The sequence below is a fragment of the Halorubrum salsamenti genome (assembly GCF_007671685.1).
Lineage (GTDB): Archaea > Halobacteriota > Halobacteria > Halobacteriales > Haloferacaceae > Halorubrum > Halorubrum salsamenti.
On record NZ_VCNL01000006.1, the window covers coordinates 57,089 to 111,525 of the forward strand.

At 69.3% G+C, this 54,437-nt stretch carries 54 protein-coding genes, 2 tRNA genes and 2 pseudogenes (1 of these 58 cut by a window edge); 30 read left to right on the plus strand and 28 right to left on the minus strand.

Features of this window, described 5'->3' with window-relative positions; translation table 11 throughout:
• Positions 1 to 91: 91 nt before the first annotated feature.
• Positions 92 to 565, plus strand: coding sequence for a deoxyuridine 5'-triphosphate nucleotidohydrolase (locus FGL94_RS15135; protein WP_144927147.1), 474 nt, complete (start codon positions 92 to 94; stop codon positions 563 to 565).
• Positions 566 to 889: 324 nt separating this feature from the next.
• Here FGL94_RS15135 and FGL94_RS15140 read toward each other — a convergent pair whose 3' ends face one another.
• The 3 genes from FGL94_RS15140 to FGL94_RS15150 all read right to left on the minus strand — a co-directional run bounded on the left by FGL94_RS15140 (position 890) and on the right by FGL94_RS15150 (position 3,777).
• The gene (locus FGL94_RS15140; protein ID WP_144927150.1) at positions 890 to 2,266 is read right to left on the minus strand and encodes an LLM class flavin-dependent oxidoreductase; all 1,377 of its coding nucleotides are present in this window, start codon (positions 2,264 to 2,266) and stop codon (positions 890 to 892) included.
• Positions 2,267 to 2,368: 102 nt separating this feature from the next.
• Positions 2,369 to 2,773 carry a CBS domain-containing protein gene (locus FGL94_RS15145; protein ID WP_144927153.1) on the minus strand — a complete coding sequence of 135 codons (405 nt, stop codon included), beginning with the start codon at positions 2,771 to 2,773 and terminating at the stop codon, positions 2,369 to 2,371.
• Positions 2,774 to 2,820: 47 nt separating this feature from the next.
• Entirely contained in the window at positions 2,821 to 3,777 is a 957-nt protein-coding gene (locus FGL94_RS15150) for a DUF5787 family protein (protein WP_144927156.1), read from the minus strand.
• Between the two features lie 115 nt (positions 3,778 to 3,892).
• Between FGL94_RS15150 and FGL94_RS15155 the strand changes: the two genes are divergently transcribed.
• The 3 genes from FGL94_RS15155 (at position 3,893) to FGL94_RS15165 (ending at position 5,765) form a co-directional block, all read left to right on the plus strand.
• On the plus strand, positions 3,893 to 4,276 hold the full coding sequence (locus FGL94_RS15155) for a hypothetical protein (RefSeq protein ID WP_144927159.1): 384 nt from the start codon (positions 3,893 to 3,895) through the stop codon (positions 4,274 to 4,276).
• Positions 4,273 to 4,863, plus strand: coding sequence for an NUDIX hydrolase (locus tag FGL94_RS15160; RefSeq protein ID WP_144927162.1), 591 nt, complete (start codon positions 4,273 to 4,275; stop codon positions 4,861 to 4,863). The genes FGL94_RS15155 and FGL94_RS15160 overlap by 4 nt, the downstream gene beginning before the upstream one ends.
• A 68-nt stretch (positions 4,864 to 4,931) precedes the next feature.
• Positions 4,932 to 5,765 (plus strand): NAD+ synthase, encoded by an 834-nt coding sequence (locus tag FGL94_RS15165; RefSeq protein WP_144927165.1) that lies wholly within the window; start codon positions 4,932 to 4,934, stop codon positions 5,763 to 5,765.
• A 54-nt stretch (positions 5,766 to 5,819) separates the two neighbouring features.
• Here the strand turns inward: FGL94_RS15165 and FGL94_RS19055 are convergent, their stop codons facing one another.
• Both FGL94_RS19055 and FGL94_RS15170 read right to left on the minus strand, forming a co-directional pair.
• Positions 5,820 to 5,969 carry a DUF7563 family protein gene (locus FGL94_RS19055; protein ID WP_008005507.1) on the minus strand — a complete coding sequence of 50 codons (150 nt, stop codon included), beginning with the start codon at positions 5,967 to 5,969 and terminating at the stop codon, positions 5,820 to 5,822.
• Between the two features lie 195 nt (positions 5,970 to 6,164).
• Positions 6,165 to 7,271 carry an anthranilate phosphoribosyltransferase gene (locus FGL94_RS15170; protein ID WP_144927168.1) on the minus strand — a complete coding sequence of 369 codons (1,107 nt, stop codon included), beginning with the start codon at positions 7,269 to 7,271 and terminating at the stop codon, positions 6,165 to 6,167.
• Positions 7,272 to 7,580: 309 nt separating this feature from the next.
• On the opposite strand from FGL94_RS15170, the gene FGL94_RS18425 reads away from it, so the two are divergent.
• Both FGL94_RS18425 and ahbB read left to right on the plus strand, forming a co-directional pair.
• Positions 7,581 to 7,739, plus strand: coding sequence for a DUF7317 family protein (locus FGL94_RS18425; protein WP_186313431.1), 159 nt, complete (start codon positions 7,581 to 7,583; stop codon positions 7,737 to 7,739).
• A gap of 140 nt (positions 7,740 to 7,879) precedes the next feature.
• Positions 7,880 to 8,938, plus strand: a complete 1,059-nt coding sequence (gene ahbB, locus FGL94_RS15175) for a siroheme decarboxylase subunit beta (protein WP_144927171.1) — start codon at positions 7,880 to 7,882, stop codon at positions 8,936 to 8,938.
• Positions 8,939 to 8,974: 36 nt separating this feature from the next.
• Here the strand turns inward: ahbB and FGL94_RS15180 are convergent, their stop codons facing one another.
• From FGL94_RS15180 to FGL94_RS15190, 3 genes are all read right to left on the minus strand, one after another.
• The gene (locus FGL94_RS15180; protein WP_144927174.1) at positions 8,975 to 9,736 is read right to left on the minus strand and encodes a bacteriorhodopsin; all 762 of its coding nucleotides are present in this window, start codon (positions 9,734 to 9,736) and stop codon (positions 8,975 to 8,977) included.
• 1 nt (position 9,737) lies between these two features.
• A complete protein-coding gene (locus FGL94_RS15185) occupies positions 9,738 to 11,468 on the minus strand; it encodes a methyl-accepting chemotaxis protein (RefSeq protein WP_144927177.1) in 1,731 nt (576 codons plus the stop codon).
• Between the two features lie 170 nt (positions 11,469 to 11,638).
• The gene (locus FGL94_RS15190; protein ID WP_144927181.1) at positions 11,639 to 12,193 is read right to left on the minus strand and encodes a DoxX family protein; all 555 of its coding nucleotides are present in this window, start codon (positions 12,191 to 12,193) and stop codon (positions 11,639 to 11,641) included.
• 107 nt (positions 12,194 to 12,300) lie between these two features.
• Here FGL94_RS15190 and FGL94_RS15195 point away from each other — a divergent pair.
• Together FGL94_RS15195 and FGL94_RS15200 are read left to right on the plus strand one after the other, a co-directional pair.
• Positions 12,301 to 12,675 (plus strand): annotated as a pseudogene (locus tag FGL94_RS15195) (aldo/keto reductase); the annotation flags it as partial.
• A gap of 170 nt (positions 12,676 to 12,845) precedes the next feature.
• Positions 12,846 to 13,283 (plus strand): DUF5790 family protein, encoded by a 438-nt coding sequence (locus FGL94_RS15200; protein ID WP_144927184.1) that lies wholly within the window; start codon positions 12,846 to 12,848, stop codon positions 13,281 to 13,283.
• 15 nt (positions 13,284 to 13,298) lie between these two features.
• Here the strand turns inward: FGL94_RS15200 and FGL94_RS15205 are convergent, their stop codons facing one another.
• Positions 13,299 to 14,054 carry a creatininase family protein gene (locus FGL94_RS15205; RefSeq protein WP_144927186.1) on the minus strand — a complete coding sequence of 252 codons (756 nt, stop codon included), beginning with the start codon at positions 14,052 to 14,054 and terminating at the stop codon, positions 13,299 to 13,301.
• Positions 14,055 to 14,170: 116 nt separating this feature from the next.
• Here FGL94_RS15205 and FGL94_RS15210 point away from each other — a divergent pair, with 116 nt between their 5' ends.
• A complete protein-coding gene (locus FGL94_RS15210; RefSeq protein ID WP_144927189.1) occupies positions 14,171 to 14,530 on the plus strand; it encodes a DUF5789 family protein in 360 nt (119 codons plus the stop codon).
• A 30-nt stretch (positions 14,531 to 14,560) separates the two neighbouring features.
• On the opposite strand, the gene FGL94_RS15215 is transcribed toward FGL94_RS15210, so the two are convergent.
• Both FGL94_RS15215 and FGL94_RS15220 read right to left on the minus strand, forming a co-directional pair.
• Complete coding sequence (locus FGL94_RS15215; protein WP_144927192.1) at positions 14,561 to 16,507, minus strand: ABC transporter ATP-binding protein; 1,947 nt, start codon at positions 16,505 to 16,507, stop codon at positions 14,561 to 14,563.
• Between the two features lie 165 nt (positions 16,508 to 16,672).
• Positions 16,673 to 16,975, minus strand: a complete 303-nt coding sequence (locus tag FGL94_RS15220; protein ID WP_144927195.1) for a DUF7538 family protein — start codon at positions 16,973 to 16,975, stop codon at positions 16,673 to 16,675.
• A 102-nt stretch (positions 16,976 to 17,077) separates the two neighbouring features.
• Between FGL94_RS15220 and rnz the strand changes: the two genes are divergently transcribed.
• A complete protein-coding gene (gene rnz / locus FGL94_RS15225; RefSeq protein WP_144927198.1) occupies positions 17,078 to 18,010 on the plus strand; it encodes a ribonuclease Z in 933 nt (310 codons plus the stop codon).
• An 80-nt stretch (positions 18,011 to 18,090) separates the two neighbouring features.
• Positions 18,091 to 18,522 (plus strand): HIT family protein, encoded by a 432-nt coding sequence (locus FGL94_RS15230; RefSeq protein WP_144927201.1) that lies wholly within the window; start codon positions 18,091 to 18,093, stop codon positions 18,520 to 18,522.
• A 59-nt stretch (positions 18,523 to 18,581) separates the two neighbouring features.
• On the opposite strand, the gene FGL94_RS15235 is transcribed toward FGL94_RS15230, so the two are convergent.
• Positions 18,582 to 19,799, minus strand: coding sequence for an MFS transporter (locus FGL94_RS15235; RefSeq protein WP_144927204.1), 1,218 nt, complete (start codon positions 19,797 to 19,799; stop codon positions 18,582 to 18,584).
• Between the two features lie 95 nt (positions 19,800 to 19,894).
• On the opposite strand from FGL94_RS15235, the gene FGL94_RS15240 reads away from it, so the two are divergent.
• The gene (locus FGL94_RS15240) at positions 19,895 to 20,713 is read left to right on the plus strand and encodes a P-loop NTPase family protein (RefSeq protein WP_144927207.1); all 819 of its coding nucleotides are present in this window, start codon (positions 19,895 to 19,897) and stop codon (positions 20,711 to 20,713) included.
• A 49-nt stretch (positions 20,714 to 20,762) separates the two neighbouring features.
• Here FGL94_RS15240 and FGL94_RS15245 read toward each other — a convergent pair whose 3' ends face one another.
• Positions 20,763 to 21,317 carry a DUF7858 family protein gene (locus FGL94_RS15245; RefSeq protein WP_144927210.1) on the minus strand — a complete coding sequence of 185 codons (555 nt, stop codon included), beginning with the start codon at positions 21,315 to 21,317 and terminating at the stop codon, positions 20,763 to 20,765.
• A gap of 163 nt (positions 21,318 to 21,480) precedes the next feature.
• Here FGL94_RS15245 and FGL94_RS15250 point away from each other — a divergent pair, with 163 nt between their 5' ends.
• Complete coding sequence (locus tag FGL94_RS15250) at positions 21,481 to 22,473, plus strand: transcription initiation factor IIB (protein ID WP_144927213.1); 993 nt, start codon at positions 21,481 to 21,483, stop codon at positions 22,471 to 22,473.
• A gap of 62 nt (positions 22,474 to 22,535) precedes the next feature.
• Here the strand turns inward: FGL94_RS15250 and FGL94_RS15255 are convergent.
• Together FGL94_RS15255 and FGL94_RS15260 are read right to left on the minus strand one after the other, a co-directional pair.
• Positions 22,536 to 22,799 (minus strand): annotated as a pseudogene (locus tag FGL94_RS15255) (arsenic resistance protein); the annotation flags it as partial.
• Positions 22,800 to 23,177: 378 nt separating this feature from the next.
• The gene (locus FGL94_RS15260) at positions 23,178 to 24,026 is read right to left on the minus strand and encodes an HFX_2341 family transcriptional regulator domain-containing protein (protein WP_144927216.1); all 849 of its coding nucleotides are present in this window, start codon (positions 24,024 to 24,026) and stop codon (positions 23,178 to 23,180) included.
• Positions 24,027 to 24,186: 160 nt separating this feature from the next.
• Between FGL94_RS15260 and FGL94_RS15265 the strand changes: the two genes are divergently transcribed.
• Positions 24,187 to 25,830 carry a GTPBP1 family GTP-binding protein gene (locus tag FGL94_RS15265; protein WP_144927219.1) on the plus strand — a complete coding sequence of 548 codons (1,644 nt, stop codon included), beginning with the start codon at positions 24,187 to 24,189 and terminating at the stop codon, positions 25,828 to 25,830.
• A gap of 13 nt (positions 25,831 to 25,843) precedes the next feature.
• Here the strand turns inward: FGL94_RS15265 and FGL94_RS15270 are convergent, their stop codons facing one another.
• The 8 genes from FGL94_RS15270 to FGL94_RS15305 all read right to left on the minus strand — a co-directional run bounded on the left by FGL94_RS15270 (position 25,844) and on the right by FGL94_RS15305 (position 34,894).
• The gene (locus FGL94_RS15270) at positions 25,844 to 26,410 is read right to left on the minus strand and encodes a DUF7529 family protein (RefSeq protein WP_144927222.1); all 567 of its coding nucleotides are present in this window, start codon (positions 26,408 to 26,410) and stop codon (positions 25,844 to 25,846) included.
• Between the two features lie 49 nt (positions 26,411 to 26,459).
• On the minus strand, positions 26,460 to 26,864 hold the full coding sequence (locus FGL94_RS15275) for a DUF7555 family protein (RefSeq protein ID WP_144927225.1): 405 nt from the start codon (positions 26,862 to 26,864) through the stop codon (positions 26,460 to 26,462).
• Between the two features lie 2 nt (positions 26,865 to 26,866).
• Positions 26,867 to 28,231: an ABC transporter ATP-binding protein gene (locus tag FGL94_RS15280; RefSeq protein ID WP_144927228.1), complete on the minus strand. Its 1,365-nt coding sequence runs from the start codon at positions 28,229 to 28,231 to the stop codon at positions 26,867 to 26,869.
• Positions 28,228 to 29,589 (minus strand): ABC transporter ATP-binding protein, encoded by a 1,362-nt coding sequence (locus FGL94_RS15285; protein ID WP_144927231.1) that lies wholly within the window; start codon positions 29,587 to 29,589, stop codon positions 28,228 to 28,230. The genes FGL94_RS15280 and FGL94_RS15285 overlap by 4 nt, the downstream gene beginning before the upstream one ends.
• Complete coding sequence (locus FGL94_RS15290; protein WP_144927234.1) at positions 29,589 to 31,331, minus strand: ABC transporter permease; 1,743 nt, start codon at positions 31,329 to 31,331, stop codon at positions 29,589 to 29,591. The genes FGL94_RS15285 and FGL94_RS15290 overlap by 1 nt, the downstream gene beginning before the upstream one ends.
• The gene (locus FGL94_RS15295) at positions 31,328 to 32,398 is read right to left on the minus strand and encodes an ABC transporter permease (RefSeq protein ID WP_144927238.1); all 1,071 of its coding nucleotides are present in this window, start codon (positions 32,396 to 32,398) and stop codon (positions 31,328 to 31,330) included. Before FGL94_RS15295 ends, FGL94_RS15290 begins: the two co-directional genes overlap by 4 nt.
• Positions 32,399 to 32,503: 105 nt before the next feature.
• Complete coding sequence (locus FGL94_RS15300; RefSeq protein ID WP_144927242.1) at positions 32,504 to 34,378, minus strand: ABC transporter substrate-binding protein; 1,875 nt, start codon at positions 34,376 to 34,378, stop codon at positions 32,504 to 32,506.
• A gap of 126 nt (positions 34,379 to 34,504) precedes the next feature.
• On the minus strand, positions 34,505 to 34,894 hold the full coding sequence (locus FGL94_RS15305; RefSeq protein ID WP_144927245.1) for a dihydroneopterin aldolase family protein: 390 nt from the start codon (positions 34,892 to 34,894) through the stop codon (positions 34,505 to 34,507).
• Between the two features lie 124 nt (positions 34,895 to 35,018).
• Between FGL94_RS15305 and FGL94_RS15310 the strand changes: the two genes are divergently transcribed.
• The 7 genes from FGL94_RS15310 to FGL94_RS15340 all read left to right on the plus strand — a co-directional run bounded on the left by FGL94_RS15310 (position 35,019) and on the right by FGL94_RS15340 (position 44,073).
• Positions 35,019 to 36,347 (plus strand): amidohydrolase, encoded by a 1,329-nt coding sequence (locus tag FGL94_RS15310; RefSeq protein WP_144927248.1) that lies wholly within the window; start codon positions 35,019 to 35,021, stop codon positions 36,345 to 36,347.
• A gap of 680 nt (positions 36,348 to 37,027) precedes the next feature.
• A complete protein-coding gene (locus FGL94_RS15315) occupies positions 37,028 to 38,458 on the plus strand; it encodes a DNA primase (RefSeq protein ID WP_144927251.1) in 1,431 nt (476 codons plus the stop codon).
• 102 nt (positions 38,459 to 38,560) lie between these two features.
• Positions 38,561 to 39,850, plus strand: a complete 1,290-nt coding sequence (locus tag FGL94_RS15320; RefSeq protein WP_144927255.1) for an adenosylhomocysteinase — start codon at positions 38,561 to 38,563, stop codon at positions 39,848 to 39,850.
• Positions 39,851 to 40,294: 444 nt separating this feature from the next.
• Positions 40,295 to 41,062: an endonuclease NucS gene (gene nucS / locus FGL94_RS15325; protein ID WP_144927258.1), complete on the plus strand. Its 768-nt coding sequence runs from the start codon at positions 40,295 to 40,297 to the stop codon at positions 41,060 to 41,062.
• A 158-nt stretch (positions 41,063 to 41,220) separates the two neighbouring features.
• On the plus strand, positions 41,221 to 41,751 hold the full coding sequence (locus tag FGL94_RS15330; protein WP_012659307.1) for a 50S ribosomal protein L16: 531 nt from the start codon (positions 41,221 to 41,223) through the stop codon (positions 41,749 to 41,751).
• A 142-nt stretch (positions 41,752 to 41,893) separates the two neighbouring features.
• Positions 41,894 to 43,948, plus strand: coding sequence for a DEAD/DEAH box helicase (locus FGL94_RS15335; protein ID WP_144927261.1), 2,055 nt, complete (start codon positions 41,894 to 41,896; stop codon positions 43,946 to 43,948).
• Between the two features lie 54 nt (positions 43,949 to 44,002).
• Positions 44,003 to 44,073 (plus strand) — tRNA-Pro (locus tag FGL94_RS15340).
• A 119-nt stretch (positions 44,074 to 44,192) separates the two neighbouring features.
• On the opposite strand, the gene FGL94_RS15345 is transcribed toward FGL94_RS15340, so the two are convergent.
• A complete protein-coding gene (locus tag FGL94_RS15345; protein WP_144927264.1) occupies positions 44,193 to 45,152 on the minus strand; it encodes a beta propeller repeat protein in 960 nt (319 codons plus the stop codon).
• Between the two features lie 304 nt (positions 45,153 to 45,456).
• On the opposite strand from FGL94_RS15345, the gene FGL94_RS15350 reads away from it, so the two are divergent.
• Both FGL94_RS15350 and FGL94_RS15355 read left to right on the plus strand, forming a co-directional pair.
• Positions 45,457 to 45,530 (plus strand) — tRNA-Phe (locus FGL94_RS15350).
• A gap of 99 nt (positions 45,531 to 45,629) precedes the next feature.
• Positions 45,630 to 46,118, plus strand: coding sequence for a DoxX family protein (locus tag FGL94_RS15355; RefSeq protein WP_144927267.1), 489 nt, complete (start codon positions 45,630 to 45,632; stop codon positions 46,116 to 46,118).
• Here the strand turns inward: FGL94_RS15355 and FGL94_RS15360 are convergent.
• Together FGL94_RS15360 and FGL94_RS15365 are read right to left on the minus strand one after the other, a co-directional pair.
• A complete protein-coding gene (locus FGL94_RS15360) occupies positions 46,076 to 46,378 on the minus strand; it encodes a zinc ribbon domain-containing protein (RefSeq protein WP_144927270.1) in 303 nt (100 codons plus the stop codon). The two genes, FGL94_RS15355 and FGL94_RS15360, sit on opposite strands and share 43 nt — an antisense overlap.
• Positions 46,379 to 46,450: 72 nt before the next feature.
• The gene (locus FGL94_RS15365) at positions 46,451 to 46,966 is read right to left on the minus strand and encodes a hypothetical protein (protein ID WP_144927273.1); all 516 of its coding nucleotides are present in this window, start codon (positions 46,964 to 46,966) and stop codon (positions 46,451 to 46,453) included.
• 271 nt (positions 46,967 to 47,237) lie between these two features.
• Here FGL94_RS15365 and FGL94_RS15370 point away from each other — a divergent pair, with 271 nt between their 5' ends.
• Positions 47,238 to 47,432: a cold-shock protein gene (locus FGL94_RS15370; protein WP_004048101.1), complete on the plus strand. Its 195-nt coding sequence runs from the start codon at positions 47,238 to 47,240 to the stop codon at positions 47,430 to 47,432.
• Positions 47,433 to 47,661: 229 nt separating this feature from the next.
• Here the strand turns inward: FGL94_RS15370 and FGL94_RS15375 are convergent, their stop codons facing one another.
• Positions 47,662 to 47,976, minus strand: a complete 315-nt coding sequence (locus tag FGL94_RS15375) for a 2Fe-2S iron-sulfur cluster-binding protein (RefSeq protein WP_144927277.1) — start codon at positions 47,974 to 47,976, stop codon at positions 47,662 to 47,664.
• 188 nt (positions 47,977 to 48,164) lie between these two features.
• Here FGL94_RS15375 and FGL94_RS15380 point away from each other — a divergent pair, with 188 nt between their 5' ends.
• From FGL94_RS15380 to FGL94_RS15395, 4 genes are all read left to right on the plus strand, one after another.
• On the plus strand, positions 48,165 to 49,334 hold the full coding sequence (locus FGL94_RS15380; protein ID WP_144927280.1) for a DUF7093 family protein: 1,170 nt from the start codon (positions 48,165 to 48,167) through the stop codon (positions 49,332 to 49,334).
• 127 nt (positions 49,335 to 49,461) lie between these two features.
• Positions 49,462 to 49,845, plus strand: coding sequence for a DUF5611 family protein (locus FGL94_RS15385; protein ID WP_144927343.1), 384 nt, complete (start codon positions 49,462 to 49,464; stop codon positions 49,843 to 49,845).
• A 164-nt stretch (positions 49,846 to 50,009) separates the two neighbouring features.
• Positions 50,010 to 50,465, plus strand: a complete 456-nt coding sequence (locus FGL94_RS15390; protein ID WP_144927283.1) for a universal stress protein — start codon at positions 50,010 to 50,012, stop codon at positions 50,463 to 50,465.
• 121 nt (positions 50,466 to 50,586) lie between these two features.
• Positions 50,587 to 51,567 carry an ROK family protein gene (locus tag FGL94_RS15395; protein WP_144927286.1) on the plus strand — a complete coding sequence of 327 codons (981 nt, stop codon included), beginning with the start codon at positions 50,587 to 50,589 and terminating at the stop codon, positions 51,565 to 51,567.
• A 62-nt stretch (positions 51,568 to 51,629) separates the two neighbouring features.
• Here the strand turns inward: FGL94_RS15395 and FGL94_RS15400 are convergent, their stop codons facing one another.
• A complete protein-coding gene (locus tag FGL94_RS15400; RefSeq protein WP_144927289.1) occupies positions 51,630 to 52,640 on the minus strand; it encodes a PrsW family intramembrane metalloprotease in 1,011 nt (336 codons plus the stop codon).
• 129 nt (positions 52,641 to 52,769) lie between these two features.
• Here FGL94_RS15400 and FGL94_RS15405 point away from each other — a divergent pair, with 129 nt between their 5' ends.
• Both FGL94_RS15405 and FGL94_RS15410 read left to right on the plus strand, forming a co-directional pair.
• Positions 52,770 to 53,222 (plus strand): DUF7532 family protein, encoded by a 453-nt coding sequence (locus tag FGL94_RS15405; protein WP_144927292.1) that lies wholly within the window; start codon positions 52,770 to 52,772, stop codon positions 53,220 to 53,222.
• Positions 53,219 to 54,437, plus strand: partial view of a DUF402 domain-containing protein gene (locus FGL94_RS15410; protein WP_144927295.1) — the 5' portion only. Its footprint extends 251 nt past the window's final position; the window shows 1,219 of its 1,470 coding nt (coding positions 1–1,219); its start codon is at positions 53,219 to 53,221; its stop codon lies off the right edge, out of view. The genes FGL94_RS15405 and FGL94_RS15410 overlap by 4 nt, the downstream gene beginning before the upstream one ends.

Sequence of the window (54,437 nt, forward strand, 5' to 3'; positions counted from 1 at the left end):
ATCAGGGGTCTGAGCGAATACCGCGATCGAGACGATCGGCCCCGCGATCGCGGGCGACACCGTTTAGTCTCGCCCGCGGGTCCGGTGGGACATGTTCGACTCGGGAGCGACGGTCGCGGCGGCGCTCGATGAGGGCGGCGCCGACCTCAGTGACGCACAGCGACAGCCGAACGGCGTCGACCTCACGGTCGGCGCCGTCTTCGAGCAGACGGATCCGGGCGCGATCCGCCGCGACGGCAAGCGGGTCGGCGAGCGCGCGGAGCTGGAGCCGGAGGACGGCGCGTACCGACTGGAAGCGGGCACGTACGTGGTCCGGTATGGCGAGCCGGTGCGGATCCCCGACGAGCGGATCGGGTTCGTGCTCCCGCGGTCGACGCTGCTGCGCAACTCCTGTACCCTCGACACCGCGGTCTGGGACGCGGGCTACGAGGGCGTCGGTGAAGGTCGCCTCGACGTGGGTCACGAGATCGCGATCGAACCGGGCGCGCGGATCGGTCAGTTGGTGCTCGCGGCCGCCGACCACGAGGGGACCTACGAGGGAGAGTACCAGGGCGAGCGGCTCTAAGTCCGAGCGGTGACCGTGGTCGCGGCGATCCCTGCCGAGGACGGTGAACCGAGGCTATAAGCCGCGATCCGAGAGGCGACGAGACGACCCACCTGATCGAGAGAGACCGGCAGCTCAGGGATAGTGAAAGGAACGAACGGCACGCCCGTGCCGTGAAAAGGTGGCACGGGCGTGCCGTTCAGTAGGTCCCCGCTGACGCTTCGGCCCTCCAAGCGAAGCGTCACCTGAAACAAGCGGGGGAATCCACTTAAGCGTGCCGGGGGCGGCAGGCTTGTCGTATTAGACACCGGCGAGATATTCACAAGACCGGGGGAACGGCGCCGGCTACTGCTTCGCCGGGTGGTCGTCGCGGAGCCGAGACTGGCCCGTCCCGAGGAGTCGCTCGCGGAGGGTGCCGTCGCCGCGCGGCGAGTCCCCCTCGTCGTTCGGGTCGGAGACGAGCCCGCGCTCGCGCAGCTCGGGGACGACGAGGTCGACGAAGTCGGTCAGCGAGTCGGGGCGGACCACCTCCTTCACGTTGAATCCGTGGACGCCGACCTCTTCGTGCCAGTACTCCAGCTCGTCGGCGATCTGCTCCGGGGTGCCGACGATCTTCGGGGAGGTGGTGCCGAGCCCGCAGAACTCGGCGACCTCGCGGACGGTCCACTCGCGGTCCGGCTGGGCCTTCGTGAACGCGTTCATCGTCCCCTGGATCGCGTCGGTCTCGATGTGTTCGACCTTCTGGTCGGGGTCGAGCTCCGACAGGTCCATGTCGAGGAACCCGGAGAGCAGCGCGAGCGTCGCCTCGACGTCGACGTGATCTTTATACGTCTCGTGTTTCGCTTCGGCGGCCGCCTCCGTCTCGCCGACGATCGGTACGACGCCGATGAAGAATTTGAGGCTCTCGGGGTCCCGACCGTGGTCGGCCGCCCGCGACTTCACGTCCGTCATGTACTCGCGGACGCCCTCCTCGGTGGGCTGGCTGGCGAACACCGCCTCGGCGTTCGCGGACGCGAACTCCCGCCCGCGGTCCGACGAGCCCGCCTGATAGATAACGGGCGTGCGCTGCGGGGAAGGCTCGCAGCCGTGGGGGCCGGGCACCGAGAAGTGCTCGCCCTCGTGGCCGATCGCCGAGACCTTCTCCGGGTCGGTGTACCGCCCGGACTCGCGGTCGACCTCGACGGCGTCGTCGTCCCACGACTCCTCCCAGAGCTCGTAACAGACGTCGAGGAACTCGTCCGCCCGATCGTAGCGGGTCTGCTTGTCCATCCGCTCGTCGAGCCCGAGGTTCTCGGCGGCCGACTGGAGGTACGAGGTGACGACGTTGAGCGCGACCCGTCCGTCGGTGAGGTGGTCGAGCGTGGAGAACTCCCGTGCAAGCTGATAGGGGTGGGTGTAGGTGGTCGAGCGCGTCACGGCGAAGCCGAGGTCGTCGGTGACCTCCGCCATCGCGGGGACGACCAGCTGCGGGTCGCTCGCGGGCGTCTGAACCGCCTTCTCGACGGCCGTCTCGCGGTCGTCGCCGTACACGTCGTAGATCCCGCGCACGTCGGCGAAGAACACCGCGTCGAAGCCGCCGCGCTCGGCGGTGCGCGCGACCTCGGTCCAGTACTCGCGGTCGGTGTACTCCGGCGACCGGTCACCGGGGTAGGTCCACGACCCGGGCGAGACGTGCTCGACCGAGGCCATGGTGAAGAGGTTGAGATGCAGGTGGTCGGACATGGATCGCGGTACGCGATCCGCGGGTAATACCCCACAGAAAGGGGCGGCACTTGTCGGCGTCGGGGACGCACCGCCGAGAAAAGCGGGAGAATCGGACCGGGGCTACGGCGACGGCGCCTCCGGCGAGGAGACGTACGCGGCGAAGTCGGAGGTGGTGATGATCCCGATCGGCTCATCTCCGTCGACGACGGGGACGTGGTGGAACCCGTGTTCGACCATCGTTGCGGCCACCGCCGAAACAGAATCCTGCGCGCCGGCCGTGATCGGGTCGGGACTCATGTACCGCTCGACGGTGGTCTCGGCTTTCGGCTGGCTCTTCGCCACGATGTCGACGAAGTCGGTCGTGGTGAGGATGCCGACGAGAGCGCCGTCGTCGACGACCAGCGCCGAACTGATGTCGTTGTCGAGCAGCACGGCCGCCGCGTCCTCGACCAGCGTGTCCGGCGTCACCGTGTGGAGTTCGCTTGTCATCAACCGCGCGACGAAGACGTCATCGATGTCGTCCATACGTGAGAGTCCGTCTCTCGAAGTATAAGGGTTCCCACGAGTGCCCCTCACAGGAACCGTGAGAGCCCGGATTGGCGGCGGGGGCCGTCGCCGTCGGGATCGGCCACCCACGCGGTCCGCTCGTCGCGGAGGCGCTCCCGGTCGGTCGCAGGGGGATCCGCGGACTCGCGCGCGTCACAGGTCGGCCCGCAGTCGCGTCCGGGGTCGACGACGCGGTCGAACCGGTCGCAGTACGGGCGCCCGTCGGCAGTCGTCGTCGCGTGCGCGCAGGAAGAGGGGTCCGGACGCCACCCCTTTCCGTAGGCGCGCTCGGCGATCCGGCGGCGTTTCCGCGCCTTCGCGGCGGAGTCGACGAGCGCCACGTCGGTCCGGAGCGCGCGTTCCTCGCGGATCTCGACGCCGGGCGCGTCGGGTGCGAGTGGCATCGGCTCCCGGACGACCTCGCGCTCGCCGGTCTCGGGATCGAACCGCCAGACGCCGACCGCCTCGGGGATCCGGTTGAGGTGCGCGCGGGTGACGTACGAGGCAGTGGCGAGAATCACCTCATCGAACAGGCCGAGCGCGGCGTCGTATCGCAGTTGGGCCGCCAGATCGCCGGGCGTGCCGAGGTCCGGCTTGTTCTCGATCGCGGTCAGCGAGCCGACCCAGTCGTCGGGGTATCGGGCGGTCGCGCGCACGACCGGCCGCCCGTCGCGGCGCTCGCGTTCGAGGTAGCCGATCTCGGCCGCGCGCTCCGCGATCGCCTCTGCGCGGTCCGGCGGGAGGTCGAACGCCTCCGAGACCGGGACCGCCGCTCCCGGTCCGACCGCCGCCTCGATCGCGGGGTCCGGGATCCGGTCGGGCGCGATCGCCGCGCGCCGATCGAACTCCGGGCCGGGCGTCAGCACGCAGACGTCGACGATCCGGCCGCCGGGGTTCTCGATCCCGGCCCCGAGCTGGCGGGCGACGACGCGGTTCGGCGATTCGAGCGCGGCACACAGCGCCAGCTCGAACCGGAACTCCATGGGCGAGGGAGGGGCGCGTGAGAGTAAAGCGCGTCGGCGGCGAGAGCGGAGGGGACGGTCACGATCGACCCACCGCGGTCGAAACCGGTATTCCCGGCCGGCGCCAACGGCGACCATGCGCCGGGTCACCCGGAACCTCCTCATTGCGATCGCCTTGGTGGTCGTCGCCCTGCTCGCGTTGGGGGCGCTCCCCAGCTACCTCGGGAGCGGCGACCCCTACTACCTCACCGCCGAACCGATCGAGACGAACGAGACCGCGGCCGACGTGAACAACGTCACCGACCGCCGGTACCCGTTCCTCACGGGCGCACTCACGAGCGACGACGGCCGCTCCGAAGGGTATCAGACCGGGCCGTACGGGGTGAAAGAGTGGTTCACCCACACCCCGTTCGACGAGGTGGACGCGCTCACCCAACAGGTGCCGGAGGCGGCGACCGACGACGGAGTCCGGGTCCGCCGCGACGGGCGGGTCTACCACGTGGAGGTGGTGCAGCCGTGAGCGACGACCTCGGCGACCTGCCGGCGTTCGACGACGGGCGGAATCACTCGCTGCCGGGCGAGCCGGAGTGGCCGGTCCGGGAGGTCGTCGTCGAGTACGACGAGGGGTGGTTCGTCGGCGGGTACGACCGCGTCGAGCAGCCGGACGGGTCGGAGAAGAAGTACTACTGGGCGGAGCTGTCGCCCGCGACGGTCGTGGTCGCGGTCGCCGACGACCGGGTCCTGTTCGTCGAGCAGTACCGCCCGACCGTACGGAACACCCAGCTGGAGCTCCCCGCGGGAATCGTCGAGGCCGGAGAGTCGTACACCGCGGCCGCCGCGCGCGAGCTCGCCGAGGAGACCGGCTTCGCGCCGTCCTCGACCGCGCTGCTGCAGGAGGTGTGGTGTTCGACCGGCGTGTTGCGCCACACGCGCGGCTACGTGTTCGCGGAGGGGTTAGAGCCCGTCGACGTCGACCACGACAGCAACGAGTTCCTCGTCCCGCGGACGGTTCCGATCGACGAGGCGCTGGACGTCGCCCGAGAGCCCCCGACGAACGACGCGACGCTGGAGGGGTTGCTGTTGGCCGAAGAAGAAGGGCTCCTGTAGAACCCGACGCGCGTCCAGTTCCCCGCGCCGACGGGGAGGTATTAGTCGCCCCGGTCCCAGACTCACCCATGAGCCGGACTTCGGACCAGTCGGTGCTGCTGTCGGACGACCCCCCGCTCGACCTCCGCCTCTCGGACGCGGAGCTTGAGAACGCCCGCGAGCGCATCGTCTCCTTCATCGCCGATCTCGTCGACGACGCGGGCGCCGAGGGCGCCGTCCTCGGGCTTTCCGGCGGGATCGACTCGACGCTGACCGCCTACCTCGCCGTCGAGGCGCTCGGCGAAGACGGCCTCCACGGGATCACGATGCCCGCCGAGGTGAACGACCCGGACGTGATGAGCGACGCCGAGCGCGTCGCCCACGAACTCGGGATCGAGTACGACGTGATCGAGATCCAGCCGATCGCGGAGTCCTTCTTCGACGCCGTCCCCGAGGCGGCCGACGACCGCATGGCGGCGGGCAACGTCTACGTCCGGACCCGAGCGGTGCTGAACTACTTCGTCGCCAACGCCGAGAACCGGGTCGTGCTGGGGACCGGGAACCGCGCGGAGGCGATGACGGGCTACTTCACGAAGTACGGCGATCAGGCGGTCGACTGCAACCCCATCGGAAACCTGTACAAACAGCAGGTGCGCCAGCTGGCCGCGCACGTCGGCGTCCCCCGCGATCTGGTGATGCAGGAACCGACCGCCGGCATGTGGGAGGGCCAGACCGACGCCGACGAGATGGGGCTCGACTACGACACCGTCGACGCGATCCTGGCGGTCCACGTCGACGGCGGGCTCTCGCGGGCGGCCACGGTGCGCGAACTCGACGTGCCGGCAGAGGCGGTCGACCGCGTTGTCGAACTCCACGAGCGCAGCGCGCACAAGCGCTCGATGCCGTCCGCGCCCGAGCGCTAGGCGTCGTCGGGGCGATAAAACCGAGAGAAGGGCCGACGGACCGGTCAGCGGGACTCAGGCGTTTTGCGCCCGTTCTTTTGCGACTTCGGCTATCCCGGCGTTCGCCGAGCAGTTCGGACACGCGTGTATCCGACCGCGGGCGTCCGAGAACACCCGGGCGAACCGTTCGGAGACGTGCGCCTCACAGTGTTCACACGTCGGCATAGTGTGAAGGGGTATCGTGGGTCATGTTCGGTACGCCTTCGCTTGGTGCTACACACTGAAGACGGCTTTCCGAATTCCGCCCCAAATTCGGCCCAGATCGGCGGACCGAGAGGGTGAAAACCGGGGGAATCACGCTCGCGAGAGACAACAGCGCGGTGCGACGAGAGAAAGGACGAACAGACGTGTCAAGCGCGATCAGAAGTGGCGAAGCGCTTCGAGAACCTCGTGTGCGGAGCCGTCGTCGATGACCTCACGGGCCGCGTCGAGGCCCTCCTCGATCGAGTCGGCGTCTTCGCGAGCGTAGATCCGGAGCGCGGCGTTGACCGCGACCGCGTCGGCGAACGGGCCGTCGCGCTCGCCGGTCAGCACCGCCTCGGTGATCTCGGCGGACTCGACCGCCACGTCGTCGACCGCGAGGTCCGCCTCTTCGAGGTCCATCCCGTACTCGGCGGTCTCGATCTCGAAGTCGTCGAAGGAGGCGCCCTCGCTGCCGGCGTCGCCGTCCGCGCCGTCGGCCCCGCCGGCCGCGTCCCACTCGGCGACCTTGGTGTAGCCGGGCCGCACGTCGTCGTACCCCTCCATCCCCTGGAACATGAGGACGCGGTCGAGGTCGTGGAACTCGCTTTCGACGAACGTGTCGACCACCTTCTTCGCGAACGCGAGGTGGTAGAAGGAGCCGAGGTGGACGGAGGCGCCGGCGGGGTTCGCCAGCGTCTCGATCGTGTTGACGAACGTGCGGACCCCCATCTGGTCGCGCCGGTCGAACAGGTCGTCGACGGCGGGGTTGAAGGCGGGCTGGTAGTAGAAGCCGAAGCCGGTCTCGTCGACCATGTCGGCGGAGTCGGAGGGCGTCAGCTCGGTGTGGACGCCCAGTTCGTCCAAGACGTGCTTGTACGCGTCCTGCTTCTGGGTGGGGACGCGGTCGCCGGAGTGGACGACGACGGGGGTGCCCGCGGCGGCCGCGACGACGCCCGCCGCGACGCCGAGGATCGCGGAGCGCCCCTTCCCGTCGTAGTTGGCACCGCAGTCGACGGGGTCGGCGTCGGGCTCCGCGTACTCGACGCGCTCGCACATCACGTCGACGTACGCGCCGAGCTCCTCGGACGTGTTCCGCTTCCAGCGGTTCGCGAGCCAGAACGCCCCGAGCGTCGTCGGGTCGGGCTCGTCCGCGAGGATCCGCTCGAACGCCTCGGTCGCCTGCGCGCGCGTGAGGTCGTCGGCCGACTTGTGGCCGGAGCCGCAGACCTCGGTCATCAGCCGTTTGAGGGGCCAGTCGCCGAACTCCTGAGTCGCCTGAGCCATACGCCCCGTTCGGGACCTCGGGCGAAAAGTCCCTCGCTCGCCTCCCGAACGCCGGGAAGGGGGCGAACCGACGGGGGGACGAGAACCGGATCACCGCCTCGCTCGCGGTGCGCGCGAGCGACGAACACGGTGAGCCGGCCGGCTCGCACCGGTTCCGTGGTACTCGATCGCATAGCATAAACAGACGTTCGTTGTTTTTAAAGCATTATAAAAACAAAAACTGGCAATTCTATCGCTAGTAGATTCTGTAACACGTTCTAAAAGGCGTTAGAGTTATATGTTCATCCATCTAGTGAACGGTTGTTCCCGATGACGTCCAAATCCGTCGCCACCGCGCTCACGCTGTATCGCGCCCGCACACTGACGCTCGAACAGGCCGCGACCGTCGGCGGCTGCTCGACGGCGCAGTTCGAGGAGAGCGCTCAGGCGTTCGCACCGGCGCCGGGCGAGGCTTCCGCTGACGACTGACGCACCTCAGACAACGACGGCGAAGGCCCTACCGTCCCCGCTGACAGCCTCGCCCCCGACGACGACCGATCGGTTCCGACCCCCGACGCCGCCGAACCGGCTCCGAAACCCGTACGTAGGCGCGACCCCTTATCCGGGTAATGAGTCTGGACGCCGACTGGCGGGCCGACATCGACGCGGTCGACGCGGCCCTCATCGACGAGTACCAGAGCGGCTTTCCCGTCGAGCCGCGCCCCTTCGAGCGGGTCGCCCGCGAGATCGCGGCTGAAACGGGAAGCGATGTCGACGCCGACGCGATCCTCGATCGCGTCCGCGATCTCCGCGAGCGCGGCGTGTTCCGGCGGTTCGGCGCGGTTCTCAACCCGCCAGTCATCGGATCCTCGACGCTCGCGGCCGTGCGAGCGCCCGAGGACCGATTCGACGAGATCGCCGAGGTGATCAACGGCTACCGGCAGGTGAACCACAACTACCGCCGCGACCACGAGTGGAACCAGTGGTTCGTCGTCACCGCGGGCTCGCGGGAGACGCGCGACGCGATCCTCGAAGAGATCGAGGAGCGGACCGGCTGCGAGGTGCTGGCCCTCCCGATGCTCACGGACTACTACATCGATCTGGAGTTTCCCGTCGTCAACGGCGATCGCTTCGCGCGTGAATCACTCGAAGAAACCGCGGTCTCCGCCACCCGCATCTCCGAGAACGCTCGCAGCGACCTCACACCGCTCGGCGCCGACCTCCTCCTGGCGATCCAAGACGGCTTCCCGCTGTCGGCGACTCCCTACGCCGACGTGGCGAGCGAGATCGACGCCCCCGTCGACGAGGTCCTCGCGGCGGTCGAGCGCCTGCTCGCCGACGGCTGTATCAAGCGGATCGGCTGCGTCGTCAACCACGTCGTCACCGGGTTCACGAACAACTGCATGGTGGTCTGGGACGTGCCCGACGACGAGCTCGACGAGCGCGGCGAGGCGGTGGGGAGCCTCCCGTACGTCACGCTGTGTTACCACCGCCCGCGCCGGCCCGAACAGGGGTGGGAGTACAGCCTGTTCACCATGATCCACGGGCGCGAGGCCGAGGCCGTCGACGCGAAGATCGACGAGCTGGCGGCCGAGCACCTCCCGTTCGCTCACGAGCGGCTCTACTCGACGGAGACGCTGAAACAGACCGGCGCGCGGTACGAGGACCTCGTCGCGGACGGGGAGTAACGGAAGAAGCGGCGTGAGAGGGAAACGGAACGCGACTCAGTCGTCGCCGAGCACGGTCGTGTGCTCCTCGGCGCCCGGGTCCGCGGCGTCGACGGCGGTGAATTCGTCTCGGTCGCCGAGGGAGTCGAGCGCGTCGGCGCCCGCGACCGCGACGACGACGAAGCCGACCTTCGAGACGACGTCGAGGTAGACGAACACGAGCATCTCCGTCGCCGGCGTCAGCAGGCCGAAACCGGTGGGCGCGAGCAGCCACACGACCGGGTACAGCGTCCACAGCACCACCGTGATGTTCCGGAGCGTGCCGAAGACGGCGCGGACTCGGTCGCCCTCCGCCGAGGCCGATCGGGGGAGCGCGACGAGGAGCCCGTAGACGAGCCCGAGGTACGCGACTCCGGCGACGCCGAAGGCGACCCACGAGACCGTTCCGGCGGTGGCGGCGGCGACGATCCCGCCGGCGATGATCACCACGTCGATCCCGATCAGCCCGGCGAGCACGCCCCGCGACGGGCGGGCGAGCAGCCCGAGGTAGAGGAGGAGAAGCGGCGTCGTCACGAGCCAGTCGACGTACCGGACGACCTCGATCTCGCCGGCCGCCGTCGACAGCGTGCCGACTCCGAGCGCCATCGCGAGGTACGCGAGCGCCGCGACGCCGGTGACCCCGGCGAGGGTGGCGTAGTAGACCGCGTGCGACTCGCCCGTCTCCGAGGACCGGGAGTACCACGTCCACAGCGGAGGAATCGTGCCGGCGACCATCGCGAGCGTGCCGATCCACGCCCAGACGGCGGTGTCGACGAGCATCTCAGTTCACCCCCTCCCCGTCCGCCCCGTCATCGACGAGGCCGTCGCCGGAGCCATCGTCGACCCCGTTCTCGTGCGAGAAGTCGAAGGGACTGTCGGCGGCCCCCCCATCGGGCCCCCCGTCTGAGATCGCGGTTGCGGTGCCGTCGGCGCCGCTATCGCGGCGGCCGTCTCCGTCGCCTACAGCGCCTGACGCGGCGTCGAGACCGTCGGCGGCCGCGAACTCGAAGTCGTCGACCGCGTCGCGCAGCGCGAGCGCGCGGTCCGACAGCGACCCGGCCGCGGTCTCGACCGCGCCGAGGGTCTGTTCCTGCTCGTCGACCGCGCCGGTCACGTCGCCGGCCGCGCTCGCGGTCTGCGCGCTGATCGCGGAGACGTCCTCGACGTGGCCGACCACCGCGTCCACGGAGTCGGCCTGCGTCTCGGTCGCTCGGGTGATCTCGGTCATGCTCGTGTCGGTCCGTTCGGAGGCCTCCGCGAGGCGTTCGAGCGCGTCGATCGACGTCTCGACGGTGTCGACGCCGGCGGAGATTCGCTGTTCGGTGCGCGCCATCGCGTCGGCGCCCGTCTCCGCGCGCTCCTGGACGGAATGGATCCGGGCCTCGATCTCGCCCGCCGACTCCTGCGTCTCCTCGGCCAGCGCCTTCACCTCCTCGGCGACGACCGCGAAGCCGGCGCCGTCGGCGCCGGAGCGGGCCGCCTCGATGGAGGCGTTGAGCGCGAGCAGGTTCGTCTGTTCGGCGATCTCCGAGATGGTGTCGACCACCTCGCCGATCTCCTCGACCTCCTCGGCGAGCGCCTCGACCTCAGCGGTCGTCTCCGCGGTCGTCTCCTCGACCGCGTCCATCTCCGCGAGCGCCTCCTCGGCGGCCTCGCGGCCCTCCTCGCCGACGGCGGCGGCGTGCTCGGCGGTCTCCGCCACGTCGGTGACAGTGGACGCGACCTCCTCGGCCGACGACGCGAGGTTCTCGGCCTCGTCGGTCGCCGCCTGCAGGTCGTCGCGCTGGGTGCGAGCGCCCTCGGCGATCTCCTCGACCGCCTCGCTCACGGTGCCGGTCGTCGCCCGCAGGCTCTCCGTGCGGTCGTCGACGGTGCCGGCCACGTCGGCGGTGTCCTCGGCGACGGTCGCGACGGAGGCGACCGTCCCCTCCAGCTCGTCGGCCATCTCGTTGAACGCGGCGCCGACCCGCGCCATCGCCTCGTTGTCGCTCTCGGGGTCGACGCGTCGGGTCAGGTCGCCGTCGGCGAGCGCGCGCATCGCCGACTCGTACTCGGTCGCCTTGCGCTCGACCGTCTCGGCTCGGTCGGTCGCCTCCCGGCGCGCCCGTTCCGCCTCCTCGCGGGCTCGCTCGGCGTCGTCGATTTCGGACCGAAGCGAGCCGCGCATGGCGTCGAACGCCCGGAACAGCCGGCCGACCTCGTCGGTTCGTCCCGTCTCCAGCGTCACGTCGAGGTCCCCCTCGGCCATCCGCTCGGCCTTGGCCGTGAGCTGCCGCAGGGAGATGACCGTGTTCGATCCGACGGTGACGCCGATGAGCGCGAGACCGATCACCGTCAACAGCGTCATCCCCACGAGCCCGGAGCGGACCTCCGCGCCCGCGGCCCCGGCCTCCTCCGCGCGGAGGTAGACGATGACCCCGTATGAAACTGAGACCCCCGTGACCCCGATCAGCGACAGCGCGAGCTTCGCGCCGTAACTGGATCGGACGCCGGAGGACGATCCCTCTTGCATGATGTGCGAATCTCCACGGATCGGACGGTCATAATAACTGTCTCCCGAATATTAGGCATGATAACGGCCTTCGCCGCGAAACGTCCGGTCCGCGTACCCGAGCGGTACGGGACCGGGCGACGCCTCACCGAGAGAGCGGGCGACGCATCACCAAGAAACCGGACGGCGCCTCACCCGAGGAGGTATCGCGTCCACGGGTACCGCTCGACGAGGGGCTGACCGCCGACCTCGTACTGCTCGACGATCGAATCGAGTCCGAGGATCCGACCGGCGCCGAAGGCGGCGACCGAGAGGAACACGAGCATGTACGCGAAGTCGCCGTTGATGTAGCCGTGCGAGATGTCCCAGTTGCCGAGGTAGAACATGAGCATCATGAACGCGCCCCAGAACGCGGCGAGCCGCGTGAGGAGCCCGACGATCACGCCGAGCCCGATGAGGACTTCGCCCCACGGCACCGCGACGTTCACGAAGTCGAGGAACAGCGCGTTCTCGCCCATCGCGGCGAACAGCCCCGCAGCGGGACTACCGTTCGCGGCGGGCGCGTTCTGGAGGTATCCCGCGGCGCTGAACTCGCCGCTGAGAACCTTGTCGAGGCCGCTCTGGAAGAACGCGAGTCCGATCATCAGCCGCAGCGCGAGGATGAACCAGACGCTGAGCGTGTGGAGCTTTCCTTCCACCGAAACGCCGCCGATCGTGCTTCGCAGCGCAACTTCTTTCGTTGACATACGTCCACCGACTCTCGGGGAGAGCTTAAAAGTGGATCAGCCTTCCCGGGCGGTGCGATCCGCTCGGGACCGGTACGTTGAGGGTGCAACCGCCTGCGTGAGGGAACATGGTGACCGACTCCGACAGGCTCGGGTACGGGACGTACAAGCTGGCCGACGGGGAGGAGTGCGTCTCCGGCGTCGCCCACGCGATCGAGACGGGATACCGGCACATCGACACGGCGCAGGGGTACGACAACGAGGCGTCGGTGTCGGCTGGGATCGACCGCACCGGCGTCGACCGCGACGACCTGTTCGTCGCGACGAAGCTCTCGACGGACAACCTCTCGTACGACGACGCGACCGCGACCGCGCGGGTGAGCCGGGACCGGCTCGGCGTCGACTCGATCGACCTGCTGTACGTCCACTGGCCGATCGACACCTACGACCCCGAGGAGACGCTGCCCGCGCTCGACGACCTCGTCGACGAGGGAGTCGTCGACTTCGAGGAGGCGCCGTGGAATCGCGTGTGAACGACTGCGGTCCGGTCGTCGCACCCGAGCGGAACTGAACGACCGACGACACCGAACCGGACCGCAGACGCCGCGTCGGCTCGAGTTTCACTTCCGCTTTCGGGCGCGTTTTTAAAAGGCGTCGGCACGACGACTCGGGTATGAGCCAGTCCACGTTCGACGACGACGACCTGTTCGGCGAGGCCGCCGAGGAGACCCGTGCCGAGGTCCGCGAACACCTGCAGGCCGCGCGCGCGGAGCTTCCCGACGCCGACGCGGTGTGGGAGACGGACGCGGACAACGTGCTCGGCGCGCTCAACGGGCTGAAGTCGGCGCTCGACGTCGGCGACGCGGTCGACAGCGTCCGCTCGGCGAAGAAGGCGTACGTCCTCGGCGAGCGCGCCGACGCCTTCGAGGACGCCGACGATTTAAAGGCGGAGATCGAGGAGCTGGAGTCGCTCGTCGGCGACATCGAGGCCGCCGCCGAGGAGGTCGGCTCGCTCACCGGCACCGTCCCCGCGATCCGCGGTGCGCTGCAGGACGCGGCGGAGGCGGGCGAGGCCGAGGAAGGCGACGAGAGCGAGGGAGACGAGGAGTAACGACGCCTCTTCCTTTTAAATCGACTCCCGACCGACGACGGCCGCCGCCAGCTCCGCGAGCGCGTCGCTCGCGAGGTCGAGCAGGACTTCGCCGCGCTCGGCGTCGCCGGCGCTCGGGTCGCCCACCACGCCGTTGTCGGTGAACTCGTCGGAGTCGTGCGCGAGGTTCACGCCCGAGACCCACTCGCCCCAGCGGTCCGCGGCCTCCTCGCGGGCGGCCTCGATCCGGTCCTCGCGAACGAGTTCCGGATTCGTCGCGCGCAGCAGCGCCGTCTCCAGCGGGCCGGCGTGACCCATGTCGCCCGCGTGCTCGCCGACCGCCTCGAACCACGTGAACGCGACCGCGTATCCGTCGTGGGCGTCGTCGCGCGAGAACCGGCGGGCGACCTCCGCGAGCGCCTCCACGTTGCCGCCGTGCCCGTTGACGAACACGACCCGGTCGATCCCGTGGTGCGGCAGCGATTCGGCCGCCTCGCGGACGTACGCCCGGAACGTGCCCGGCGAGACCCACATCGTCCCGTCGAACGCGCGGTGCTCCTCGGCGACGCCGACGGGGATCGGCGGGGCGACGGCGACTTCGGCGGGCGCTCCGTCTTCGTTCTCCGCCGCCTCGTAGGCCGCCGCGCCCGCCTCCGCGACCGCGACCGCGTCGAGCGTGTCGGTCCCGAGGGGGGCGTGGGGGCCGTGCTGTTCGGTGCTGCCGACGGGGACGAACGCGACGTCGGCGTCGGCGTCGCGCACGTCGGTCCAGGTGGCGTCCGCGAGTCGCATACCGTCCCCTCGGCGGGACGTGCCGTATAGGCGACGGTCCGCGCTCGGAACGGGACGAGTCGAACGCACGCGGGCCAGGCGGGAGTATTAATCCGACGGGCGCTGAGAGATAAGCCATGAGCAGCGACAACGAGAACCAAGCGCGGGCGTACGGGGTCACGTTCGGGCCGCTGAAACGGGCGCTCCGCGAGCACCAGTATCCGGTGTCGGTCGCCGAGCTGATCGAGCAGTACGGAGGGTTCGATCTGGAGACCGCGGCGGGCGAGCAACGGCTTGAATCGGCGCTTCAGGAGTGCGAGGAGACGACGTTCGCCGAGCCGTGGGAGGTTCGGGACGCGATCCTCGACGGGCTCGGTGACGAGGCGGTGGTCGGGTATCACGGCGATCCGGCGGAGGGAGAGGACGGCGGAGGGGGAGACGATAACGGCACGCCCGAGATCGACCGGGCGGGCGACTGGAGTCGACTGACGGAGTAGGTCGCGCTCCCGGAGTCGCCCGGCCGTCGCTCAGTCGTCGTCGCTCTCGGCGTCCTCCATCAGCCGCGCGGTGCGCTCCTGTGCGCGGTCGATGAACTCCTGCGGGAGCTCGTCTATCTCGCCGGCCTGCACGCCCCACAGGTGCGCGTAGAGCCCGCCGTTGTCCAACAGCTCGTCGTGGGTGCCGCGCTCGACGACCTCGCCGCCCTCCAACACGAGGATGGTGTCGGCGTCCTTGATCGTCGAGAGGCGGTGGGCGATGGCGAACGTGGTGCGGTCGGCGGTGAGCCGGTCGAGCGAGCGCTGGATCAGCATCTCCGTCTCGGTGTCAACGTCGGAGGTCGCCTCGTCGAGGACGAGGAGGTCGGGGTCCTTCAGCACCGCCCGCGCGATGGTGACGCGCTGGCGCTGCCCGCCGGAGAGCTTCACGCCGCGCTCGCCCACCATCGTGTCGTAGCCGTCCGGGAGGTTCTCGATGAACTCGTGGGCCTCGGCGGCCCGCGCGGCCTCGCGGACCTCCTCGTCGGTCGCCTCGAAGGTGCCGTAGGTGATGTTCTCGCGGACGGTGCCGTAGAACAGGTACGACGACTGCCCGACGTAGCCGATCGACCGGCGGAGCGACTTGAGCGTCACGTCGCGCACGTCCTGCCCGTCGATCCGGATGGCGCCCTCGTCGACGTCGTACATGCGGAGCAGGAGCTTGAGCACCGTGGACTTCCCGGCGCCCGTCGGGCCGACGAGGGCGAGCGTCTCGCCGCCCTCGACCGCGAAGTCGATGTCGGAGACGATGGTCTCCTCGTCGTACCCGAAGCTCACGTCGTCGTAGACCACGTCGCCGTCGCCGACGGTCAGCTCCTCGGCGTCCGGGTCCTCGGCGAGCCGCGAGGGCTCGTCCATCAGCCCGAAGATCCGCGCGGAGGAGGCGCGGGCGCGCTGGTACATGTTGATGATCTGCCCGAACTGGGCCATCGGCCAGATGAACCGCTGGGTGTAGAGGATGAAGACGACGAACATCCCGACCGAGAGGTCGCCGGTGAACGGGCTCGGCGGCGCGTCCTGGAACACCCACAGCCCGCCGACGACGAAGGTGAACACGAAGCCGATGCCGGCGAGCACGCGGAGCGCGGGGAAGAACTTGATCCGGGTCGTGATCGCGTCCCAGTTGGCGTCGAAGTAGTCCATCGACACGTCGTCGACGCGGTCGGACTCGTACGGCTCGGTGTTCGACGACTTGATCACCTGGATGCCGCCGAGGTTGTTCTCCAACCGAGAGTTCATCTTCCCGACCGAGGAGCGCACCTCGGCGTACTTCGGCTGGATCGTCTTGATGAAGAGGTAGGTGAACCCGCCGATGATCGGGACCGGGAGGAGCGCGACGAGGGCGAGCTGCCAGTTGATCCAAAAGAGGAGCACGCCGATGCCGACGACCATCACCGACAGCCGGAACAGGGAGTTCATCCCGTCGTTTAAGAACCGTTCGAGCCGGTTCACGTCGTTCGAGAGGATGGACATCATCTCCCCCGTCTGCTTGTCGGAGAAGAACTCCATGTTGAGCCGCTGCATCTTGTCGTAGGTGTCGGTCCGCACGTCGTGCTGGATGTTCTGCGCGAAGGCGTTGAACCCCCAGTTGCGGATCCAGTGGAACGCCGCCCCGATACCGAACGCCCCGCCGATGACGGCGATGGTGAACCAGAACTGCGCCTCCTGTCCCGTCGGGAGCCACGCGTCCGGGAGGACCACGAGCGGGATCTGCTCGCTGAAGAGCGCGTCCTGGTAGAACACGGCGTCGATGGCGATCCCTAACATTAGCGGCGGGAGGAGGTCGAGGAGCCGCGCGAAGACGCTGGCGAAGATGCCGACCGTCACTTGCGGGAGGTAGTCGCGACCGTACGCGAGGAACAGCCGTTTCATCGGGTTCTCGATCTTGTCCCGCTGTTCCTCGAAGGGGTCGTCTTCCTCCCACTCGGCGCTACTCATTACCGTTTCATATCGTATCGCGCCGCAAATACGTTTCCTTCGAACCGAAATACATCGGCGGAAATCTCCGGTAATGGCGGCCAAAGCGCGCGATCAGAGGATCGGAACGGGCAGAAGCGGACGAAACGGAAGGAGACGAGATGGTGTCCGAGAGCGGACGCGAGATCAGATCTCGCGGCGCTCCACGTCCGGGTCGACGCCGGCCGCGTCGAGGTCCTCGCGGATGCGCCGCCGGAGAGGGTCCGGGATCCGCTCGCGGGGAACGGGTGCGGCCGTGGCGGCGCTCGCGTCCGACTCGGCGACCGCGTCGGATTCGACAGTCGGGACCGTCCAGTAGAGGACGCGCCCGGCGTCCGCGTAGAACTCCACCGCGAACCGGTCGCCCCCGCCGTCGTAGTGGACGCGCGCCGCGTCGCCCTCGGCGCGCCATCCCTCCTGTCCGACCAGCGCGGCGATCGAGTCGTGCACGGTCGTCGTCGGGGCGGCGGACACATGTCGGTGTCGCCGGCGGGGCGCGCCGACGGCGACGTCATCGATACCGGTTTACAAATGCCGCCCCGATAGTTGGACATGTCCCTTCGCGTCACCTTCCTCGGGACGGGCGGCGCCGTCCCCACCACCGAGCGCGCGCCGAGCGCACTGTTCGTCAACCGCGAGGGCGACCGCCTGCTGTTCGACTGCGGCGAGGGGACCCAGCGCGGCATGATGCGGCACGGCACCGGGTTCGGGATCGACCACCTGTTCGTCTCGCACCTCCACGGCGACCACGTCCTCGGGATCCCGGGGCTGGTCCAGACGCTCGGGTTCAACGACCGGACCGAACCGCTGACGATCCACTGCCCGCCGGGAACCGCGGACGACCTCCACGACCTCGTGCACGCGGTCGGCCACGACCCCGCGTTCGAGATTCGGATCGACGAGGTCGCCCCCGGCGAGGTCGCGCTCGACGCCGACGGCTACGAGGTCCGCGCGTTCGAGACGGTCCACCGGACCGTATCGCAGGGGTACGTCCTCGAAGAGGACGACCGCCCCGGCCGGTTCGACCGACCGAAGGCCGAGGAACTCGGCGTCCCCGTCGGTCCGAAGTTCGGGCGGCTCCACGCGGGCGAGCCGGTCGAGGCCGAGGACGGCTCGATCGTCGAGCCGGACCAGGTCGTGGGACCGCCGCGGCCCGGCCGGAAGTTCGTCTACACCGCCGACACCCGCCCGCGAGAGGGGACCGTGGAGGCCGCGGAAGACGCCGACCTGCTCGTCCACGACGCCACCTTCGCCGACGACATGGAGGACCGGGCCCGCGACACGGCCCACTCGACCGGCCGAGAGGCCGGTTCGATCGCGGACCGGGCCGGCGCGAAGCGGCTCGCGCTGGTGCACATCTCCTCGCGATACGCCGCCGACGCCTCTCCGATCCGCCGCGAGGCGCGGGAGGCGTTCAGCGGCGAGTGCCTCCTCCCCGGCGACGGCGACCTGGTCGAGGTCCCGTTCCCAGACGCGGACGAGTAGAAGGAGTCACCGCGTCCCGCGGCCGGCGTTCCGGTTACCTCCGGGAAACCTTGATGGGCCGCCGCGACGACTCCTCGCGTATGTCCGCAGACTGCGTCTTCTGTTCGATCGTCGACGGCGACATCCCGGCCCGAACCGTCCACGAGACCGACGACGTGCTGGCGTTCCTCGACGCCAACCCGCTCGCACGCGGGCACACGCTCGTGATCCCGAAGTCGCACGCCCAACACGTCAAAGACCTCGACGACGGCCTCGCGAGCGACCTCTTCGCGGTCGTGACGGAGCTCACGCCGCGCGTCCAGTCGACCGTCGGCGCCGACGGCGCGAACGTCGGGATCAACGACGGCGAGGCGGCCGGACAGGAGGTCCCGCACGTCCACGTCCACATCATCCCGCGGTTCGAGGGCGACGGCGGCGCGCCCCTCCACGCGGTCGGCGGCGAGCGGCCCGACCTCTCCGACGACGAGCTCGACGCCGTCGCAGAGGACGTGACCGCCGCGATCGACGGCTGAGCGGCTGACTCGGACGACCGCTCGCGACACCGACCCGCGGTCGAACGCCCGCCGACCCGTCACCCCCGTCCCCCGGCCAGCCGGTCGGCCTCCGGGAGAGTGCGGAGCCACAGCATCGCGCCGGTGCCCACGAGCGGGCCGACGACGAGCGGGGCGAAGGCCCACCGCCAGCCGGCGGCGTCCCGCACGAGGGGGACCAGCTGGATCGAAGCGATGGTGATGAGGAAGCCGACGGCGGTCTGCAGGGTCAGCGCGGAGCCGACGTAGCTCTCGTCGGCGAGTTCGGAGACGGCAGCGGAGAACTGCGCGGAGTCGGCCACGATGAAGAATCCCCAGACGAGGACGAACGGGACGACCACGAGCGGCGGCGAACCGAAGACGACGCCCGCGAGCAGACAGGCGGTCCCCGAGACGCCCATGGACAGGCTGGTGACGGCGGACCGACCCCAGCGGTCGGCCGCGGATCCGGCCAGCCACGCGCCGACGCCGCCGACGGCGATAGTCGCGAACGCCAGCAGCGCGGCGCGGCCGTCGGCGTCGGCCATCCCGCCGACCTCGAAGCTCGCGGCGATATAGAACGGGATCCACGTCCAGACCGCGTACAGCTCCCACATGTGACCGAAGTAGCCGGTGTTCGCGAGGACGACGCCGCGGTCGGTGACGATCCGCCGGACCGCGCCGGGATCGAACGGCGCAGTCTCCGGCTGGTGTGGCCCGTCCTCGTACGCGAGGACGAGCGCGCCGCCGAGCGCCGCCAGCGCGGCCGTGCCGTACAGGACCGCGTCGGGGCGACCGATCCCGCCGACCGCCCGGAGGAGGTGCGGCGAGGCCGATCCGACCGTCAGCGCGCCGACCAGAACGCCGATGGCGAGCCCTCGTCCCCCGTCGAACCACGACGCCATCATCTTCATGCCGGTGGGATACACCCCCGCGAGCGCGACGCCCGTCAGGAATCGCAGGGCGATCGCGGGCGGGCCGCTGGCGACGAGCGCCGCGATGGCCGCCGTCCCCGCCGCGCCGAGCAGGGCGGAGCCGGCGAACAGGTACCGCGGCGGGACGACGTCGGCGATCGTCAGCGACGCCGACGCGAGGGCCCCCACGACGAAGCCGAGCTGGACCGCGTTGGTCAGCCAGGCCGTCTCGGCCGCGGAGAGTCCCCACGCCGCGGCCAACTCCGGCCCGACGGCCGTGCCGCTGAACCAGAGCGTCATCGCGAACAGCTCCGCGACGCCGACGAGCGCGAGCGCGCGCCACTTTCCGTCTGCGATAGCGGCCATGTATCAGCACCATTAGTAATAAAAATTATATAAATATTGTGTCGGGCACTGAAGCGATCCGCGACGCTTAACAATCGACTCCAGTGAGCGGAGCCATGCACACCAGAACGCTCGCGCTCGTCGGGGCGACCGGCGGCGCTGGGACGACGCGAACCGCGGTCGAACTGGCGGCGCTCGGCGCGCGCGACGGTCGCGACGTGGCGGTCGTCGACGCCGCGTTCACGACGCAGGGACTCTCCGAGCACGTGTCCGGGCGGATCGGGACGGACCTCACGACGCTCGTCACCGACGAGACCGGCGCGTCGCTGTCGGCGGCGACGTACCCGATCGCTGTGGGAGGCGGGAACGTCGGAGGCGCCGGGAGCGCCGGCACCGGCGACGGAGCCGACGCCCCGGATCTCCCGGGCCGTGCCGACGCGATCCCGGCCCGCGCGCCCTTCGAGCGCGTCGCGCGGGCGAAGACCGCGGAGGCGGCCCGGAAGCTGGAGCGGCGGATCGACGAGGCCGCGACGAGCTACGACGCCGTGATCGTCGACGCCGCGCCGGTCGGCTCGAACGAGGCGGTCGCGGGGGTCACCGCCGCGGACCGGACGGCGGCGGTGTTCCCGGCGACGACGCACGGCCGCGACGCCCGCCAGCGGCTCCGCGGTCGGATCGCCGACGTGGGCGCCGGAATGGATCGGTCGATCGCGGTGGCGCGAGGCGGCGACGGGGAGGGCGACGAAGAGGGAGCCGAGAGCGGCGCGGACGTTCGCCTCCCACCGACCGAGTCCGCGGTCGCGAGCGCGCCGACGGCGGCGACGGGAGACGGGGAATACGTTCGCGCCGTCGCGGCGGCGTTCGAGGACGCCTTCGACGCGACGGTCGGGATCGAGTTCGAGGACCCCGGGCTGGTCGATCGGCTGACGCCCTGAGCGAAAGCGAAGAAAAGCGGGGCGAAGCGAGCGGAGGTGAGCGCGGCGCTCAGCGGAGCCCGTCGGGCGATCCGAGCGCGCCGCCGAGCGCGTCGCCGTCGCTTCCGGCGGAACCGGCAGAAACGGAGGACCCGTCGGATCCGGCGCCGAGCGGGGCGGAGCCGGCGACGTGGGCGTCGACCGCCTCGACGAGTTCCGACGGCGGGTCGTGGGTCTCGACGTACGTCGCCAGCGCGAAGTCCGCCTCGTCGCCGCCGGCGAGCGCGACCGCCTCGCTCCGCGGGATCCGACCGTCCAGCCAGTCGCGGACCACGTCTCGGCGGGTCGGCGCGAGCGGGCAGACGCCCTCGACGCCGCAGCGGTGGAGGGCCTTCGCGCCCGTCATCGGCGTCACGCCGGCCTCGCGGGCGGCGTCGCCGACGCTCCGCCCGGCGGTGTAGGCGTCGACGAGCGTCGCCGTCGCCTCGGGCGTGCACGGGAGGTCGTCCGCGTGCTCCGCGAGCCGATCGACGAGCGGGGTCTCCGTGTCGTCCGCGACGGCGACACCCCGGTCGCGCTGGCTCGCGGTCACTTCGAGGCCGTCCGCGATCTCCGACAGCGTCATGCGAACCGATGGCTCTCTCGGAGGGTTAAAACCACCGTACTGCGGCGGGTCGAACCCGTCAAACACCGATCGGTTACCGGTCGGTTCGAGCGCGCCGGTCCGGCCGATCGGCCCCGAATTCTCCCGGGTTTAAGTAAGGGATCGGGCCCGAGTTCGACGTGTGATGAGTGAGGCACGCTCGACCCAGACCCGTTCGCCCCGCACCGAAACCGACGACGCCGCGACCGCGGACCGCGCCGCAACCGCGGGCCGCGCCGCGACGGTCGACGCCGGTGAGACCGCGACCGACGACGAGACCGCCGCCCGCGAGACGTGTCCGGAGTGCGGCGGCCGCACGCGCGTCGACGCCTCGGAGCGCGTCTGTACCGACTGCGGGCTCGTCGTCGAGGCCGACCGGATCGACCACGGCCCCGAGTGGCGGTCGTTCGCCGACGACGACACGAACCCCAAGCGCACCGGCGCACCCCTGACGCGCTCGCGCCACGACCGCGGGCTCTCGACGGAGATCGGCCGCTCGACGAAGGTCAAGGGACGCAAGCGGCGGCGGCTCGCTCGGATGCGGACCCAGCACAACCGCGCGCAGATCTCGACGAAGCGCGACCGGAACAAGGTGTACGCGTACACCGAGATCCGGCGGCTGACCGGCGCCTTGGAGCTCCCCGACAGCGTCCGCGACGCGGCCTGCACGCTGTTCGACTCCGCGCAGGACGAGAGCCTGCTCCGCGGCCGGTCGCTGGAGGGGTTCGCGGCCGCCTGTCTGTACGTCGCCTGTCGCACCGCCGACGTGGCTCGTACCGTCGGCGAGATCTGCGCCGAGGCGAAGGCGACGGAGGACGAGCACCGGGCCGCCTTCGACGCGATGAACCGCGAGCTCGGCCTGCCGATTGCGCCGACCGGCCCCGCCGAGTACCTCCCGCGGTTCGCGAGCGACCTCGATTGCGACGCCGACGTGGAGCGCCGCGCCGGCGAACTGGCCGAGCGCGCCGTCGAGGAGGGAATCGCGAACGGCCGCAACCCGGTCGGCGTCGCCGCCGCCTGCCTGTACACCGCGGCCCGCGAGCTGGACGCCGAGTGCACCCAGCGGGAGGCCGCCGACGCCGCCGACGTGACGCCCGTGACCGTCCGCCGGACGTACGTCGACTTGACCGAGGAGTGAGCCGGGAGGGAGACGCGACCGTGGAGTGATCGGAGCGATCGTCATCTTCTGCGCCGCGAGTCGAAACCCGTCGAGAGCGTGAGCGCGAGCAGCGGGCTCCACACGAAGTTGACCAGCAGGCTCGACCCCGCGACCCGGCGGTTCCCGAACGCCTCCCGCAGGCTGGACAGCGGAACGCCCACGAACGCGGCGAACAGCATGACCATCAGGAACGGGAGAATGATCCGGTCGGCGACCGGCGCGACGCCGTCGATCTGCCCGGCTGCGAGGCCGACGGCGACGGCGACGAGGACGAGCGTCGACTGGTACTCCTCGACGACATCCATCGTCTCCGTCCCGCGGCGGCGTGCTAAGGCTGTGGGTTCGCGTCGGGATGGAACGGGTGAGCGGTTAAAAAGGGGAGACGGCGGCGAGGCCGCCGTTTCGTGACGGTCCGCGGGGCGGGCGCGGCGGCGTCAGCGGGGACCGCCGCCGATGGGGAAGCCGGCGACGACCGGCCGTCGCCGAGAGGGAGGGGCGACGACGGCCGGCGGCCGACGGCGGGTGGGAGGGGGAAAGCGGAGGGCGGGAGGGCACCGCGACCGCCCGGCGGGCGTCACGCATCTGAATCGATGGCCGGTTCCCAATTCTACGTTAGCCGTGTATAGTCCGGATGAAGCGTACAGCCCGTATCGGTCGGACGAACCGCGTCGTTCGTACCGCGCTCACTCCTCGCCGAGCTTGTGCTGGAACGCGAAGAAGACGCGGCGGCCGGTCTCGGTGAGGCGGACGGTGTCAGACCGCCCCACGTCCTCTAATTCGACGTAGCCGCGGTCGCGGAGCGGCGAGAGCACGTGCGTCTCCAAGGCGCGGTACTTCGCCGTCCGGCTCGCGCCCGCCTCGCGGAGGAAGGCGAGGCCGCGTTCGCCCGCCCACTCGATCAGGTTCCACTTGTCGGTCGTCACGTTGGCGTCGGCGCGCTCGTGGAGCCGACCGAGCACCGCGACCTGATCGGTCGTCGGCGCGTCCATCGGGTACAAGGGGAGGTCGACGGTGCGCTCGACGCCCTCGGTGAGCGGCTCCTCGCGCACGTCGTGGCGGTGGCGCTCGGGCTCGACGCTGTAGGGCCGAGCGCCGACGATCATACACGCCATCGCGACGCCGACCGCGGCGATCCGCGGGCCGGTCGAGACGTTGGCGAACAGCCGGTCGCCGTCGTCCTCGCCGGCGCCGTGCCGGGCGGCGACCGTCGTCGTCACGCCGAGCACGTCGTACACGTCGGCGAGTTCGACGGGGAGCGCGCGGACCGACGCGAACTCGGCGGCCGCGCCCCACGCGTCGCGCTGGTAGTCGGTGAGCCGGTCGGAGTCGACGCGGGTGTCCGCCGGGTCCGAGGCCCCGGCCGACTCGAAGTCGACGGCGCCGCGAGGGGCCTCGCGGTCCGGGGCGTCCGCGAGTAGATACACTACGTCCGCGCCGTGGCGGCGGAGGGGCTCGACGATCCGGTCGCGCTCGTGGCCGAGCGGCGCGACGTGAACGCGCCGTTCGGCGACGCTGGGGACCGATGTGTCCATACACTCGTTCCCTCCGGCGGTCGCTTAAAGGGTGCGTCGAGGGTCGTCGTCGGGGAGCGGCGACGGCTCCCCGCCGCTCCCGATCGCTCGGTTCCGATCGCGTGACGTGGGGACTCATAGCACGAAAACCGTTAAGCCCGACTGTCGCCTACGAACGGACATGAGCGCTGACCGGTCCGCCCTCCGGCGGGCCATCGAGCGCGGCGAACGGGACGGCGGCGAAATCGAGTTCAAGGAGCGGCTGACACGCGAGGTTCATCTGGCGGAGGGCCGGATGGAGTCGCTCGTGGCGCAGCTCCGACATCGGGTGCTCTCCGGCGACGGCGAGGCCACCTACGTCCTCGGCGTCACCGACGACGGCGGGTTGGCCGGGATCACGCCCGACGCCTTCTCCGAGACGATGGACGTGCTCTCGCTTCTGGCCGACGAGGCGGACGCTCACATCGCCGACGTGGAGACGTGGAGCGCCGGCTCCGCGGGCAACGGAAGCGCGGAGGGGCTCGTCGGCCTCGCCACCCTCCGCGACGGCGGGATGTTCGAGACGGACGACGACCACCTCGTGATCGGGACGGCGGGCCACGTCGACCACGGGAAGTCGACGCTCGTCGGCACCCTCGTCACCGGCCGCGCCGACGACGGCCAGGGCGGCACGCGCGGCTTCCTCGACGTTCAGCCCCACGAGATCGAGCGCGGGCTCTCCGCCGACCTGTCGTACGCAGTCTACGGCTTCGAGGACGACGGCGACGAGCCGGTTCGGATGGACAACCCGCACCGCAAGTCCGACCGGGCCCGAATCGTCGAGGAGGCGGACCGGCTGGTCTCGTTCGTCGACACCGTCGGCCACGAGCCGTGGCTCCGGACGACGATCCGCGGGCTCGTCGGCCAGAAGCTCGACTACGGGCTCCTCGTCGTCGCCGCCGACGACGGCCCGACGAAGACGACCCGCGAACACCTCGGGATCCTGCTGGCGACGGAGCTGCCGACGATCGTCGCGATCACGAAGGCGGACGCCGTGAGCGACGATCGGCTCGCCGCGGTCGAGCGCGAGGTGGAGTCGACGCTCCGGGACGCCGGCCAGACCCCCCTCCTCGTCGACCGACACGGGATCGACACGGCGGTCGCGGAGGTGGGCGACGGCGTCGTCCCCCTGCTCCGCACCAGCGCGGTGACGAAGGAGGGGATCGGAACGCTCGACCGGCTGTTCGAGACGCTCCCGAAGCGGGCGACCCCGGAGCGCGCGGAGTTCCGGATGTACGTCGACCGGAGCTACAAGGTGACCGGCGTCGGCGCGGTGGCGTCCGGCACGGTCAACTCCGGCACCGTCGAGGCCGGCGACGAACTCCTCTTGGGACCGATGGCCGACGGCTCGTTCCGCGAGGTCGAAGTCAGGTCGATCGAGATGCATTACCACCGAGTCGACAAGGCGACCGCCGGCCGGATCGTCGGGATCGCCTTAAAAGGCGTCGACGAGGAGGAGATCGAGCGCGGAATGGCCTTGGTGCCCCGCGGGAGCGACCCCGAGCCGGTCCGCGAGTTCGAGGCCGAGGTGATGGTGTTGAACCACCCGACGCGGATACAGGAGGGGTACGAACCGGTGGTCCACGTCGAGACGGTCTCGGAGGCGGCCGTCTTCGCCCCCGAGGGCGGTCGGCTCCTCCCCGGCGACACCGGGCGAACGACGGTCCGGTTCAAGTTCCGTCCGTACCTGATCGAGGAGGGTCAGCGGTTCGTCTTCCGGGAGGGGTCGAGCAAGGGAGTCGGAACCGTACGAGACATCGAGGAAACCGACGAACGCGAGGAGTGAGCTGGGGACCGCGTCAGGCGTCGCCGTTGTCGGTCACGTCGCCGACGGTAGCCGTGCTCGTGGCGCTGTCCTTGTTCGGGGGCGCGACGAGGGGCTGGAACTCCTCGTACCGGAAGCGGCCGAGGGTCTCCCCGGAGATGGTCTTGAAGTGGCTGTACAGCGCGCCCTCGTCGATGGCGGACTGCGTCATCCCCTCCGCCATCGTCATGTCGTACTTACACGGGACGAAGATCGACCGCTTCTCGTCCGGGTCGATGAGCTCGATGGCGACGTACATCACCCCGTCGATGGCGTCCCCGTACACGAGGTACTCGGTGTACGCCTCCTCGTCGTACGCCTCGACGAACGCGTCGGCGTAGTTGTTCGGGACCACGTGCATCAGCCCGAACCGGTCGTGGTCCTTCATGTCCTTACTGACCGTGTCGGTGTGAGGGACCATTACGACGGTCGTCTCCCACCCGTCCTCGCGGCGGTCCTCGGCGAGCATGTCGGTCTCTTCGAGCGTCTGCTCCCACGCGGTGATGTGCTCCTCGCCGAACCGCTCTCGGTGACGGACGAAGGCCTCCTCCTCGGGGTCCATTGCTGTGTGCGACTGGTCACGGGAGGGAGATAACTCTTTTCGAGCCCGTTCAGGCGACGCCGAACGCGGTCTCCATCAGCAGCGACCCCGCGAGCGTCACGACGCCGGCGAGGAACACCTTGCCGGCGACGCGGACCCGCTCCGGCGGCGCCGGGAGCCGGATCCACCGGAGCGGCGGGAGTCGCCGAACGAACCCTTCGAGACGTGTCCCGCGCGCGCTCACCGACGGCCCGTCGAGGTCGTCGACGGAGGTGGGCCACAGCCGCACCGTGGCGTAGCCGACGAGGAGCCAGCCGGCGACGAACGCCAGGATCTTCCCCCGGACGAACCCCCCGCCGGTCGCGAGGCCGAGCGCCAGCGCACTGAGCGTCACGGCGCCAGCCACCGCAAGCGCGTACGCGAACGCGTCGATCCACGCACGGGCGCGAACCGAGAGCGGCCGGGGGACGCCCATGGTCAGCTGCGGTCGTCGATCACGGTCGCCGTCTCCCGATGCTCGTCGTCGTGGCGGTGACAGTAGCTCAGGCGGCCACTATCGCTCACCTCGTAGTAGGCGGGTTCGATGGGGTCGGCGCCGCCGTCCGGGTCGACGCCGTCACAGACGCTCCCGAACTCGGCGTTGAGTCGATCTATCGCCTCGCTCTCGTCGTGCGTACGGGCCGCGTCAGCGACGGATCTGAGGACCCGTTCGACCTCGCCGGGGATCGAGAGGTCGCCGAACAGCTCGTCGTACGTCTCGTCGATCGTCGCGAACCGCGTCTCCATCCCGAGGCGTTCGCGGATCCGTTCCCGGATCGACCGGTCCGCACGCATCCGCTCTCGGAGGATCTCGCGGAACGAGTTGATCGATTCCCAGACGTCGTCGTCCAGCTCCTCGTGCTCGTCGGGGCGGATGCGGACCGGACACCGCGTGCTGAACGGACAGCCCGTCGGCGGGTACCGCGGGTTCGGCGGCGTCCCGTGGAGCGTGATCCGGTCGCGGCTCGCGGTGGGATCCGGCTTCGGAATCGCCGAGAGGAGCGCGTGGGTGTACGGGTTCGCGGGATCGGTGAACAGCTCCTCGGTCGGACCGATCTCCATGATGTTGCCGAGGTACATCACCGCGACCCGGTCGCAGATGTGCCGGACGACCGAGAGGTCGTGGGCGATGAACAGGTACGTCAGGTCGAACTCGTCTTGGAGGTCCTCGAGGAGGTTGATGATCTCGGCCTGCACCGAGACGTCGAGCGCGCTCACCGGCTCGTCGAGCACGATGAACTCGGGGTTCAACGCGAGCGTCCGCGCGATGCCGATCCGCTGGCGCTGCCCGCCCGAGAACTGGTGCGGGTACCGGTAGTAGTGCTCGGGCGAGAGTCCGACCTCGTCCAGCAGGGACTTGACGCGCTTCCGGCGGTCGGCCGGCGTCTTCCAGTCGTGAACGTCGAGCGGCTCCCGGATGATCTCGCCGATCGTCATCCGGTCGTTCAGGCTGGAGTCGGGGTCCTGGAACACCATCTGCGCGTTCTGGCGCCACTCGTAGAGCTGATCGCCGCGCAGCGACGTGATGTCGGTGCCGTCGAACAGGACCTCGCCGGCGGTCGCCTCTTCGAGCTGGATGAGCGTCCGACCGAGGGTGGTCTTCCCGCAGCCGGACTCGCCGACGAGCCCGAGCGTCTCGCCCCGCTGGATGTCGAAGCTAACGCCGTCGACCGCCTTGACGGGCCGAGAGTCGAACAGGCCGCCGCTGTCGTAGTACGTCTTCAGGTCCCGCACCTTCACCATCGTGTCGGGCGCGGTCTCCGCCTCGTCGTCGGGCGTCGTCGGAGCTGTGGTCTGGCTCATTCTCGATCACCTCGTCTGTCCCGCGCCCGATGACGCGCGACGGCCTCCTCGGTCGGAACGTCGTCGGGATACAGCAGACACGCGGCCGTGTGGTCGTCGGTCTCCTCGTCGACCGGCGTCGGGACCGGGTGGACCGACTCGCACTCGTCGAACGCCTTCGGGCACCGCGGCGCGAACCGGCAGTACGTCGCCGGCTCGTTCGGCGTCGGGACGCTGCCGTCGATCGTCGACAGCTTGTCGCCGACCTGCCCGCCCGGGATCGAGTCGAGGAGCCCGTTGGTGTACGGGTGTTTCGGGTCCGCGAACAGCGGCTTCACGTCGGCCGACTCGACGATCTCGCCGGCGTACATCACGTTGACCCGGTCGGAGACGTCGGCGATCACGCCCATGTCGTGGGTGATGAACATCACCGCCACGTCACGCGTCTCCTGAATCTCCGCGATCAGGTCCAGGATCTGCGCCTGGATCGTCACGTCGAGCGCGGTGGTCGGCTCGTCGCAGATCAGCATGTCGGGCTCGCACGCGAGCGCCATCGCGATGACGGCGCGCTGACGCATCCCGCCGGAGAACTGGTGCGGGTACTCGTTGACCCGGCGGCGGGCGTCCGGGATGCCGACCGCCTCGAGCAGCTCCGCGGCCTCCTGCGTGGCCTCCTTCCCGGAGAGCCCCCGGTGGAGTTCCAGCGCCTCCACGATCTGGTTGCCGACCGTGTAGACCGGGTTGAGGCTGGTCAGCGGGTCCTGGAACACCATCGCGATCCGGCCGCCGCGCATCTTGCGCTGGGCCTCGCCGGAGAGGCGGGTGATCTCGATGAACCCGTCGCGGATCGACTCGGGAGAGCCGGCGTCGCCGTCGAGGACGAAGACGCACTCGTCGCCGTCCGTGATCCCGACCTCGTCGGTGTAGCCGGCCGCGGCCACGTCGACCACCGGCACGTCGGCGGGGTCGGTGTAGCCGAACTCCGTCGGGGTGGCGTCGGTCTCTCCGAACACCTCGGCGGGGTCGTACCTCGCGTCGATCTCCTCGACGGCGACGGTCCGCTTCGAGAACGTCCGGGCGAACTCGCGGACCGCGTCGAGGTCGCGGTAGCGGACGCTGCTCCCGCGGAGCACGCGTCCGGGCGACTCGATCAGCCCCATCAGCGAACGGGCCGTGACGCTCTTTCCGCTCCCGCTCTCGCCGACGATACCGACCGTCTGGCCGGAGTCGATCTGGAAGTCGATCCCGTCGACGGCGCGGATCGTCTCCTTGTCGGTGAAGAAGGCGGTCTGGAGGTTCCGGACGTCGATGAGCGGGTCGTCGTTCCGAGCCGCGTCGGTCGCCGCGACCGCGGACACGGACTCCTCCTCGGCGGCCATCACGCACCACCTCCGGTGGCGGCCGCCTCGCTCTCGTCCACGTCCGCCTCCGGATCGATCGCGTCGCGGATCGCGTCACCGAGCGCGTTGAACGCGATGACGACTAAGACGATCGCGATCCCGGGAATGGTCGCGACGTGCCAGGAATCGGTCGAGACGTACGACTGCCCGCCGTCGATAAGCCGTCCCCACTCGGGGGTCGGCGGGTTGATGCCGAGTCCGAGGAAGGTCAGCGCGGCGGTCGAGATGATCACGCCGCCGATCAGAAGCGATCCGTAGATCAGGATGTAGCCGGCGATGTAGGGTGCCATGTGTTTGCGCATCGTCTGGAAGGGCGTCTGGCCGTAGCTCTTCGCGGCGTCGACCCACTCCTGTTCGGACACCTGCAGCGAGGGGCCACGTATCGCTCGCCACATCCCCGGCCAGTAGGCGAACGCGAAGATCAGCGCCAACAACAGCCCGCCGTCGAGTGGTTGCGCGATCGGGTGGTCCGCCTCTTGGAAGACGACGGAGACGAGCATGATGAGGAGCAACGCCGGAACGGCCTGGACGGTGTCGCTCGCCATCACCGTCACGATGTCGGTTATGCCCTTGTAATACGACGACAGGAGCGAGAGGACGACCGCGATGAGCCCCCCGAGTCCGATCGCCGTCACTCCGATGACGAGCGAGGTCCGGGCGCCGTACGAGAGGTGCGTCATCATGTCTTGACCTCTGTTCGTCGTCCCCAACGGTGCCCACCTCCCGTAGTCGTCGTAGCTCATCGGTCCGATCGTGTTCTGACCGTCGGAGCGGCTCTGGAGGTTCGCGAACACGTGCGTGGTCGAGGTGACCTCGCCGTCCTCGGAGAGGTACTCGAACTCGTGGGCGTTCGGCTCGTAGATGTTGTGCTGGGCCTCGACCGGGCTCACCGCCGGCGCCCACAGCGCCAACACGACGAACAGGAAGACGATCGCGAAGCCGAACAGCCCCCAGTAGTTGTTCCGGAACCGCCGGACCGTGTCGTCTCTCGGTGTCCAATCGGCGAGACGGTAGTGCGTCCGGTAGACGTTGAAGCCGCGCCACAGCCAGACGAGGAACGCGACAGCGTACGCGAACACGAGACCGGTCCGGATCGTCCACGCGACCGCCGGCGAGAGGCCGAGGAACGTCCCCTCCCAGCCGCCTTCCGGCAGCCGGTGTCCCGCGTTCGGGATCAGGTCCCGGCTGGTGATCGCGGGGAGCGACGAAGCGAGCGCGTCGACGCCGCCCGTGATCGCGCCGATGAGCGCGGAGAACGCGCCGCCGAACGGCGTGTACGCGATGAGCCCGGCGACAGCGACGAGGACGAACGTCAGCTCGGCGCGCTTCGCCCAGCGGTGGCCCCGCCGCGAGAGGTCGAGCCCGAGGACGTCGACGGCGGCGTCGGGCACGCTCGGAGAGACGGGGATCGTGACGGCGAACGCCATCAGGGTGGCCGTGATGGCGGTCGCGACGAACCCGGCCGCAGATCCGAGCGTGCCCACCACGTTGCCGCCGACGGAAGCCGGGACGCTCGCGAGGAGGTCGACGGTGAACCCGACGATCCCGAACAGCTGGCCGACCGCGGCGAACACGCGACCGATTTCGAGCAGGAGCAGGAGCGCGATCCCGGCGGTCCACACCATCGCCGGTCGCGGGTTCTCCCGGACGCGGTCTCGGAACAGCTTGTCGTCGTCCGGTTCCTCGAATCCGTCCGTGGAATCGCTCTGTCTCGTGCTCATTGGTCGTACCCCACGCGGGGATCGATAACGGTGTACAGGAAGTCCTGGAGGATGTTGAGTCCCAAGATGATCACCGTGAAGAGGAACAGCAAGGCCCCGGCCATCGGCAGGTCACCCTGCGTGAGCGCCTGGAAGAATATCCGCCCGAGCCCGTTGATGTTGAAGATCTGTTCGACGATCACGGAGCCGCCGATGAGGAGGAACGCCTCGCTCGTGATGACCGGCAGCAGCGGAATCAGGGCGTTCCGGAAGATATGCTTCCAGACGATCACCCGGCTGGAGAGCCCCTTCGCCTTCGCGGTCTCGACGAACTTCGAGTTGACCGTCTCCAGCATCGCCGTCCGCCCGATCCGCAGCTCCGCCGCCATCGACGCCGAGCCGAGGATGATCGCCGGCGGCAGGATGAGCTTGATGTCGATCGCCAGCGCCGTCCAGTCGTTGATGTACGGCACCGGGAGCATGAGAACGTCAGTGGTCGAGATCCACTCGAGCCTCGGCGTCCCGGTGATGCTGATGTCTCGGGCCGCGAAGTCCGGGCCGAGGGTGTACCAGTCGAATCCGAAGAGACCGCCATCGTTGCGGGTACGGCGGAGCACCGCCAGCGCGATCACGCACAGCCAGAAGTTCGGCAGCGCCTGCCAGATGATGCCGCCGAGGGAGGCCGTGTAGTCACCGAGCGTGTTGGGGTTGAGCCCGGCGTAGAAGCCGAGGGGAATCCCGATGAAAAGCGGCAGCAGGATCGCCCAGAACCCGAGCCAGAGCGTCGCCGGCGCGGCACCGACAGCGATGTCGAGGATGTCCCGCTCGGCCTGAACCACCCACGACTGGCCGAAGTTGAACGTGAGGAAGTCGGTGATGAAGTCGACGTACTGTTCCCACAGCGGGTCGTTGAGCCCTAACCGTTCCCGGAGCTGTGCCCTGTCCGCTGCGCCCGCTTGGGGGCCGAGCCGTGCGGCTACCGGATCGATCGGTCCCGCGCGGAGCATGATGAACAGGAAGGTCAACACGGAGAACAACACCGGGACGGTGAGCAGTAGCCGCTTGACGAAGTACTCCCAGCGGCTCATGGTACCTTACGGTCTCTTGGGGTCGTGGTGGGCATGGATCGGCTCAATATTGGAGGGTGACTCGTGCAGTAACTAAATCCATCGATAACGGGGGGTCGAGGGCGTCTACTCGGCCTCTTCGTTGAGTTCGGTCTGCCAGTCGAGGTAGAACCCGTTGGTCTCGGTGGGCATCGTCGACGTGTCGGTGTTGAGCGGTTCGAGCTGGAACATCCCGTACGGAACGGCGGGCCAGCTCCAGATCCACCCGAGGCTGTACATCTGGAGGTCGCCGTCCTCACCGCGGCTCTGCAGGACGGAGAACTGCGACGTCTCCAGCGACAGGTTGACGCCGGTCCCGGAGATCAGGTCGCGAATGAGCTCACCGGCCGTCTGGAACACCTCGGCCTCGTAGGTGGTGAGCGTCATCTCGACCGGGTCGTCGGGCGTGATGCCGGCCTCTTGGAGGACCGACTGGGCGCCCTCGATGTCGCTCTCGCCGAGGCTGTACGGGTACTCGTCGAGGAAGCTGTTGTAGCCGTCGTTCCCGGTGGGCCAGATCGCCGGCGGGAGGAAGCTGTACGCCGCCGTGCCGCGGCCCGCGAACACCTCTTGGATGATCTGCTCTTTGTTCATCACGTACGCGATCGCCTGGCGGGCCGCCTGCTGCGTGTTCGAGACGTTGAACCCGAAGTAGTAGGTGCTGATCTCGGAGATCCCGAGGTAGTTGACCTCCTCGTTCAGCTCGCCCGCCGGGCCGTACGTCCCGACCTGTCGGCCGCGGTCGTCGGACTCGGCGTCGATGGCGTCCGCCTCGTACGCGAACGTCGGCATCTCGAACCGATCGGCGTTCTGTTCGAGGGCGTAGGTCCACGCCGCCTGAGAGTCCTCGATGATCTCCCAGTTGACGGCGTCGACGCTCGCGACCTCGCCGTAGTAGTCGTCATTGCGGACGACCGTGACGTCCTCGTCGACGTTGAACTCGCCGAGCTCGAACGGCCCGGTGCCGTTGGCGACCTCGGTCGAGAACTCCTGGTGGGTGACCTCGCCGTCGTACCCCTCGATGTCGCCGACGTATCCCTCCGGAATCACGGAGAAGCTGGAGTACGCGATGACGTCGAGCACGTCGGGGTTCGGACCGACGAGCTGGATCTCGATGGTCTGGTCGTCGACGACTTCGACGGCCAGCGAGTCGGGGACGACGTTACCCTCGTCGTCCGTCTCGGCGTCGATACCGAGGCCGACGGGCTGGTTGAGGGTGAAGCCCGCGCGCTCGGAGTTCTCCGACTCGACGGTGCGGCGCCAGGAGTACTTCACGTCCTGGGCCGTCATCTCGGTCCCGTCGTGGAACTGGACGTCGTCGCGGAGCGTGAACGTCCACGTGGTGCCGTCCTCGGAGACCTCGTACTCCTCCAAGAGCTGGTTTTCGATCTCCGGGACGCCGTTGGGGAACGCCGTCAGGTTCTCGTAGAGCTGCGTGATGACGATCGACGACGCCGTGTCGGTGGACATGATCGGGTCCAGCTCGTCGAAGGTGCTGTTGATCAGGTTGAGCTCGCTCTGTCCCTCGACGGTCGTCGTGTTGAGCTGCTGCCAGTGTTTGCCGAGCGCACCGGTCAGCGGCACGTCGACGTAGTCGTACCAGAACAGCTCGGTGAGGCCGTGATACAGCGGGATGAGCACGGCGTCGTCGCGGGCCGCCTCCTCCATCTCGATGTACGCCTCCTGACGGAGCTCTTCGTCCTCCGGAAGGGGGTTGTCGACGGCGCTCTCCCATGCAGCCTGCGCCTTGTCGGCGTTGGTGCGCTGGGGCTCGTCTTCGCCGTCTTCGCCGTCCATTCCATCGCTACCGTCTTCGCCGTCGGTGTCGTTACCGTCGCTACCGTCGGAGGGCTCCTGATCGGAACAGCCGGCGAGGCTTACCGCCGCCCCGCCGCCGAGGAGGCCGAGTAGCCGTCGTCGCTTCGTGCTCTCAACTGCCTCTCCATTTGTTGGATCGGGCATATAACACCGGTTTTGTTAGGTTATACTAAAGTCTTCCTCAAAGATCCTTATAGTCTATCGGAGAACTCGGGTGGGGTGAACGCTCAGTTGATCGCGTCACGCTTGACGGACCCGTCCGTCTCGCTGTCACCCGTTTCGCGCGTCTTCATCCGCCTCGTCCGTCTCACCGCTCGCATCGTCGTCGACTGAGACCAGCTCCATCAGCGGGTAGCCGTCTTGCATCGCCATCCGCGTGCGGACCGCGACGCCCTCGTAGGCGATCCGCATCTCGACGTCCATCAGCGAGCCGGTCAGCTCCGTGTAGCCGTTCTCGTGGTCGATCGCGTCCGCGACGCGGTCGTCGTGTATCTCCACGCTCACCGACTCGCAGAACGGCTGGTTCTCGATCGCCTCCGTCATCGCCGCCTCCAAGCTGCGCGTGCTCGACGGGCTGATCGGCGTTCCCGCGAACTGGTGGTACAGCGAGCCGAACTTGATCCCGGCCTCGAAACACGCCTGCTGGGCGTCAGTTGCCATAGAGGAACTCCGGGAGCAGCGGGGAAAGAACGTTCGGCGGCGGAGTCGACGAGGGTGACCGCGCTACCCGCCCGCGCCACCGCCGAACGGAAGGCGTTAGGTCCGCCGGGCGGAACCGGGAGGCATGAACACGCTTCGCGTGACGGGCGGACGGGTACTCCGCGCTGACGGCCGCGTGACCGAGTCGGACGTGACGATCGATCGCGACGCCGGAACGATCGTCGCGGTGGGTGACGAGGCCGTAGAGAGCGGAGAGAGGGCTGAAAGCGGCGAAACAGCCGACGAGACCCTCGACGCCGACGGCGGGCTCGTGATCCCGGGACTCGTCAACGCCCACACGCACGTCGCGATGACGCTTCTCCGGGGATACGCCGACGACAAGCCGCTCGACCCGTGGCTGCGCGAAGATATCTGGCCCGCCGAGGCCGAACTCACGCCGGACGACATCGAGGCGGGCGCCGAGCTCGGCGTCCTAGAGATGATCCGGTCGGGGACGACCGCGTTCGCGGACATGTACTTCGCGATGGACCGCGTCGCGGACGTGGTCGATCGCGCTGGACTGCGAGCCCGCCTCGGTCACGGCGTGGTCACAGTCGGAAAGGACGACGCGGACGCCCGCGCCGACGTCGAGGAGAGTCTGGCGGTCGCGACGGAGCTCGACGGCGCCGCGGACGGTCGGATCCGGACCGCGTTCATGCCGCATTCGCTGACGACGGTCGGAGAGGAATTCCTCCGCGAGGGCGTCGCTGCGGCGCGCGAGGCGGACGTCCCGGTCCACCTCCACGCGAACGAGACGACGGACGAGGTCGACCCGATCGTCGGCGAGCGCGGGGAGCGACCGATCGCGTACGCGGACGACCTCGACGCGCTCGGCCCGGACGACTTCTTCGCGCACGGCGTCCACCTCGACGGCTCGGAGATCGATCGGCTCGCCGAGGCGGGGACCGCGATCGTCCACTGCCCGGCCTCGAACATGAAGCTCGCCAGCGGGATGGCCCCGATCCAGCGCCTCCGCGAGGCGGGCGTCACGGTCGCGCTCGGCACGGACGGGGCGGCCTCGAACAACGATCTGGACGTGTTCGACGAGATGCGCGACGCCGCGATGCTCGGGAAGCTCGCCGCGGACGACGCGAGCGCGGTGCCCGCCGCGGCGGTCGTGGAGATGGCGACCGCCGGCGGGGCCGACGCCCTCGACCTCCCCGGCGGTCGGATCGAGCCGGGTGCGGCCGCCGACCTCGCGGTCGTCGACCTCGACGCCCCGCACCTCACGCCGGTCCACGACCCCGTCTCGCACCTCGCGTACGCGGCGCGCGGGAGCGACGTGCGCCACACCGTCTGCGACGGCGAGGTCCTAATGTGTGACCGCAAGGTACTGACGCTCGACGCCGACGCGGTTCAAGAGCGGGCGGCGGCGGCCGCGAGCGACCTCGTCGATCGGGTCGGCGAACAGTAATTTCGGGTCTTGGCTGCTCGATAGCGGGAGTAGGTATATCGGTGCGGTTGATTGGTCGTTTATAAGTCGGATCGCGGTGTTGCTGTCGGCTGTTTATAAGCGATCGACGGCTTTGCGGTGAGGATCTCCAAAGCCCCAGCCGCGAGGGCTCGCGCGCCTTGTTGTGCTCCTCGCTCAGTCGCTAGCGCTCCCTCGCTGCGGTGCTTACTGCGGCGTGCTTCACCCTCGCGACTGCCCCTTTGAGTCCTCCCGCACCGCAACCGCAGCCTCACGCCTCCCCAGCCTCGTCGGCCGGCACTTATAAGTGCCGGCCGACTCCCTCGCGCGGCGCCGTTCGCGGCCTGTCGGCCGCTCACGGGCGCGCGCCACCGCAGACCCATTTATAAGCGATTGTCGCTGTCGCTCACAGTCGTTTAAATACGTCATCACCGCCACCGATCTGCAACACTCACTCCCGCCCTGATTCGCCACCGACACTCGATCGATGATCGAGGCGCGTCCGAGCCGCGGACCGGCCCTATCTAAGCCCGAATCGACGTCGATCAGGAGCGATTAACCGTCCGATCTCGCTAAATCGCCGATCCGTCGAGACAGCGCCGTAAACCCGAATACAATCCGGTTTAAACCGGCTTAACGGAGTTCACTTTTTATGGGATAACGGCGTCACGGACCGGACGCACATGAGAGAACGCACGATTGGCCTGCTGTTGATCGCGGTCGTCGCGCTCGGCGCGATGACCGGCGTCGCGGCCGCCGAGGGCGACCTCGGCGTGGCCGTCGACAAAGACGCGGACGGGACATCGACGGTCACGGTGACCGAGAACGACACCGCGGTCGAGAACGCCTCGGTGACCGTCACCGCCGCCGGCGAGAACGACACCTACGTCGGCGCGGGCGACTACGAGACGGACGCGAACGGTACCGTCGACCTCGAAGCCCCCGAGGAGGACGTGACGGTCGAAGTCACGGCCGCCTCCGGGAACGAGACCGCCTCGACGACGGCCGACCTCGAGGCCCCTGACGGCCTCGAACTCGACGTCGGGAACGCCGACGGCGAACCGGTCGTGACGGTGACGGACAACGACACCGCGGTCGAGAACGCCTCGGTGAACGTCACCGCGGCCGACAGCCAGAACGCCACCTACGTCGGCGCGGGCGACTACGAGACCGACGAGAACGGCACCGTCACCCTCCCCGCCGCCGCAGAGGACGTGACGATCGAGGTGACCGCCGAGTACGAGAACGACTCCGTCACGGAGACGGTCGAGCTCGAGGCCCCCGAAGGACTCGCGCTCGAGGTCGAGAACGCCGACGGTGAGCCCGTCGTCACGGTCACCGACGACGGCGAGGCCGCGGAGAACGCCTCTGTGAACGTCACCGCGGCTGACGACCAGAACGCCACCTACGCCGGCGAGGGCAGCTACGAGACCGACGCGAACGGCACGGTGACGCTGCCGGCCGCCGAGGAAGAGGTCACAGTCGACGTGACGGCCGAGTACGGGAACGACTCCGTCTCGACGACGGTCGAGCTGGGCGTCGAGGGCGGCGAGGACCAGCCCTTCGGCCAGCTCGTGCAGGACTTCGTCGACCGCCTGGAGGACCGCGAGGGCGGCATCGGCGCCGCAGTCTCGGACTTCGTGACGGAGAACAACCCGGGGAACGCCCCTGACCACGCGGGCGGCCCCGGCGGTCCGGACGACGCGGGTAACGGAAGCGACGCGGGCAACGCGAGCGACGGCCCCGGTAACGCGCCCGACCACGCCGGTCAGGGCAACGGGAACGGAAACGGCAGCGAGCAGGGGCCGCCGGCCCACGCCGGCCCGAACGGTGACGACGGCGACGACGCGAACGAGAGCGACGACGACAACCGGGGACCGCCGAGCGACGCCGGTCCGGACGGTGACGACGCCGACGACACCGAGGAAGACGACGCCGACGACACCGAGGAAGACGACGCCGACGACACCGACGAGAGCGACGAAGAAGACGAGAGCGACGAAGAAGACGAGAGCGATGGGGACGACGCTGACGCGGAAGACGACGAAGACGACGGCGACGCCGGGAACGGGCCGGGTAACGGCAACGGACAGGGCAACGGCCCGCAGAACTGACGGCGCGTCGCGCGCCGGTTCGGTTCCGAATCGCTGACGGTTCTTTTTCCGGACTCGCTCGGTGTCGGCAGGGTTTAGTGCGCCGTGAGCGAACCGAGAGGCATGAGCGAGACTTCGTATCCGCCGGTGTCACAGCACCTCTCGGACCTCGAGACGGCCCGCGAGGAGGGGCGCCGGAAGATGGACTGGGCGCTCCAGCACATGCCGATTCTCAACGCCCTCCGCGAGGAGTTCGTCGACGAGCAGCCGCTCGCCGGCGAGACGATCGCGATGGCGATGCACGTCGAGGCGAAGACGGCGAATCTCGTCGAGCTGCTCGCCGACGGCGGCGCCGAGGTCGCGATCACCGGGTGTAACCCGCTCTCGACGCACAACGACGTGTCGGCCGCGCTCGACACCCACGAGTCGATCACCTCCTACGCGGTCCGGGGCGTCGACGACGAGGAGTACTACGACGCGATGCACGCCTGCATCGCCCACGAGCCCACCATCACCGTCGACGACGGGATGGACATGGTGAAGCTCGTCCACGAGGAGTACCCCGACCTGATCGACTCCATCGTCGGCGGCGCCGAGGAGACGACCACCGGCGTCGACCGCCTGCGCGCGATGGACGCCGACGGCGAGCTCCACTACCCCGTCTTCGCCGTGAACGACACGCCGATGAAACAGCTGTTCGACAACGTCCACGGGACGGGCGAGTCGTCGCTCGCGACCATCGCGATGACGACGAACCTCTCGTGGGCCGGTAAGAACGTCGTCGTCGGCGGGTACGGCCAGTGCGGGAAGGGCGTCGCCAAGAAGGCGTCCGGCCAGAACGCGAACGTCATCGTCTGCGAGGTCGACCCGCGGAAAGCCTTGGAAGCCCACATGGAGGGGTACGAGGTCATGCCGATGCGGGAGGCCGCGAAGAAGGGCGACGTGTTCATCACGACGACGGGCAACCGCGACGTGATCACCCGCGAGCACTTCGAGGAGATGGGGGACGGCGTCCTCCTCGCGAACGCCGGCCACTTCGACGTGGAGGTGAACCTCGATCACCTCGACGACCTCGCCGTGGACCGCTACGAGGTCCGCGACGGCGTCGAGGGGTTCGAGATGGCCGACGGTCGCGTCCTGAACGTGATCGCCGAGGGCCGGCTCGTCAACCTCGCCGCGCCCATCTCGCTGGGCCACCCGGTCGAAGTGATGGACCAGAGCTTCGGCGTGCAGGCGGTCGTCGTCCGCGAACTCGCCGAGAACGGCGAGCGCTACGAGCCCGGCGTCCACGACGTGCCCGACGAGCTCGACCGCGAGGTCGCGGACATCAAGCTCGCCGCCGAGGGCGTCGAGTACGACGCGCTCAGCGACGAGCAGCGCGAGTACATGGACAGCTGGGAGCACGGGACGTAAGCGGTCAGAGTCGTTTATAAGCAGAAGTGCGGTCGGCGCGTGCCGACGAGCGCCCGCAGGGCGCGAGTCGCACGCGCGAGGGAGTCGGCCGGCGCTTATAAGCGCCGGCCGACGAGGCTGGGGAGGCGTGAGGTGCGGTCACGGTGCGGTCGGGTGGGACTCAAAGGGGCAGTCGGCGAGGCGGGCGCAGGCGACACCAAGGACCGCAAGGAGGGAGCGAACGAAGTGAGCGAGCGACTGAGGACCGCAGCGAGCGTGCGCCCGCCTCGCCGGCTGGGCTTTGGAGGGGTTCACCGAGCCGTCGGCAGGAGCGATTTATAAATAATCGGCAGAGAGGGCGATCTCGTACAGCCAACCACCATCAACAACGGCGGTGGATACACATCCACATACACCGACCTCGCCCTCACGCCCTTTTTGAGCGACAACCCCCTACACGTATCAGTGACAGTCACGAGCGTCCACGACCCGAGCCACCGCGAGGCCCTCTGGGAGCTGGAGGACGCCTTCGAGCGCGGCGATCTGATCAGCGTCTTCGGCCGCTGCACGGTCAGCTACGAGGGCCGCGCCGCGTCCGACCTCGGCGCCGGCGACCGCCTGCTCGTGTTGAAGCCCGACGGCGCCGCCCTGGTCCACACCGACGAGGGGCGCCAGCCGGTCAACTGGCAGCCGCCGGGCTCCGAACACCGCGCCGCGGTCCGCGAGGGGCGGCTTCGCGTGCGTTCCACGCGAACGAACCCCGACGAGACGCTGACGGTCCGCTTCGAGCGCGTCCACCACCTCTCCGCGATGGCCGTCACGGGCGGGCGCGACCTCACGCTCCACGGGAGCGAGGAGGACCTCCGGACCCGGATCTTGGAGCGCCCGGAACTCGTCGAGCCGGGGTTCGAACCCCGCGAGACCGAGCGCCCCTCCAGCGCCGGGCCGATGGACGTGTTCGGCGTCGACGCCGACGGCAACCCGGTCGTCGTCGAGCTGAAACGCCGACGGGTCGGCCCGGACGCCGTCGGGCAGCTCGCCCGGTACGTGCGGGCGCTTCGGGAGGAGCTGGGGATCGAGGAAAGAGGCGACGACGAGTCCGACGTCGACCGCGGCGACGATGACCCCGTCGTCCGCGGAATGCTCGTCGCTCCTTCGGTTACCGATCGGGCCGCCGAGCGACTCGCGGAGCGCGGGTTCCGCCACGTCGCGCTCGACCCGACGCCGGAGTGATCGGGCGGCGTGACGCGGTCGAGTGACGTGGCCCAGTGGCGTGCCAACACCCATCGCGATCCGTCGGAGAACCGTCGCTACCCTCCGACGAGCCGACGACGGCGGCGTGGTATCGAAGGCTTTATCGCCGCAGCGCGGGCTACATCGGACAAGTAGCCATGTCTGACAAACCCGCCTCTATGTATCGGACGATCGACAAGCCGTCGTACACCCGCCGCGAATACATCACGGGCATTCCCGGCTCGAAGATCGCGCAGCACAACATGGGCGACCTCTCCGCGGAGCCGGACGACTACCCCGTCCAGATCAGCCTCCGCGTCGAGGAGGAGCTCCAGATCCGACACGGCTCGCTCGAGAGCTCCCGGCTCTCGGCGAACCGCCACCTCATCAAGGAGCTCGGCGAGGGGAACTACAAGATGACCCTCCGCAAGTTCCCCCATCAGGTCATTCGGGAGAACAAGCAGGCGACCGGCGCCGGCGCGGACCGCGTCTCCGACGGGATGCGGCAGGCGTTCGGCAAGCCGGTCGGGACCGCGGCGCGGCTCAACAAGGACGACATCGTCTTCACGGCGTACTGCGACGTCGAGCAGGCGTCCGTCGTGAAGGAGGCGTTCCGCCGCGCGTACAACAAGCTCTCCCCGCCGTGCCGGATCACGGTCGACCGCGGCGAAGAGCTGCTCGTCTCGTAGCGACCGCCGACGATTCCCGTCGTTCGAGGCGGCCCCCTTTTCCGTGCGATCGCTTCGCGTAGCTCTGGGCACGGCGCGCACGACGCCGGCGCCGATCCCCGAGCCGAACACCTGAAATACCTCGCTCGCGTACCGAACGGCAGTGTCACAGCAGCTGGCCGAGGTCGAGACGCTGTTCCTCCACGAGGCGCGGAGCGACTACACCGTCGTCGCGAACCGGGACGGTAACCGGGTGCTCCGCGGGCGGCTCGAACTCAAGGAGACCTCCGCGGGCCCGCGGCCGGGCAAGTTCCGGGTGATCCGCGACGGCGAGGACCACCCGCGTCAGCCCGACGAGTTCGTCGACCTCGCCCGCGCGGCCGGTCGGATCCGGATCTCCGAGCAGACATCTCCCGAGAACCGGAAGCGGCTGAAGGAGATGCTCGACGGCTACCAGCTGGAGGCGACGGCGGTCCGGACTTGCCGACGCTGCGCGAGCGACGGTCGGTACGGCCCAATCACGAGCGAGGGCGCGATCGAGCACAACGGCGAGCTTATCTGCCGGGACTGCGCCCGCCGGGAGCTGGAACGGGAGCTGTCGTACAAAGGCGAGTTCACGGGCGCCGCCGAGGAGCGCCTCGAAGAGCTCCTCTACGAGTCGGGGGACTTAGACCGGATCGTCAACCTCCTGCAGGGCGGACTCGACCCCGACCTCACGAAGTACGACGAGGTGTCCGCCAACGTCGACGACATCTCGCCGGTCCGGACCGAGGACCTGGACCTGCACCCGGATCTCTCCGCGCACCTCCAAGGGCGCTTCGAGGAGCTGCTGCCGGTCCAGAGCCTCGCCGTGCGGAACGGCCTGCTCGACGGCGACGATCAGCTCGTCGTGAGCGCGACCGCGACCGGGAAGACCCTCGTCGGCGAACTGACGGGGATCGACCGAGCGCTGAAAGGCGACGGGAAGCTCCTCTTTCTGGTCCCGCTCGTCGCGCTCGCCAACCAGAAGCACGAGGACTTCGAGGACCGCTACGGCGACCTGCTGAACGTCTCGATCCGGGTCGGCTCCTCGCGGGTGAACGACGACGGCAACCGCTTCGACCCGAACGCCGACGTGATCGTCGGCACCTACGAGGGGATCGACCACGCGCTCCGGACCGGGAAGGACCTGGGCGACGTCGGCACCGTCGTCATCGACGAGGTCCACACGCTGAAGGAGGGCGAGCGCGGTCACCGGCTCGACGGACTCATCTCGCGGCTGAAGTACTACAGCGAGAACCGGATGGAGACGCATTCGGGGTACGACGGAACCCAGTTCGTCTACCTCTCCGCGACCGTCGGCAACCCCGAGTGGCTCGCCGAGAGGCTCCGGGCGACGCTGATCGAGTTCGAGGAGCGCCCCGTCCCCATCGAGCGCCACGTCACCTTCGCGGACAGCCGCGAGAAGGCCGACATCGCGGACAAGCTCGTGAAACGCGAGTTCGACACGAAGTCGTCGAAGGGGTACCGGGGGCAGACGATCATCTTCACGAACTCCCGGCGGCGCTGCCACGAGATCAGCCGGAAGCTCCGGTACGACTCCGCGCCGTACCACGCCGGGCTCGACTACAAGCGCCGGAAGAAGGTCGAGCGCCAGTTCGGCAATCAGGACCTCTCGGCGGTCGTCACCACCGCGGCGCTGGCCGCCGGCGTCGACTTCCCCGCCTCGCAGGTGATATTCGACTCGCTGGCGATGGGGATCGAGTGGCTCTCCGTTCAGGAGTTCTCCCAGATGCTCGGCCGGGCCGGCCGACCGGACTACCACGATCGTGGCCGCGTCTACCTCCTCGTCGAGCCCGACGGCGTCTACCACAACTCCATGGACCGCACCGAAGACGAAGTGGCGTTCACCCTCCTCAAAGGCGAGATGGAGGACGTGGCGACCCACTACGACGAGACCGCCGCCGTCGAGGAGACGCTGGCGAACGTCGTCGTCGCGGGCAAGAAGGCCAAGCGGCTCAACGACCGCATGATCGGCGACGTGCCGACGAAACACGCGATCGGCAAGCTACTGGAGTGGGAGTTCATCGACGGCTTCGAGCCGACGCCGCTCGGTCGCGGGATCACGCGGCACTTCCTCGCGCCCGACGAGGCGTTCTTCATGCTCGATGCGATCCGGACGGGGACCGACCCCTACCAGATCGTCGCCGACCTCGAACTGCGCGACGACGAGGAGTGAGAATCCGCCGCGCAACGAAACGCTTTACCGGCCCATGCGGGTACGTATGGGTGCGGGACCGTGGGTTAGTGGTATACTCCGGGCCTTGGGTGCCCGTGACCCCGGTTCGAATCCGGGCGGTCCCATCCTGCTGCTGCGAGCGATACCGCGAGCAGCAGCAGCGGAGAGGATCCGAAGCAGGGAGCGAAACGGAGTGGAGCGACCGAGGTTCGAATCCGGGCGGTCCCGTTTTCGCTGTTTCTCGTTACCGCTCCAGCACCGTCCCGCTCGCGCCGACGGCGTAGTCGCGGTCGCCGTCGAACGCCGCGACGGCGCGGAGGTTCTGGCCGGAGGGCGTGTCGACGACGCTCCAGACGCCGTCCTCGCGCTCGGCGACGGTGCCGCTCCCGCCGACCGCGACTCCGCCGGCGTCGCCGGTGATCACGTCTTTCAGGCCGGCCTCGGCGATACGGTCCGACCGCCACTCGACGCCGTCGTAGACGTAGAGCGAGCCGCTGCCGCCGACCACGGTCGCGTCGTCGGGGGCGTCGGCGTCGAGTCCGGCGAAGGTCGTGTCGGCGTCCTCGATGCCGAACGGCTCCCACGTGGTGCCGTCGTCGGTGCCGAACACCTTCCCGTTCGTGTCGATCAGCGTTCCCGCGCGGGCGCCGTAGAAGTCGACGGCGGGGATACCGGAGCCGGACCCCGGCGTGAGGTAGTTCCACGTGCCCTCCTCGCCGTTCTCGAAGCTGTAGTAGACCAGCCCAGAGTCGTCGACCACGTACACGTCCGCGTCGCCCGCGGGGCCGGTGACCGCGACGGAGTTGAACTGGTTGGAGGCCCCCGTCGGCTTCGATCGGTCGGCCAGGTTCCCGGTCGCCACGTCGTACTCGCCGACGGCGCCGCTGTTGCCGACCATCCAGAGCCGCTCGCCGTCGTCGGTGACCGCGGCCCCGTAGAGGCCGTTTCCGTTACCGGAGACGCCGCCGCGGAACACGGTCTCCCAGCCGGCCGCCGTCCGCTCGATCAGCACGCCGCCCGCGCCGACCGCGTGCGGGTTCGTTGCGGTGTACCGGACGTCGTGGAGAGTCCCGTCGACCGGGGTCTTCGCGGCGGTCCAGTCGGAGGCCGACTCCTCGTCCGCCGACACGACGCCGGGGACCGCGGCGGCCGCGACCGATGCGCCTGCGAGCTTCACGACCGAACGTCGAGTGTGTCGGGTCATCGCATCTGGGCGTTGGCCGGGAAGGGTAGTAAAAACCGGAAACCGTGGCGCTGAATTGAACTGATTTCAGGCGACTTGATCGGATTTTATCGGATCAACGGACGGTGTTTTCAAGTAAGCGATCGAAACGGCCGGTGCTTTGAAGTAGAGAAACGAATTGCGCCGGGATGACCGTCTCGCACGGGGGCGGACCGGACCCGATCGATATCGGCGCGCGGTCGTCGACGACGGCGACGCGACTCGCCGATCCGGCCGCGGCCTTTCGAAATCCTTTTGTCTCGAATCGACGTTGGTCCGAGTGCGAGCCGCCTTAGCTCAGATTGGGAGAGCACTCGACTGAAGATCGAGCTGTCCCCCGTTCAAATCGGGGAGGCGGCATTTTCCTGCTGATCTGCTTCACGAGGCGCAGCTGAACGTCGAGCCGCCCCGTCCCAATCGGGAGGAACGCTCATTAGCCGTCCGTCGCTATCCACGCGGGTGAGCGACGACGGACGCGCCCTCGACGATCCCGACGACGGACCGCTCGTCAGCCGGAAGCGCCCGCTTCGCTACGCGATGAGCGCGGCGTACGTCATCGCGGGGATCGCGCACTTCCTCGCGCCGAAAGCGTTCGCGCGGGTCGTCCCGCCCGGGCTCCCGAAGGCCCGCGTCCTCGTCTACCTCTCCGGGATCGCGGAGATCGGGTTGGGGCTCGGGGTCGCGTGCGATCGGACGCGACGCGGGTCGGCGTGGGGGATCATGGCGCTACTCGGCGCCGTCTTCCCCGCGAACGTCTACATGGCGACCGACGACGTGGCGGCCGAGTTCGCTCCCGACCGCCTCTCGGGGGTCGCCCGCGCGGCGGCGTGGGCGCGGCTCCCGTTGCAGGGCGTGTTGCTGCTGTGGGCGTGGTGGTACACGCGGCCCGATTCGGTCGACGACGGTCAGCCACCGGGACGGAGCGGCGACGCGCAGCGGCGACAGTAGTCGAACGCGCCGTCGTTTTCGGCCCCGCACTGCGGACACGTCGTCGAGGCTTCACCGTCCCCTCCGACCTCGTCCGGATCGCGGAGCACCCGATCGTACTCCTCGTCCTCCGCGTACGGCTCCAGTTCCCCGGACCGACGCTTGTGGCGGATCTCGCGCGCGTCGCCGACGATGCCCCAGAGAACGCGGACGCCGAGCCCCAACGCGACGAGCAAGAGCGCGCCCGTGATCGCGGCGTAGAGGAGTCCGAGATCGATCATGCGGGGGAGTACGAGCCGCAACGGGAGATACTGTGGGGTGATCGCACAGCACACGGGCTCGGTCGAGAGCGCTCAGTACCGGAGCGTCGCGTCGAAGATGCCGGCCGTCTGCCCGGCGCCGACGACCGCGAGCGCGACCGCGGTCCACGTCGCCGAGGGCGCCAGCGCGACGCCGACCGCCCCGGCGACACAGCAGACGGCGCCGAGGTCGTAGATCCGCGCGCCCGCCGCAACGCAGTCCCGAGTGCGTGCGAACCCGGCCGCCGGGAGGAGCGCCCAGCCGTACAGCGAGACCGCAAGCAACGCGTCCGGCAGGACACCGAGGGAGTCACCGAGCGCGAGGAACCCTGCGACCCCCGCGAGCGTGACGGGCGTGCCCGCGAGGATCACGAGCTTCCACGTGAGGAGCACACCGCTCGACATGTCGCGCCACGAGGCGGCGACGAACGCGACGATCAGGGCGCTCATGACGACGTGCGCGACGAACAGCGCGCGCGGCGAGACGACGCCGAGCACCGTCGCGGCGGCGACGAGCCAGGCCGCGGGCACGAGCAGCGCCGGACCGTTCTCGCGGAGGGGTCGGAACACGGCGGTGCGGTTCGGCGCGGTCGGGCATAAGCGTCGGGGCGATCGCTCGGGAGCGCCAACGGCCGCAGATGTATCCCGATGCGGTCCAATCGCGGCTCTGGAGCTTTTTTGACGCTGAATCGCCGGATCAGTCGGAGTTACGCACCGAGTCCGCGTGTACGGTCACCGATTGTCTCGACAACCGGATAGATCGAGACGTATGTTCGCCGACACCCGTGGTAACTGTACACTCGCAATCCTTATCTCCTGACGAGACGTCCGTGAGGATGCAATGGCGACCGGAAAGGTTGATTTCTTCAACGACACTGGCGGCTACGGATTTATTGAGACTGACGACGCTGACGACGACGTGTTCTTCCACATGGAAGACGTCGAAGGGCCGGACCTCGAAGAGGGCCAGGAGCTCGAGTTCGACATCGAGTCCTCGCCCAAGGGGCCGCGCGCGTCCAACGTCGTTCGGCAGTAAGCCGATCCGATACGGTGGGTCGGTCCGGCTGACGCCGAACGCGACTCTGACACGCGACAACGAGACTTCTGCCCGCCCCGGATTCACGTCCGACGCGGGCCCTTATTACGACACTGAGCGTCGCTGCCGCCGATCGAGGCGCCACGGGAGAGGCAGGTGGGCCGCGACGACGAGCGACGGCGGCGGGCGTGGTTCGGTATAGAAAACGTAGCGCAGCGTGACCACTGAATCAGATGTGCTGCCCGAAGAGTCCGCGACCCTTCGTCACCTCGACGTCGCCCTCGACTTTCGTCTGACACGCGAGGCGAACGTCGTGACTCGGGTGGTGTGGCGGGAACCAGAGGCGAGCCTTCTCTTTTTTACCGGGATCGCTCACCTCGCCGTCGACCTGGACCGCACAGGATCCACATGATCCCGCACCGCGGCAGTTGAGCTGCTTCATTTTGCCGTTGTACACGGAGAGGCCGGCCTCCGCCAGCACGTCGCGTAGCACGGCGCCTTTCTCGCACTCGATCTCCTCTCCTTGGTAGGATACGGTCGGCATGGACGATCGAGTGGTACGTGAGCGAGCCACAAAGAGTCGTCGGGGACGGCAACCCGATCGTCGGACGGCGCGACCGGACTGTCCCGCGGGAGGCAATAGAGTGCTCTCGCTCCGGCGCGAATCCCGTCTGCCGGGCGTCGGACGACGGACGGGGCGTTTTTTACCCTCGGAACCGCAGGTGAAGCGTAATGGGACTCAGGTGTCTGCTCGGGCACGATTTCGACGAGCCCGAACTACGGCGCGAGCGCGAGGAGGACGGGAACGAGGTCGTCACCACCGTCACCGAGGTGAAGACCTGCGCTCGCTGCGGCGAGACGCAGGTGGTCAGCGAGAACACCGAGGTCACGACGATGGAACAACTGACCGACGAGGCCACCGCCGCGGGCGACGAGCTAACGGGGCGCGACGCCGGACCGGGGCGCGAAACGCCCGGAACCGGCGTCGAGGAGGGCGGCTCCGACGGCACCGAATTCGGAACCGACGCGGGGACTGCGGCCGCGGTCGGGCTCGATGACGGCGGCGACATCGGCGGCGACGACGCCGTGATCATCGACGACGGGTCAGAGACCGACGACGCGGCCGACGGCCCCGCGGAGCCCGGGGCGATGGATGCCGGGCCCGCGGAAGCGGAACCGGGCGATCCGGATACGCCGGTCGCGGGCACGGAGGCGGACGTGGATCCGGACGCGGCCGCCGAGGATGACGACGCAGAGCTGATCGATGACGGGCCGTCGGGCGCGGGCCACACCGGGGACCGCGAGAGCGATCTCGACGGCGGGAACGGCCTCGAACGCGACGACGGCGAGTACGCGGCGTACCCGGAGGCCGAGACGACGGACGCGCCCGCCGACGAGGAGCGCGCCGAGACCGACGACGGCGTGATCCTCGACGAGGAGGACGAATCCGCGGACGACCGCGAGCGCGGCGCGTGGCCCGACGTGGACGAGTCGGACGAGGGCGAGGGAGAGACGACGCCGTGGCCCGAACACGGCGGCGAGGACGAGGGGTTCAGCGCCGAGGTCGGCGACGGCGACGCGGGCGACGTGGAGTTCGGCGGCGGGCTCACGCCCGAGACCGCCGATTCACCGGCCGGCGACGAGGACGCGGAGTACGTCGAGGCGCCGGCGCAGACGCCGGGCGAGGCGGACGGAGCGGCCGGGGCCGGCGGCGCGGTCGACGAGGGCGCCGGGATCACCCGCGGCGACAGTCCCGACCTCGAGACGTCGACCTCCGAGGTGACGACGGAGTACTACTGCCCTGAGTGCGAGATGACCCGCGCCGCCGACGGTAACTCCATGCGCGCGGGCGACATCTGTCCCGAGTGTAAGCGCGGGTACGTCGACGAGAGACCGATCTGAGCGCGGACCCGTCGCGAGCGCCTCCACCCCCGAACGCTCGGCCGCGCGCCGGTCTCGATCCGGCGGCGAACCGGACGAAGACCCCGTGACGAAACTGGTTTACGGCCCCCTGACGAACGAACGCGGCATGAAGGAGTATAAGATGCGCCGCGGCGAGCATCTGGACGATCGCATGCCCGACCTGAAAGGCTCCGTCGAGGAGTACTTCGGCGAGATTACCGATACGGAGGAGTGGCAGGGTCACGAACTGTACGTCGTCGAGGACCCCGAAAACCCCGTTTTCGACCGCATTGTGGCCGGTGCGGCCGAGTACGGTGGCAAAAAGGACAAGCTCGCTGTGCACTTCGAGGAGCGTCCCGCCGAGGATGTCATCGCGGAGGGGAACGCCGACGCCGCCGCCGACGCGGTCGACGCGAAAAACGAGTTCCTGCTGGAGGCGACCGGACGCGACGCGAAGTCTCGGCGCGACTCGCTGAAGCGCGAAGTCGAGGACGACGCGCCCGACTACTGAACGGAGAGTTCGCTCTCGGCGATCCCGGTTTTCGACGGTTTCGGCGCGTCGCGAGCGGCGGCGCCGTCGGTCCAGCGAGTGTCAGGATCGATCGGTAGAAAAGTTTATTCAGAATCGAGTTAATTATTCGGAGGTTTTAAGCCGCCGGGGAGCGAAGGGGAAGTATGAGCATCGAGACAGTCATGCTAGCGGTCGGAACAGAAGACGAGAAACGAACCGAGCAGCTCGCGAAGGAGGCCATCGCGGTGGCTGAGCCCGCGGGCGCGGAGGTCGTGTTGACCCACGTGTTCACCGACGAGGAGTTCGATGCGGTCAGATCGCGGCTGGGCGTCGACGAGACGAGCGAGGGGTCGACCCCCGACGCCGTCGCCGAGCGACACACGACTACGCGGGCGCTTTCGGAGACGCTCACCGAGGCCGGCGTGTCGCACTCGGTCCGCGGCGCGGTCGGCGACCACGCCGACGAAGTCGTCGAGGCGGCGTCGGCGGTCGGCGCCGACCGCGTCGTCGTCGGCGGGCGCCGCCGGTCGCCGACCGGGAAGGCCGTCTTCGGGAGCGTCGCCCAAGAGGTCATCCTCTCGTCGCCGTGCCCGGTGACGTTCGTGCGCTCGGCGTCGTAATCGCGCGTTCTTCTTTTAACCCCCCGAATCGCCGGATATTTGCGAGACAGAGAGGGTGCACCCCGGCGAGTGTCCTCCTGAAGCGTCCCGCTTAAGTGATACCGGTTCGCGGGTTTACCCGATGTACTACGTGGGCGTCGACCTCGGCGCGACCAACGTCCGGGCGGTCGTCGGCGACGAGACCGCGACCATTCTCGGATCCGACTCGCGGGGGACCCCGCGCGGGCCGAACGGGATCGCGGTCACCGAGGCCGTCCTCGGCGTGATCCGCGGCGCGTGCGATACCGCCGGAATCGACCCGACCGCGGCCGTCGCGGCCGGGATCGGCTCGATCGGTCCCCTCGATCTGGCGGCCGGCGTCGTGCAGGGGCCGGCGAACCTCCCGGACACCGTCGAACGGATCCCCCTCGTCGGCCCGGTCTCGCAGCTGTTGGAGACCGACGAGGTCCACCTCCACAACGACACCATCGCCGGCGTCATCGGCGAGCGGTTCCACTCCGAGCGCAACCCCGACGACATGGTGTATCTCACCATCTCCTCGGGGATCGGCGCGGGCGTCGCCGTCGACGGCAACGTGCTCTCCGGGTGGGACGGCAACGCCGGCGAGGTGGGCCACATGACCGTCGATCCGCACGGCTTCATGACCTGCGGGTGCGGGCTCGACGGCCACTGGGAGGGGTACTGCTCGGGCAACAACATCCCGAAGTACGCCCGCGAACTCCACGCAGAGGACCCGGTCGAAACCGTTCTCCCGATCGAGGACCCCGACTTCTCCGCGATCGACGTGTTCGAGGCGGCCGGCGAGGACACCTTCGCCGACCACGTGATCGATCAGGTCGCCCACTGGAACGCCATGGGAGTTGCCAACGTCATCCACGCGTACGCCCCGCTGGTCGTGAGCGTCGGCGGCGCGGTCGCGCTCAACAACCCCGAACTGGTGCTCGACCCGATCCGAGAGAAGCTCGCCGACATGGTGTTCATCAACGTCCCCGAGGTGCGGATCACCGATCTCGGCGACGAGGTGGTCGTGAAAGGCGCGCTCGCGAGCGCGCTCACCGGCGGCACGGGCGACCGATCGCGAGTGGAGTCGCCGCCAGGATAAGGGGTGAGTCGAGGGGAAACGGACCGGCGGGGAGCGGGTCGTCGAGTCGGCGGCGGAGCCGTTCAGTCCTCGAACTCGGTCATTTCGGGCTCGATACCCGGATCGACCGCGTCCCGCGTCTCGAGGTACGCGTCCCGGTACCGGCGGAGCTTCCGCAGGAGGACGTACCCGAACGCCCCCTGAAACAGGATCACGAAGACGAACAGCGCGGCGACCTGCGGGAGCCCGGTCGCCAGCGAGAGCACGGTCGTGACCGGCCCGACCAGCGAGTTGTACAGCGCGTGGATCACGGCGGCGATGACGAGCCCCTTCACGACGATCGGGCCGCGGTTCTCGGGGTTGAACTTCGCGAGCCCGAGGTAGTACCCGGCGAACGCGGAGTAGATGACGTGTCCGGGGCCGGCCAGCGCGCGCAGCGCGGCGATCCCGTCGCCCGCGCCGAGCGCGGCGAGGCCGAGCGACAGCTCGGCGATCTCGACGGTCTGCGCGATGTACACCAGGTTCTCGATGACGGCGAACCCGAGTCCGGCGATCGCGCCGTACACCGCGCCGTCGATGACCGCGTCGAACCGGTCGTCGGTGTACGCGTACAGCCGGACCGCGAGCAGCTTCACCGACTCCTCGATCGGGCCGACGATCACGAAGAAGAAGAGGACGAGCCCGGGGAACCCGAACGGGTCGAAGTACGGCTGCGCGACGCTGTTGAGGAGCGCCGCGAACGTCGCGGTCAGGATCGACAGGAGGAACGTCGCCACCAGTAGGGAGAGCGGTTCTCCGGTGGTCACGTCGGAGACGTATACGTACGCCGCGAGGCCGAGCGCCGGGATCGCCGAGAGCCCGACGAGCATCGCGACCGCCGGGTCGAAGACCAGTCCGAGCCCGAAAGAGCCGAGAATCGCGAGGAGCCCGAGGAGCGCGACGAAGACGACGAGCGCCTTCGCCGACCGGGTGATGAGCCAGTGTAACGCGACGGAGAGACCGTCGAGGGAGGTGCGCTCCTCCCACGTGGCGATGTCGTAGAGGTCTCGGTCGCCGTCGGAGCGCGATTCGACCGGGTCCGACCGTGATGACATGTCGCCCGGTTCGGACCGAAGTGACTTAAGCCGTGGCGGGATTTCGGGTGGGAGCAAGCGCGACTAATCCGGTCACGTCGGCTCGACGGAGGCCGACAGGATTGAAACCGCGGCGTCCGAAGGGTCGGTATGCACTTCGACGCACGGACCCAGCGAGCCCTCCGCGAGGCGGGGCTCGACACGGACGCGATCGCGACGGCGTCCGATCGAGTCGCCGAACTCGTCGACGAGGACGCCGACCGCCTCCGGGAGTTCTTCGCGCCGGCGGGGTCCTACTACTCCGACATGGAGATGGCCCACAGCGCGGCGGATACACAGGAGCACGCGACGGCCGACGTGGATCTGTTCACCCACGGGAGCGACCTCCGCGGCTACCTCTCGCTCGACGGCTGGGGGGTCCCGGTCGAGGGCGGGCGGGTGTTGCGGACGGCGGAGACGGGATCCGACGGCGAAGCGAGAGACGACGGCGAAGCGGGATCCGACGGCGAGAACGACGACGAGACGCCCGTCCTCGTCGAGCTCTCGCTCGGCGCGACCGTCCACGACCGCGTCCGGTTCGCGCGCGACCCCGACGAGCTATGAAGGCCCGGGTGCGCGGCATCTACGCGACGGCGCTCACGCGGGCCCTGCTCGACGCGAGCCACGAGGTCGTCGACGCCTCGCCGCCGATCAGGCGACGCTTCGAGGCCGAGTTCGGAAGCGGGGCTCCCGACGCGCGGATCGCGACGACCGAAGACCGGCAGGGCGTCGGCGCGCACGGCGAGCCGGACGCGGTGGCCTCCCTCCGCGACCTCCTGACCGAGGCCGGGCTCGACGCGCTGGCGTGGAGCGACCCGACGCCGCCCGGAACCGTCCTCGACGGCGAAGTGACCGAGACGCTCGGCGGGGGGGCGGTGGTACGGCTTCGGGTCGGCGACGGTGAGGAGGCTGGCGCCGGAGGCTCCGCGGGGACCGCCGAGGGATACCTCCCGTACGGAAGCGTCGACGACCGAATCGAGACGGGCGACCCGGTCCGGGTGCAGGTCCGCGAGTCCGCGGCGCCGTGGACGGACCGCCGCCCCGAGCTAGACGGGTCGCTGCGGGCGGACGGCGGGCTCGTCGCGCTCGAACCGGGCTCGGGAACCCGCGTCGACGTGCGGAACGACGAGGCCGCCCGAGAGCTGTCGGGGATGCTCGACCTGCTCGGGTTGGAGCCGCCGGAGGGCTGGCGCGCCGTCTGGAAACCCCCCGCAGTCGACGCGGGCACCGAGGAGCTTCGGGCCGGACTCGACCGGGGAGTCGCGGCCGCGGAGGGGCTCGACGACGCCGTCGATGCGGCCGGGGGTACCGGCGTCCTCGACGGGTCGGATCTCGTCCGCGAGGAACCGCTGGCGACCCCGAACGCGGGCGTCTGGGTGTGGTTCGGGCGCGCGAGCCGGTTCGCGCTCGACGACCGTCGCCGCGAGGCGACCGCGACGATGCCGGGCCACCACCGCGTGAAGGCGGGGTCGGCGGACGCGTCCGCGGGCGTCGACCTCGCGGAGGCGCTCTGCGAGCCCGACGCCGACGCTCAGTTCCCGTTCGGAGTCGTGACGGACGCGTTCGGCCCGGCCGAGGGCGACGCGCTCCGGCTCGAACACGGGAAGCCCGACGGCCGGCTGATCACGCTGGGAGAGGCGACGGTGACCGCGGTCGACGCCGACGGCTCGGTCGCGGTCGAGCGCGAGATGACCGGCGGCGGCACCTACGACGGGCTGGACGTGTCGCGCGAGGCCGGCGACGTGGCGGAGACGAGCCTGAAGGAGGGCCGGTGGTGGT

What these genes read in the sequence shown, in the direction of transcription:
- FGL94_RS15315 (WP_144927251.1), top strand. Translation starts at nt 37,028, where the DNA reads ATGAGAGAACGCACGATTGGCCTGCTGTTGATCGCGGTCGTCGCGCTC.
- ahbB (WP_144927171.1), top strand. Translation starts at nt 7,880, where the DNA reads ATGAGTCTGGACGCCGACTGGCGGGCCGACATCGACGCGGTCGACGCG.
- FGL94_RS15305 (WP_144927245.1), bottom strand. Translation starts at nt 34,894, where the DNA reads ATGGCAACTGACGCCCAGCAGGCGTGTTTCGAGGCCGGGATCAAGTTC.
- FGL94_RS15395 (WP_144927286.1), top strand. Translation starts at nt 50,587, where the DNA reads ATGTACTACGTGGGCGTCGACCTCGGCGCGACCAACGTCCGGGCGGTC.
- FGL94_RS15205 (WP_144927186.1), bottom strand. Translation starts at nt 14,054, where the DNA reads ATGCGACTCGCGGACGCCACCTGGACCGACGTGCGCGACGCCGACGCC.
- FGL94_RS15300 (WP_144927242.1), bottom strand. Translation starts at nt 34,378, where the DNA reads ATGCCCGATCCAACAAATGGAGAGGCAGTTGAGAGCACGAAGCGACGA.
- FGL94_RS15295 (WP_144927238.1), bottom strand. Translation starts at nt 32,398, where the DNA reads ATGAGCCGCTGGGAGTACTTCGTCAAGCGGCTACTGCTCACCGTCCCG.
- FGL94_RS15320 (WP_144927255.1), top strand. Translation starts at nt 38,561, where the DNA reads ATGAGCGAGACTTCGTATCCGCCGGTGTCACAGCACCTCTCGGACCTC.
- FGL94_RS18425 (WP_186313431.1), top strand. Translation starts at nt 7,581, where the DNA reads ATGACGTCCAAATCCGTCGCCACCGCGCTCACGCTGTATCGCGCCCGC.
- FGL94_RS15145 (WP_144927153.1), bottom strand. Translation starts at nt 2,773, where the DNA reads ATGGACGACATCGATGACGTCTTCGTCGCGCGGTTGATGACAAGCGAA.
- FGL94_RS15210 (WP_144927189.1), top strand. Translation starts at nt 14,171, where the DNA reads ATGAGCAGCGACAACGAGAACCAAGCGCGGGCGTACGGGGTCACGTTC.
- FGL94_RS15290 (WP_144927234.1), bottom strand. Translation starts at nt 31,331, where the DNA reads ATGAGCACGAGACAGAGCGATTCCACGGACGGATTCGAGGAACCGGAC.
- FGL94_RS15235 (WP_144927204.1), bottom strand. Translation starts at nt 19,799, where the DNA reads ATGGCCGCTATCGCAGACGGAAAGTGGCGCGCGCTCGCGCTCGTCGGC.
- FGL94_RS15380 (WP_144927280.1), top strand. Translation starts at nt 48,165, where the DNA reads ATGGGACTCAGGTGTCTGCTCGGGCACGATTTCGACGAGCCCGAACTA.
- FGL94_RS15135 (WP_144927147.1), top strand. Translation starts at nt 92, where the DNA reads ATGTTCGACTCGGGAGCGACGGTCGCGGCGGCGCTCGATGAGGGCGGC.
- FGL94_RS15405 (WP_144927292.1), top strand. Translation starts at nt 52,770, where the DNA reads ATGCACTTCGACGCACGGACCCAGCGAGCCCTCCGCGAGGCGGGGCTC.
- FGL94_RS15190 (WP_144927181.1), bottom strand. Translation starts at nt 12,193, where the DNA reads ATGTCAACGAAAGAAGTTGCGCTGCGAAGCACGATCGGCGGCGTTTCG.
- FGL94_RS15165 (WP_144927165.1), top strand. Translation starts at nt 4,932, where the DNA reads ATGAGCCGGACTTCGGACCAGTCGGTGCTGCTGTCGGACGACCCCCCG.
- FGL94_RS15250 (WP_144927213.1), top strand. Translation starts at nt 21,481, where the DNA reads ATGAGTGAGGCACGCTCGACCCAGACCCGTTCGCCCCGCACCGAAACC.
- FGL94_RS15245 (WP_144927210.1), bottom strand. Translation starts at nt 21,317, where the DNA reads ATGACGCTGTCGGAGATCGCGGACGGCCTCGAAGTGACCGCGAGCCAG.
- FGL94_RS15230 (WP_144927201.1), top strand. Translation starts at nt 18,091, where the DNA reads ATGTCCGCAGACTGCGTCTTCTGTTCGATCGTCGACGGCGACATCCCG.
- FGL94_RS19055 (WP_008005507.1), bottom strand. Translation starts at nt 5,969, where the DNA reads ATGCCGACGTGTGAACACTGTGAGGCGCACGTCTCCGAACGGTTCGCC.
- FGL94_RS15330 (WP_012659307.1), top strand. Translation starts at nt 41,221, where the DNA reads ATGTCTGACAAACCCGCCTCTATGTATCGGACGATCGACAAGCCGTCG.
- FGL94_RS15265 (WP_144927219.1), top strand. Translation starts at nt 24,187, where the DNA reads ATGAGCGCTGACCGGTCCGCCCTCCGGCGGGCCATCGAGCGCGGCGAA.
- FGL94_RS15170 (WP_144927168.1), bottom strand. Translation starts at nt 7,271, where the DNA reads ATGGCTCAGGCGACTCAGGAGTTCGGCGACTGGCCCCTCAAACGGCTG.
- FGL94_RS15385 (WP_144927343.1), top strand. Translation starts at nt 49,462, where the DNA reads ATGAAGGAGTATAAGATGCGCCGCGGCGAGCATCTGGACGATCGCATG.
- FGL94_RS15360 (WP_144927270.1), bottom strand. Translation starts at nt 46,378, where the DNA reads ATGATCGATCTCGGACTCCTCTACGCCGCGATCACGGGCGCGCTCTTG.
- FGL94_RS15370 (WP_004048101.1), top strand. Translation starts at nt 47,238, where the DNA reads ATGGCGACCGGAAAGGTTGATTTCTTCAACGACACTGGCGGCTACGGA.
- FGL94_RS15260 (WP_144927216.1), bottom strand. Translation starts at nt 24,026, where the DNA reads ATGGACACATCGGTCCCCAGCGTCGCCGAACGGCGCGTTCACGTCGCG.
- FGL94_RS15215 (WP_144927192.1), bottom strand. Translation starts at nt 16,507, where the DNA reads ATGAGTAGCGCCGAGTGGGAGGAAGACGACCCCTTCGAGGAACAGCGG.
- FGL94_RS15275 (WP_144927225.1), bottom strand. Translation starts at nt 26,864, where the DNA reads ATGGGCGTCCCCCGGCCGCTCTCGGTTCGCGCCCGTGCGTGGATCGAC.
- FGL94_RS15200 (WP_144927184.1), top strand. Translation starts at nt 12,846, where the DNA reads ATGAGCCAGTCCACGTTCGACGACGACGACCTGTTCGGCGAGGCCGCC.
- FGL94_RS15240 (WP_144927207.1), top strand. Translation starts at nt 19,895, where the DNA reads ATGCACACCAGAACGCTCGCGCTCGTCGGGGCGACCGGCGGCGCTGGG.
- FGL94_RS15270 (WP_144927222.1), bottom strand. Translation starts at nt 26,410, where the DNA reads ATGGACCCCGAGGAGGAGGCCTTCGTCCGTCACCGAGAGCGGTTCGGC.
- FGL94_RS15375 (WP_144927277.1), bottom strand. Translation starts at nt 47,976, where the DNA reads ATGCCGACCGTATCCTACCAAGGAGAGGAGATCGAGTGCGAGAAAGGC.
- FGL94_RS15280 (WP_144927228.1), bottom strand. Translation starts at nt 28,231, where the DNA reads ATGAGCCAGACCACAGCTCCGACGACGCCCGACGACGAGGCGGAGACC.
- FGL94_RS15185 (WP_144927177.1), bottom strand. Translation starts at nt 11,468, where the DNA reads ATGCAAGAGGGATCGTCCTCCGGCGTCCGATCCAGTTACGGCGCGAAG.
- FGL94_RS15155 (WP_144927159.1), top strand. Translation starts at nt 3,893, where the DNA reads ATGCGCCGGGTCACCCGGAACCTCCTCATTGCGATCGCCTTGGTGGTC.
- FGL94_RS15140 (WP_144927150.1), bottom strand. Translation starts at nt 2,266, where the DNA reads ATGTCCGACCACCTGCATCTCAACCTCTTCACCATGGCCTCGGTCGAG.
- FGL94_RS15345 (WP_144927264.1), bottom strand. Translation starts at nt 45,152, where the DNA reads ATGACCCGACACACTCGACGTTCGGTCGTGAAGCTCGCAGGCGCATCG.
- rnz (WP_144927198.1), top strand. Translation starts at nt 17,078, where the DNA reads ATGTCCCTTCGCGTCACCTTCCTCGGGACGGGCGGCGCCGTCCCCACC.
- FGL94_RS15285 (WP_144927231.1), bottom strand. Translation starts at nt 29,589, where the DNA reads ATGGCCGCCGAGGAGGAGTCCGTGTCCGCGGTCGCGGCGACCGACGCG.
- FGL94_RS15150 (WP_144927156.1), bottom strand. Translation starts at nt 3,777, where the DNA reads ATGGAGTTCCGGTTCGAGCTGGCGCTGTGTGCCGCGCTCGAATCGCCG.
- FGL94_RS15180 (WP_144927174.1), bottom strand. Translation starts at nt 9,736, where the DNA reads ATGCTCGTCGACACCGCCGTCTGGGCGTGGATCGGCACGCTCGCGATG.
- FGL94_RS15390 (WP_144927283.1), top strand. Translation starts at nt 50,010, where the DNA reads ATGAGCATCGAGACAGTCATGCTAGCGGTCGGAACAGAAGACGAGAAA.
- FGL94_RS15310 (WP_144927248.1), top strand. Translation starts at nt 35,019, where the DNA reads ATGAACACGCTTCGCGTGACGGGCGGACGGGTACTCCGCGCTGACGGC.
- FGL94_RS15400 (WP_144927289.1), bottom strand. Translation starts at nt 52,640, where the DNA reads ATGTCATCACGGTCGGACCCGGTCGAATCGCGCTCCGACGGCGACCGA.